The 55,899-nt window shown below is 64.0% G+C and carries 56 protein-coding genes (1 of these 56 only partly in view); 25 read left to right on the top strand and 31 right to left on the bottom strand.

Annotated elements, in window-relative coordinates; translation table 11 throughout:
* The 4 genes in view from AC0L17_RS20270 to AC0L17_RS20255 are tightly spaced (at most 37 nt apart) and all read right to left on the bottom strand, a layout consistent with a single transcriptional unit that may run on beyond the window.
* On the bottom strand, positions 1 to 412 hold the beginning of the coding sequence (locus AC0L17_RS20270; RefSeq protein ID WP_473517135.1) for an NAD(P)/FAD-dependent oxidoreductase. 890 nt of this gene lie to the left of the window's left edge; 412 of the gene's 1,302 nt are visible here — the first part of the coding sequence; its start codon is at positions 410 to 412; its stop codon lies off the left edge, out of view.
* A gap of 2 nt (positions 413 to 414) precedes the next feature.
* On the bottom strand, positions 415 to 1,767 hold the full coding sequence (locus tag AC0L17_RS20265) for a glutamine synthetase family protein (RefSeq protein WP_473517134.1): 1,353 nt from the start codon (positions 1,765 to 1,767) through the stop codon (positions 415 to 417).
* A gap of 37 nt (positions 1,768 to 1,804) precedes the next feature.
* Complete coding sequence (locus AC0L17_RS20260) at positions 1,805 to 3,088, bottom strand: glycosyltransferase (protein ID WP_473517133.1); 1,284 nt, start codon at positions 3,086 to 3,088, stop codon at positions 1,805 to 1,807.
* Between the two features lie 17 nt (positions 3,089 to 3,105).
* A complete protein-coding gene (locus AC0L17_RS20255) occupies positions 3,106 to 4,044 on the bottom strand; it encodes a GntR family transcriptional regulator (RefSeq protein WP_473517132.1) in 939 nt (312 codons plus the stop codon).
* A 240-nt stretch (positions 4,045 to 4,284) separates the two neighbouring features.
* On the opposite strand from AC0L17_RS20255, the gene AC0L17_RS20250 reads away from it, so the two are divergent.
* The 8 genes from AC0L17_RS20250 to AC0L17_RS20215 all read left to right on the top strand — a co-directional run bounded on the left by AC0L17_RS20250 (position 4,285) and on the right by AC0L17_RS20215 (position 12,248).
* Entirely contained in the window at positions 4,285 to 5,349 is a 1,065-nt protein-coding gene (locus AC0L17_RS20250) for a polyamine ABC transporter substrate-binding protein (protein WP_473517131.1), read from the top strand.
* 248 nt (positions 5,350 to 5,597) lie between these two features.
* Positions 5,598 to 6,440: an ABC transporter permease gene (locus AC0L17_RS20245; protein ID WP_036269997.1), complete on the top strand. Its 843-nt coding sequence runs from the start codon at positions 5,598 to 5,600 to the stop codon at positions 6,438 to 6,440.
* A 183-nt stretch (positions 6,441 to 6,623) separates the two neighbouring features.
* The gene (locus tag AC0L17_RS20240) at positions 6,624 to 7,415 is read left to right on the top strand and encodes an ABC transporter permease (protein ID WP_473517130.1); all 792 of its coding nucleotides are present in this window, start codon (positions 6,624 to 6,626) and stop codon (positions 7,413 to 7,415) included.
* Positions 7,412 to 8,485 (top strand): ABC transporter ATP-binding protein, encoded by a 1,074-nt coding sequence (locus AC0L17_RS20235; protein WP_473517129.1) that lies wholly within the window; start codon positions 7,412 to 7,414, stop codon positions 8,483 to 8,485. The genes AC0L17_RS20240 and AC0L17_RS20235 overlap by 4 nt, the downstream gene beginning before the upstream one ends.
* Positions 8,486 to 8,501: 16 nt before the next feature.
* Entirely contained in the window at positions 8,502 to 9,776 is a 1,275-nt protein-coding gene (locus AC0L17_RS20230) for a glycosyltransferase (RefSeq protein WP_473517128.1), read from the top strand.
* Between the two features lie 82 nt (positions 9,777 to 9,858).
* Positions 9,859 to 10,209 (top strand): cupin domain-containing protein, encoded by a 351-nt coding sequence (locus tag AC0L17_RS20225; protein WP_473517127.1) that lies wholly within the window; start codon positions 9,859 to 9,861, stop codon positions 10,207 to 10,209.
* Between the two features lie 24 nt (positions 10,210 to 10,233).
* Positions 10,234 to 10,578: a cupin domain-containing protein gene (locus tag AC0L17_RS20220; protein WP_077380861.1), complete on the top strand. Its 345-nt coding sequence runs from the start codon at positions 10,234 to 10,236 to the stop codon at positions 10,576 to 10,578.
* Positions 10,579 to 10,739: 161 nt separating this feature from the next.
* Positions 10,740 to 12,248: an aldehyde dehydrogenase family protein gene (locus tag AC0L17_RS20215; RefSeq protein ID WP_473517126.1), complete on the top strand. Its 1,509-nt coding sequence runs from the start codon at positions 10,740 to 10,742 to the stop codon at positions 12,246 to 12,248.
* A gap of 36 nt (positions 12,249 to 12,284) precedes the next feature.
* Here AC0L17_RS20215 and AC0L17_RS20210 read toward each other — a convergent pair whose 3' ends face one another.
* The 4 genes from AC0L17_RS20210 to AC0L17_RS20195 all read right to left on the bottom strand — a co-directional run bounded on the left by AC0L17_RS20210 (position 12,285) and on the right by AC0L17_RS20195 (position 16,967).
* A complete protein-coding gene (locus AC0L17_RS20210) occupies positions 12,285 to 13,232 on the bottom strand; it encodes an ABC transporter permease (RefSeq protein ID WP_287213381.1) in 948 nt (315 codons plus the stop codon).
* A 4-nt stretch (positions 13,233 to 13,236) separates the two neighbouring features.
* Positions 13,237 to 14,217, bottom strand: coding sequence for an ABC transporter permease (locus tag AC0L17_RS20205; protein WP_023800541.1), 981 nt, complete (start codon positions 14,215 to 14,217; stop codon positions 13,237 to 13,239).
* Position 14,218: 1 nt separating this feature from the next.
* Complete coding sequence (locus tag AC0L17_RS20200) at positions 14,219 to 15,688, bottom strand: sugar ABC transporter ATP-binding protein (protein WP_473517125.1); 1,470 nt, start codon at positions 15,686 to 15,688, stop codon at positions 14,219 to 14,221.
* A 265-nt stretch (positions 15,689 to 15,953) separates the two neighbouring features.
* Positions 15,954 to 16,967, bottom strand: a complete 1,014-nt coding sequence (locus AC0L17_RS20195) for a substrate-binding domain-containing protein (RefSeq protein WP_091592281.1) — start codon at positions 16,965 to 16,967, stop codon at positions 15,954 to 15,956.
* Between the two features lie 201 nt (positions 16,968 to 17,168).
* Here AC0L17_RS20195 and AC0L17_RS20190 point away from each other — a divergent pair, with 201 nt between their 5' ends.
* From AC0L17_RS20190 to AC0L17_RS20165, 6 genes are all read left to right on the top strand, one after another.
* The gene (locus AC0L17_RS20190; RefSeq protein ID WP_473517124.1) at positions 17,169 to 19,565 is read left to right on the top strand and encodes a glucan 1,4-alpha-glucosidase; all 2,397 of its coding nucleotides are present in this window, start codon (positions 17,169 to 17,171) and stop codon (positions 19,563 to 19,565) included.
* Positions 19,566 to 19,684: 119 nt separating this feature from the next.
* On the top strand, positions 19,685 to 20,701 hold the full coding sequence (gnd, locus tag AC0L17_RS20185; RefSeq protein ID WP_287173821.1) for a phosphogluconate dehydrogenase (NAD(+)-dependent, decarboxylating): 1,017 nt from the start codon (positions 19,685 to 19,687) through the stop codon (positions 20,699 to 20,701).
* A 16-nt stretch (positions 20,702 to 20,717) separates the two neighbouring features.
* The gene (zwf, locus tag AC0L17_RS20180) at positions 20,718 to 22,094 is read left to right on the top strand and encodes a glucose-6-phosphate dehydrogenase (RefSeq protein ID WP_473517123.1); all 1,377 of its coding nucleotides are present in this window, start codon (positions 20,718 to 20,720) and stop codon (positions 22,092 to 22,094) included.
* Between the two features lie 16 nt (positions 22,095 to 22,110).
* Complete coding sequence (locus tag AC0L17_RS20175; protein ID WP_473517122.1) at positions 22,111 to 22,815, top strand: ROK family protein; 705 nt, start codon at positions 22,111 to 22,113, stop codon at positions 22,813 to 22,815.
* A gap of 146 nt (positions 22,816 to 22,961) precedes the next feature.
* A complete protein-coding gene (locus tag AC0L17_RS20170) occupies positions 22,962 to 23,423 on the top strand; it encodes a Ros/MucR family transcriptional regulator (protein ID WP_023800548.1) in 462 nt (153 codons plus the stop codon).
* Between the two features lie 298 nt (positions 23,424 to 23,721).
* Positions 23,722 to 24,963, top strand: coding sequence for an MFS transporter (locus tag AC0L17_RS20165; RefSeq protein ID WP_473517121.1), 1,242 nt, complete (start codon positions 23,722 to 23,724; stop codon positions 24,961 to 24,963).
* 36 nt (positions 24,964 to 24,999) lie between these two features.
* Here the strand turns inward: AC0L17_RS20165 and AC0L17_RS20160 are convergent, their stop codons facing one another.
* From AC0L17_RS20160 to hemC, 6 genes are all read right to left on the bottom strand, one after another.
* Positions 25,000 to 25,716, bottom strand: coding sequence for a glutamine amidotransferase (locus AC0L17_RS20160; RefSeq protein ID WP_077380871.1), 717 nt, complete (start codon positions 25,714 to 25,716; stop codon positions 25,000 to 25,002).
* Positions 25,717 to 25,728: 12 nt separating this feature from the next.
* Positions 25,729 to 26,208 (bottom strand): tellurite resistance TerB family protein, encoded by a 480-nt coding sequence (locus AC0L17_RS20155; protein WP_473517120.1) that lies wholly within the window; start codon positions 26,206 to 26,208, stop codon positions 25,729 to 25,731.
* A gap of 64 nt (positions 26,209 to 26,272) precedes the next feature.
* On the bottom strand, positions 26,273 to 27,874 hold the full coding sequence (locus tag AC0L17_RS20150) for a heme biosynthesis HemY N-terminal domain-containing protein (protein ID WP_473517119.1): 1,602 nt from the start codon (positions 27,872 to 27,874) through the stop codon (positions 26,273 to 26,275).
* Positions 27,875 to 27,884: 10 nt separating this feature from the next.
* The gene (locus AC0L17_RS20145; protein WP_473517118.1) at positions 27,885 to 29,378 is read right to left on the bottom strand and encodes a COG4223 family protein; all 1,494 of its coding nucleotides are present in this window, start codon (positions 29,376 to 29,378) and stop codon (positions 27,885 to 27,887) included.
* A 91-nt stretch (positions 29,379 to 29,469) separates the two neighbouring features.
* Positions 29,470 to 30,186, bottom strand: coding sequence for a uroporphyrinogen-III synthase (locus AC0L17_RS20140; RefSeq protein ID WP_473517117.1), 717 nt, complete (start codon positions 30,184 to 30,186; stop codon positions 29,470 to 29,472).
* A 1-nt stretch (position 30,187) separates the two neighbouring features.
* Positions 30,188 to 31,114: a hydroxymethylbilane synthase gene (gene hemC, locus AC0L17_RS20135; protein ID WP_473517116.1), complete on the bottom strand. Its 927-nt coding sequence runs from the start codon at positions 31,112 to 31,114 to the stop codon at positions 30,188 to 30,190.
* 232 nt (positions 31,115 to 31,346) lie between these two features.
* On the opposite strand from hemC, the gene tsaD reads away from it, so the two are divergent.
* The 6 genes from tsaD (at position 31,347) to AC0L17_RS20105 (ending at position 35,520) form a co-directional block, all read left to right on the top strand.
* Positions 31,347 to 32,432 carry a tRNA (adenosine(37)-N6)-threonylcarbamoyltransferase complex transferase subunit TsaD gene (gene tsaD, locus AC0L17_RS20130; protein WP_473517179.1) on the top strand — a complete coding sequence of 362 codons (1,086 nt, stop codon included), beginning with the start codon at positions 31,347 to 31,349 and terminating at the stop codon, positions 32,430 to 32,432.
* Positions 32,429 to 33,439: an NAD(P)H-dependent glycerol-3-phosphate dehydrogenase gene (locus AC0L17_RS20125; RefSeq protein WP_473517115.1), complete on the top strand. Its 1,011-nt coding sequence runs from the start codon at positions 32,429 to 32,431 to the stop codon at positions 33,437 to 33,439. The genes tsaD and AC0L17_RS20125 overlap by 4 nt, the downstream gene beginning before the upstream one ends.
* Positions 33,440 to 33,464: 25 nt before the next feature.
* The gene (locus AC0L17_RS20120) at positions 33,465 to 33,761 is read left to right on the top strand and encodes a YciI-like protein (protein ID WP_128168672.1); all 297 of its coding nucleotides are present in this window, start codon (positions 33,465 to 33,467) and stop codon (positions 33,759 to 33,761) included.
* Positions 33,762 to 33,884: 123 nt separating this feature from the next.
* A complete protein-coding gene (locus AC0L17_RS20115) occupies positions 33,885 to 34,310 on the top strand; it encodes an EVE domain-containing protein (protein WP_027154811.1) in 426 nt (141 codons plus the stop codon).
* 53 nt (positions 34,311 to 34,363) lie between these two features.
* Positions 34,364 to 34,963, top strand: a complete 600-nt coding sequence (locus tag AC0L17_RS20110; RefSeq protein ID WP_198032686.1) for a class I SAM-dependent methyltransferase — start codon at positions 34,364 to 34,366, stop codon at positions 34,961 to 34,963.
* A gap of 134 nt (positions 34,964 to 35,097) precedes the next feature.
* Complete coding sequence (locus AC0L17_RS20105; protein WP_473517114.1) at positions 35,098 to 35,520, top strand: DUF1761 domain-containing protein; 423 nt, start codon at positions 35,098 to 35,100, stop codon at positions 35,518 to 35,520.
* Between the two features lie 61 nt (positions 35,521 to 35,581).
* Here the strand turns inward: AC0L17_RS20105 and gcvA are convergent, their stop codons facing one another.
* Positions 35,582 to 36,517 (bottom strand): transcriptional regulator GcvA, encoded by a 936-nt coding sequence (gene gcvA / locus AC0L17_RS20100; RefSeq protein WP_473517113.1) that lies wholly within the window; start codon positions 36,515 to 36,517, stop codon positions 35,582 to 35,584.
* A 164-nt stretch (positions 36,518 to 36,681) separates the two neighbouring features.
* On the opposite strand from gcvA, the gene AC0L17_RS20095 reads away from it, so the two are divergent.
* A complete protein-coding gene (locus tag AC0L17_RS20095; protein ID WP_473517112.1) occupies positions 36,682 to 36,918 on the top strand; it encodes a hypothetical protein in 237 nt (78 codons plus the stop codon).
* Between the two features lie 145 nt (positions 36,919 to 37,063).
* Here the strand turns inward: AC0L17_RS20095 and AC0L17_RS20090 are convergent, their stop codons facing one another.
* Entirely contained in the window at positions 37,064 to 37,660 is a 597-nt protein-coding gene (locus AC0L17_RS20090; protein ID WP_027155920.1) for a L,D-transpeptidase family protein, read from the bottom strand.
* 84 nt (positions 37,661 to 37,744) lie between these two features.
* On the opposite strand from AC0L17_RS20090, the gene AC0L17_RS20085 reads away from it, so the two are divergent.
* Both AC0L17_RS20085 and AC0L17_RS20080 read left to right on the top strand, forming a co-directional pair.
* Positions 37,745 to 38,428 (top strand): response regulator transcription factor, encoded by a 684-nt coding sequence (locus AC0L17_RS20085; protein ID WP_027155919.1) that lies wholly within the window; start codon positions 37,745 to 37,747, stop codon positions 38,426 to 38,428.
* A gap of 232 nt (positions 38,429 to 38,660) precedes the next feature.
* The gene (locus AC0L17_RS20080; RefSeq protein WP_023800566.1) at positions 38,661 to 39,116 is read left to right on the top strand and encodes a cyclic nucleotide-binding domain-containing protein; all 456 of its coding nucleotides are present in this window, start codon (positions 38,661 to 38,663) and stop codon (positions 39,114 to 39,116) included.
* 211 nt (positions 39,117 to 39,327) lie between these two features.
* Here the strand turns inward: AC0L17_RS20080 and AC0L17_RS20075 are convergent, their stop codons facing one another.
* From AC0L17_RS20075 to tesB, 6 genes are all read right to left on the bottom strand, one after another.
* Positions 39,328 to 40,134, bottom strand: a complete 807-nt coding sequence (locus AC0L17_RS20075) for an exodeoxyribonuclease III (RefSeq protein WP_202365383.1) — start codon at positions 40,132 to 40,134, stop codon at positions 39,328 to 39,330.
* 285 nt (positions 40,135 to 40,419) lie between these two features.
* Positions 40,420 to 41,103 (bottom strand): outer-membrane lipoprotein carrier protein LolA, encoded by a 684-nt coding sequence (locus tag AC0L17_RS20070; protein ID WP_027155917.1) that lies wholly within the window; start codon positions 41,101 to 41,103, stop codon positions 40,420 to 40,422.
* Positions 41,104 to 41,270: 167 nt separating this feature from the next.
* Complete coding sequence (locus AC0L17_RS20065) at positions 41,271 to 43,907, bottom strand: FtsK/SpoIIIE family DNA translocase (protein ID WP_473517111.1); 2,637 nt, start codon at positions 43,905 to 43,907, stop codon at positions 41,271 to 41,273.
* 374 nt (positions 43,908 to 44,281) lie between these two features.
* Entirely contained in the window at positions 44,282 to 45,709 is a 1,428-nt protein-coding gene (locus AC0L17_RS20060; RefSeq protein WP_091592240.1) for an ammonium transporter, read from the bottom strand.
* Positions 45,710 to 45,740: 31 nt separating this feature from the next.
* On the bottom strand, positions 45,741 to 46,079 hold the full coding sequence (locus AC0L17_RS20055; protein WP_023800571.1) for a P-II family nitrogen regulator: 339 nt from the start codon (positions 46,077 to 46,079) through the stop codon (positions 45,741 to 45,743).
* 220 nt (positions 46,080 to 46,299) lie between these two features.
* Complete coding sequence (gene tesB / locus AC0L17_RS20050) at positions 46,300 to 47,175, bottom strand: acyl-CoA thioesterase II (protein ID WP_027155914.1); 876 nt, start codon at positions 47,173 to 47,175, stop codon at positions 46,300 to 46,302.
* A gap of 158 nt (positions 47,176 to 47,333) precedes the next feature.
* On the opposite strand from tesB, the gene AC0L17_RS20045 reads away from it, so the two are divergent.
* Positions 47,334 to 48,581, top strand: a complete 1,248-nt coding sequence (locus tag AC0L17_RS20045) for a ubiquinone biosynthesis hydroxylase (RefSeq protein ID WP_473517178.1) — start codon at positions 47,334 to 47,336, stop codon at positions 48,579 to 48,581.
* A gap of 31 nt (positions 48,582 to 48,612) precedes the next feature.
* Here AC0L17_RS20045 and AC0L17_RS20040 read toward each other — a convergent pair whose 3' ends face one another.
* From AC0L17_RS20040 to AC0L17_RS20030, 3 genes are all read right to left on the bottom strand, one after another.
* A complete protein-coding gene (locus AC0L17_RS20040) occupies positions 48,613 to 49,083 on the bottom strand; it encodes a hypothetical protein (RefSeq protein WP_473517110.1) in 471 nt (156 codons plus the stop codon).
* A gap of 181 nt (positions 49,084 to 49,264) precedes the next feature.
* On the bottom strand, positions 49,265 to 49,621 hold the full coding sequence (locus AC0L17_RS20035) for a YciI family protein (protein WP_292409905.1): 357 nt from the start codon (positions 49,619 to 49,621) through the stop codon (positions 49,265 to 49,267).
* A gap of 3 nt (positions 49,622 to 49,624) precedes the next feature.
* Positions 49,625 to 49,837 (bottom strand): hypothetical protein, encoded by a 213-nt coding sequence (locus AC0L17_RS20030; protein ID WP_473517109.1) that lies wholly within the window; start codon positions 49,835 to 49,837, stop codon positions 49,625 to 49,627.
* Between the two features lie 194 nt (positions 49,838 to 50,031).
* Here AC0L17_RS20030 and AC0L17_RS20025 point away from each other — a divergent pair, with 194 nt between their 5' ends.
* A complete protein-coding gene (locus tag AC0L17_RS20025) occupies positions 50,032 to 50,457 on the top strand; it encodes an OsmC family protein (RefSeq protein ID WP_287074707.1) in 426 nt (141 codons plus the stop codon).
* 98 nt (positions 50,458 to 50,555) lie between these two features.
* Here the strand turns inward: AC0L17_RS20025 and AC0L17_RS20020 are convergent, their stop codons facing one another.
* The 6 genes from AC0L17_RS20020 to sdhC form a co-directional block, all read right to left on the bottom strand.
* Complete coding sequence (locus tag AC0L17_RS20020) at positions 50,556 to 51,194, bottom strand: YceH family protein (RefSeq protein ID WP_473517108.1); 639 nt, start codon at positions 51,192 to 51,194, stop codon at positions 50,556 to 50,558.
* An 87-nt stretch (positions 51,195 to 51,281) separates the two neighbouring features.
* Positions 51,282 to 52,061, bottom strand: coding sequence for a succinate dehydrogenase iron-sulfur subunit (locus AC0L17_RS20015; protein ID WP_023800578.1), 780 nt, complete (start codon positions 52,059 to 52,061; stop codon positions 51,282 to 51,284).
* Positions 52,061 to 52,498, bottom strand: a complete 438-nt coding sequence (locus tag AC0L17_RS20010) for a DUF3052 domain-containing protein (protein WP_473517107.1) — start codon at positions 52,496 to 52,498, stop codon at positions 52,061 to 52,063. The genes AC0L17_RS20015 and AC0L17_RS20010 overlap by 1 nt, the downstream gene beginning before the upstream one ends.
* Before the next feature lie 327 nt (positions 52,499 to 52,825).
* Positions 52,826 to 54,664, bottom strand: coding sequence for a succinate dehydrogenase flavoprotein subunit (gene sdhA, locus AC0L17_RS20005; protein WP_473517106.1), 1,839 nt, complete (start codon positions 54,662 to 54,664; stop codon positions 52,826 to 52,828).
* Between the two features lie 4 nt (positions 54,665 to 54,668).
* Positions 54,669 to 55,043, bottom strand: a complete 375-nt coding sequence (gene sdhD / locus AC0L17_RS20000) for a succinate dehydrogenase, hydrophobic membrane anchor protein (RefSeq protein WP_473517177.1) — start codon at positions 55,041 to 55,043, stop codon at positions 54,669 to 54,671.
* Positions 55,044 to 55,066: 23 nt separating this feature from the next.
* On the bottom strand, positions 55,067 to 55,486 hold the full coding sequence (gene sdhC / locus AC0L17_RS19995; RefSeq protein WP_077380892.1) for a succinate dehydrogenase, cytochrome b556 subunit: 420 nt from the start codon (positions 55,484 to 55,486) through the stop codon (positions 55,067 to 55,069).
* Positions 55,487 to 55,899: the final 413 nt, after the last annotated feature.

The following is a 55,899-nucleotide window of genomic DNA, read 5'->3' as shown; positions in this document are numbered from 1 at the left end:
CGGCCAGATGGCCGGTGAGCCGGAGGTCGCAATCGATGGCATGGCGCTCGATCAGGTCGAGCACCAGCCCGCGCGCCTCAAGGGCGAGAGCGAAAAGCGCCCGCGCCCGCTCGGGCCCATAAAGCTTGACCAGGCCCTTGGCGCCCTTGCGCAGGCCGGGGATGATCTGGCCGCCATTGCGCCCCGACGCCCCCCAGCCGATCTTGCCGCCTTCGAGGAGAACCACCTTCAGCCCGCGCTCGGCGGCATGAAGGGCTGCGGACAGGCCGGTGCAGCCGCCGCCGACCACCACCAGATCGGCGTCGACGTCGCCCTGCAGCGCCGAATGATCCGGGGCAGGATTGGCGGTCGCGACATAGTAGGATCTGCCGATGTCCAGGCCGGAATTGAAGCCCCCAGAATCCAAGCTCATAGTCAGACCTTGAGCAGCAGGTGGTCGCGTTCCCAGCTGGTGACGACGCTCTGGAACAGGTCGAGCTCGACGCTTTTGACGCGCAAATAGGTCTGGACGAAATCCTCGCCGAGCAGGTCCCGAACCGGACTGCAGGCGGCGAAACGGTCGAGCGCCTCCTCCATGGTTTTCGGCAGCGTGCTCTTGCTGCGATAGGCGTTGCCCGATGCCTCGGGCGAACGCGAGAGCTTTTCCTCGACGCCGAGATAGCCGCAGAGCAGCGAGCCGGCCATCGCCAGATAGGGGTTGGCATCGGCGCCGGGCAGCCGGTTTTCCACCCGCCGCGCGGCCCGCCCGCCGGCCGGCACGCGCAGGCCGCAGGAGCGATTGTCATGCGACCACTCGATGTTGGCGGGGGCGCTGTGGTTCGGCCGGATGCGGCGGAACGAATTCACGTTCGGCGCAAACAGCGGCATCACCTCCGGAATGTATTTCTGCAGGCCGCCGATGAAATGCCCGAACATCTCGGTGTCGGCATCGTCACGCCCGGCAAACAGACTATTCCCTCCCTCGTCGACGACCGAGATGTGGAGATGCATCGAGCTGCCGGCTTGTGCGGCGATCGGCTTAGCCATGAAGGTCGCATGCATGCCGTATTGCTGCGCGGCCTGGCGCGTCATCCGCTTGAACAGCAGCACCTTGTCGGCCAGCGGCAGCGCGTCGCCATGCAGGAAATTGATCTCCAACTGCGCCGTGCCTGACTCGTGGATCAGCGTATCGAGCGGCAGCCCGGCCTTTGCGGCATAGTCGTAGAGCCGCTGGATCACCGGCTCGAATTCCTCCAGCGCCGCCATGTCATAGGGGTGCTGCACGGTTTCGGAGCGGCCATTGCGCCCGACCGGCGCGATCAGCGGCCGATCGGGATCGGGATTGGGCGCCGTCAGGTAGAATTCGAGCTCCGGCGCCACCACTGCCCGCCAGCCGCGCTGGTGATAGAGATCGAGCACGGCTCTCAACACATGACGTGGCGAGGCCATCCACGGCCGGTCGTCCATGTGAAACGCATCGGCGAAGACATAGGCCTTTTCAGCTCCAGCGCCGGGCGCAAGGCAGAGCGTCGCGACATCCGGCACCATCCGCATGTCGGGATCCTGATAGGCGAAGCCCTCGTCGTTGGAACCGGAATAGCGGCCGTCTATGCAGACCAGGAAGGCGCTGCTCGGCAGGTAGAGCGTGCGGTCTTCGAGCGACTTCAGGAACTTGGCCGTTGGCAACGCCTTGCCGCGCAACACGCCATTCACGTCCGGCACCAGGCATTCGACTTCCCTGATCCCCTGCTGCTCCAGCCATCGCTTCGGATCGTCCGTTGGGGTCATTTGCGGTGCATCCGTTGTCGTGGTGTTGAGCATCAGGTCACGTCCTTACGAGGGCGAGAATGGATTCGGCGGCGATTTCGGTTCCCGGCGCCCGTGCCATGGTGGCTGCATTCTCCTTGAGACGAAAGCGCATCTCGCCATCGGCCATTAGGCCAAGGATGGCATTTTCCAGTTCGTCGTCGCTCCAGCCATCGCGGCTGAGGTGGCGGCCGACGCCGGTTTCCTCGGCGCGTTGCGCATTGTCGTGCCCGTCCCAGCAATAGGGCATGATCAGCGACGGCACGCCGAAACGCAGCGCTTCGCAAAAGCTGTTGTTGCCGCCGTGATGGATGAAGAGGTCGGATTTCGCGACAACCGACGGCTGCGGAAACCAGGCGTCGAGATAGACATTGTCCGGAACCGCGCGATAGCTGTCGCGCAGACCGCCGACATTGACGATGAAGCGGGCCGGAAGCCGGTCGAACACGGCGAGCATGCGCTCGATCAGGCCGACATCCATCGCGCCCAGGCTGCCGAAGCTGAGATAGACCAGCGGCCCGTCATTGCGTGGAAAGACCGGCACGTCGAACGGCCCTTCCGAACGGACGCAGCCTTCGAGATAGACGAAGCGGGCCGGGTCGAGCGGCTCGGCGCGCTGCCTGCGCACGATCGTCGGGGTCAGCAGCAGATTGAGATCGGGCGAAGCTTCGAGAAAAAGGCCCCTCGGCAAGGGTGCAAGACCGGCGTCGGTCCGAAGCCGGTCGAACCGGTCATGAGCCGGAGCGACGGCTGCCAGGTAGCGCGCCTCGAAGGCCGCGCGATCGGGGTCGTCGGCGGCGAGACCGGACAGATAGGGTGGTACATCGGCGTCGGGCAGCTCGGTCTCGGCGCAAGAGACGACGCGCACCCATGGGCAACCGGCGGCAGCAAGTGCTGGAAACATGATGACATTGTCGAGCACCACGGCGTCCGGCTTCAACCGGGTCAGCAATTTGCGCAGCGGCGCCTCGGCATTGACCGCGGTATCGACGATCGCTTGCCAGGTCGGGGCGACGTAGGTTTCGAGCTGGTCGATCGGGCTCAGCCTGAAATGCGGCAGATGCCGGCGCACGAAAGCCTGCCAATAGCTCTGGCGTTCGCTGTCGGTCAGCGGATCGTCGGTCGGCAACTGGTATTCCTGAAACCCGTAGTCGGCGAACACGCCGGAAAAGCCGGCGTGACAGATGAACACCGGCCGCGCACCCCTTGCGCGCAAGGCCTGCGCGATGCCGACGCAATTGAGCGCGGCACCGAAGCTCGCTTCGGGAAACAACGCGATAGTCGGGCTGGTTTTGCGCGTCACGGTTCTCGTGGTCCTCGTCAATCCGGCCGGCTGATCATGCCGAACAATGCGGGGGCGCCGCGACTGGCCGCCTGCGGTCGCTGGCTGCGGGACAATCGCAGATGGACGCGAAGCAGATCGGCTGCAACCTCATACTGCCGGCTTTCCAGTTGGTCGAGTATGGTCAGGTGCTCGCGCAGCGATTGCTTCAGCCGGAAGACGTTGACGCCGGCATAGGTCCCCGGCAGCCGGCGCAGCCTGAGATGATCGGACAGCGCGTCGGTGACGAAGCGGTTGCTGGAGCCGTCGGCGATCATGCCGTGAAAGTCGATGTCCAGCCGCTGGAACTCTCTGATATCGAATGTGGGGTCGGGCAGCGCCAGCAGCGCCTCCATGCCCTGGCGCAAGGCTGCCGCGCGGGTCCCGTCCAGCCGAAAGCCAGGCGCCAGAATGGCGGCGGGTTCGAGCAGCAGGCGGAACTCGTAGCTTTCCCCTTGTGCCTCTGGATCGTCAGGCGCCCGCCTGAACAGCCAGGACTGTCCCGGTGCGCGATCCAGAAGATTTTCGTCTGTCAGTTTCTTTAGCGCTTTTTGTACTGTCTTTCGTTCGGCACTGTAGCGCCGCATCAACGCGCCGACGGTCACCGTCTGATCCAGCCGGCGCGCCGACCGATCGCGCAGGATCATCTCCGCGAGTTCGTCCTCCTCGGCGCTTGGCAGGTCAGTGGCAAGGGTCGCCTGCTTGGTGAGGTCGACGGCCAGCCGATAGCCGGATTCGGCTTCCCAGCGTACGACGCCTTTTTCGGTGAGCAGGCGCAGCGCGGCGCGCACCGGGGTCCGCGAAACGTTGCAGAGCGAGGCGATCTGCTGTTCCGGGAGATGGGCGCCAGCCTCGAAGCCGCGCTGCCGGGCCACGTCGAGAATGCGCTGCGCGAGCTCAAGATGATTGGTACGCGGGCGTCTGGCAACGGCTTGCATGGCGTTTCTCGTGAACGGGCTCGACCGCCGCGGTTTGACCGATTGCCCTTGCGGGCGCGATCGGCTGGATTTCGCGGCGATTTTGACAAATTATGGATTGACGTACTTTTTTCTGCAATAGTACTGTGAGTTCAATCGGCAATAAAAAGACCGGGGAACAGGATCGAAGCGGCGGCATGGTCGCAAGCGCTGGTCCGACGATTGATTGAATTCGACGATCAACCAGAATGGGAGTCTGTCATGACCGCCACCACCCTGCGGCACCGTTCGTTAAAAACTTCCGCGATTGCGCTTGGCCTCGCTATGGCGCTGTCGGCGCCGGCGGCCGCCGCCGACCTCGTCATTTCCAACTGGGACGGCTACATGGCGCCGGACGCCATGGCCGCCTTCAAAGCAGCGACCGGCGTTTCCGGCGAGGTCGTCGTTCACGCCACCAATGAGGAGATCATGGGCAAGCTCGTTGCTTCGGGCGGCAAGGGCTATGACGTGGTCTTCGTTTCCTCGCCGTTCGCAGAAGTGCTGAACAATCTCGGCCTGATCGAGACGATCGACCACGCCAAGATCCCCAATCTCGCCAATCTCTATCCTGAGGCGGCCAAGCTGCCGCACGATGTCGGCAACAATTTTTCCGTGCCTTACACCTGGGGCACCACCGGCCTCTGCTACCGCTCGGATCTGGTGAAGACCGAGCCGGCCAGCTGGAACGATCTTCTCGCCCCGTCCGAGGCGCTCAAGGGCAAGACCACGATGCTGGCGACCGACCGCTGGCTGCTTGCCGCCGGGCAGCTCGCCAAGGGGTATTCGGTCAACGAGACCGATCCGGCCAAGCTCGCCGAGGTCAAGGACCTGCTGATCTCGGCCAAGAAGACCTTGCTCGCCTATGACGACACCACCTTCTATTCGAAGCTGGTTTCGGGCGAGGCGCTGATGGTGCAGGCATGGGATGGCTGGTGCAACTATGGCATCGCCGAGAATCCGCAGATTAAATACACCATACCCAAGGAAGGCTCGGACCTGTGGGTCGATACGATGGTGGTGATGAAGGCATCGGCCAACAAGGACGCCGCCTTCCAGTTCATCAACTTCATGCTGGACGCCAAGAACCACGCCTGGGCGGCTCAGAACATCGATTACAAGGTGCCGAACAAGCCGGCTATGGAAAGCCTGCCGGCGGATTTCCTCGCCAAATTCCCAAATATGAACATGCCTGTGGCCGAACTGGTCAAGTTCGAGCAGTTGCGCGACGTCGGCGACGCCCAGCGCGACTATTCGAAGATCGTCAGCGAGATCAAGGCGGCGCAGTAGTTTCGGCATCTGGAATCAGGCTTGCATTCCTTCACGCCCCCCTCTGGCCTGCCGGCCATCTCCCCCTCAAGGGGGGAGATCGGCTGGATTGCGACCTGTCGCCAAGCTCCGGCGCCTCGAATGGTTGGGATGCGGGCGAAACTGCTAATCTCCCCCCTTGAGGGAGAGATGCCAAGTTTTGACAAAGAGGGAAGGCCAGAGGGGGGTGCAGCGTGACGCTTCCCACTCCTTCCCGCTCCTCCTTGCTGATGGCGCCGGCGCTGGCCTGGCTCACCGCCTTGATGGTGGTGCCATGCGCGCTGGTGCTGGCGCTCGCCTTCTTCCGGCGCGGCATTTATGGCGGCATCGAATACAGCTTCACGCTGGAGAATTTCGGGCTGGTGCTCGACCCGCTCTATGCCGGCATCTTCCTCAATTCGGCGCGCATCGCCGGCACGGCAACGCTGATCGCGGTGGTGATCGGCTATGCCGCCGCCTATGCGATCGCGGCAGCACCGCGCCGGTGGCAGCCGGTGTTCCTGTTCTTCGCCGTCTTGCCTTTCTGGTCCAATTACCTGATCCGCACCTATGCATGGATCGTGCTGCTCAACCGCGAAGGCCTGATAACCCAGCTCTTGCGCTGGTTCGGCTATACCGGCGAGCCGCCGTCGATGCTCTATACCGAAGGCGCCGTCATCGCCGGTCTGGTCTACAATTACCTGCCTTTCGTCATCCTCGCCTGCTACGCGCCGCTGTCGCGGCTCAATCCGGAGCTGGCCGAGGCCTCGCGCGATCTCGGCGCTTCGGCCATGACCACATTTCGCCGGGTTATACTGCCGCTGACGGTGCCGGGCATCGCCGCCGGGGCGGTCTTCGTCTTCGTGCTGTCGATCGGCAATTTCGTCACGCCGGCACTGCTCGGCGGCGGCCGCTTCCAGATGATCGGCAATCTTGTCTACGACCAGTTCCTGACCGCCAATGACTGGCCGTTCGGCGCAGCGCTGGCGATGGCGCTGATCGCCATCATGCTTTTGGTGCTGACGGCGCAGGCCTTGGCTGCCGATCGCGCCGCGGGCCGTATCGCCGAAGCGAAAGGAGGCGCCGATGACTGAGCGCTCGCCTCTCTTTCCCTTCTCCCCGTTCACGGGGAGAAGGTGCCCCGCAGGGGCGGATGAGGGGCGGCGCAAACGCCGGCAACGTTGGGCGCTTCCCCTCATCTGCCTGCCGGCATCTGCCCGTAAACGGGGAGAAGGACGCTCGCCGCTCGCTCACCTCCAGACCATCGGACGGCAGCCATGACTTCATCTCCAGCGCGCATCTTCGGCCTGCGAACGATACTCGTCCTCGTCTTCGCCTTCCTCTACATTCCGATCGCCGTACTGGTGGCGCTGTCGTTCAACCAAGGCGGACTGCCGACCGTCTGGTCGGGCTTTTCGCTGAAATGGTATGCCTCGCTCGCCGGAAACGCCGCGATCCTTTCCGCCGCCCTCAACACGCTGATCGTGGCGCTGGTCTCGACAGCTATCGCCACGCTGCTCGGCACCTTGCTGGCCATCGGCGTCGAAATGCGCCGGCAGTACGGAAGCGGCCTCGAGGCGCTGATCTTTGCGCCGATGGTCATTCCCGACATCGTGCTGGCGGTGGCGCTGCTCAGCTTCTTTTCCATGCTCGATTTCACGCTCGGCCTGCACACCATCATCCTCGCCCACGTCGTCTTCAACCTCGCCTTCGTCTGTTCGGTGGTGCGCGCGCGGCTAAAAAGCTTCGACTGGTCGATCGTCGAGGCCTCCGCCGATCTCGGCGCTTCCGCGCTCACCACCTTCAGGCGGGTGACATTGCCGGTCATCCTGCCTGCGGTCGTCGCCGGCGCGCTGCTCGCCTTCACCCTTTCGGTCGACGAGTTCATCATCGCCTTCTTCACCGCCGGCGCCGGCCGCGCCTCGACTACGCTGCCGATGCAGATCTATTCGATGATCCGCTTCGGCATCACGCCGGAGATCAATGCATTGGCGACCATCGTCATGGCGGTCTCAATCACCGCGCTGACCCTGTCGCAGCGGCTCAATCGCGGAGTCATCGGCCAATGAGCGAGCCCCGCACGCTGCTGGCGATCGACAAGGTGTCGAAGAACTTCGGCCGGGTGACGGCTGTCGACGGCATCTCGCTCGATATCCGCGAGAACGAGTTCTTCGCCTTGCTCGGACCTTCTGGCTGCGGCAAGACCACGCTGCTGCGCATGCTGGCCGGTTTCGAGACGCCCAATGGTGGGCGCATCCTGCTCGACGGCCGCGACATCGCCAGAACCCCGCCCAACAGGCGGCCGGTCAACCTGATGTTCCAGTCCTACGCGCTGTTTCCGCATATGAGCGTCCGGGCCAATGTATCCTACGGCCTTGAAATGGAGCGCTTGCCGGCAAACGAAATCCGCTCCCGCGTCGACGCCATTCTGGCGACGACCGAGCTTGTCGCCTTCGCCGACCGCAAGCCGGAGCAATTGTCTGGCGGCCAGAAGCAGCGCGTCGCGCTTGCCCGGGCGCTGGTCAAGCGGCCGCGGCTGCTGCTGCTCGACGAGCCGCTCGGTGCGCTCGACAAGAAATTGCGCGGCGCCATGCAACTGGAGCTGAAGCGGCTGCAGCACGAAGTCGGCATCACCTTCGTCATCGTCACCCATGACCAGGAGGAATCGCTCGTTATGGCCGACCGCATGGCGGTGCTGAGGGACGGCAAGCTGCTGCAATGCGACACGCCGCATGCGGTCTACGAACATCCGGCCGACCGTTTCGTTGCCGACTTCATTGGCGTCATGAATTTCGTGCCGGGCAAAGCCGCCAACGATGGCGTGCTGGCAGCCAATGGTGCGCGGATATCAGGCATGGTTCCCGAAATACTTTCGCCCGGCGCTGCGGCGGTCGCTTCGGTGCGGCCCGAGCGCATCCGGCTGTTCCCGCCGCCAGAGACGGCCAACCGTGTTGCCGGCATCGTCGAGGCGCTCGCCTATCACGGGCTCGACCTGCAGCTGCATGTCCGCACCGCTCTGTCGCAAAAACCGTTCCTGGTGCGCGTCACCGCCGACGCCGCCGACCGCCGACCGGTCGCGTCGGGCGATGCGGTCGAGCTCGGCTGGGATGCCGCCGACGTCAGAATTTTCGCAGATTGATTGAAGGAGAACTTTCATGGCGCAGAAGACCATCGCGTTTTTCCCGGAAGCGGCCTACGGCCCGGCGCTCAACTCCGTCGGTATCGCCCAGGCAGTCGAGGCGCGCGGCCACAGAGCGGTGTTCCTGTCGGACCCCGGCTTCGTCGACGTCTACAAGGGCTACGGCTTCGAGGCACATCCGGTGAACCTGTCCGAGCCGATGCCGCCCGAGCAGATGGCCAAGTTCTGGGAAGACTTCATCAACGGCCACATCCCGAATTTTCGCAAATCGCCCTACGACCAGGTCGACAATTACGTGAAGGACTGCTGGACGGCGATCGTCGACAGCGCCAAATGGGCTGAGAAGGACCTGCCTGGCGTGCTTGCGACGATCAAGCCCGACGTCATCTGCGTCGACAACGTCATCCTGTTCCCGGCGATCAAGCAGTATGGCAAGCCATGGGTGCGCGTCATCTCCTGCTCGGAAAACGAGATCGAGGACGAGGACATCCCTCCGCATCTGTCCGGCTGCGGCGAGAAAGACCACGCCTGCCATCAGCGCTACCGCGACCATTTCAACGCGGTAATCAAGCCGATCCATGACGACTTCAATACGTTTTTGAAAGCCAACAACGAAGCGCCGTATCCGATCGGCCAGTTCTTCGAGGCCTCGCCTTACCTCAACCTGCTGCTTTATCCCGAGGCGGCAAAGTTCAAGCGCCGCCATCCGCTCGACCCGGCAAAATTCCAGTATCTGGAAGGCTGCGTGCGGCAGGAGAAACCCTACACCGTGCCGACCTTTGCCGAGAATAATGACGGGCCGCTGCTCTACGTCTCGTTCGGCAGCCTTGGCGCCGGCGATGTCGATCTCTTGAAGCGCATCATCGCGACGCTGGCCGAGACTCGCTACCGGGCGCTGGTCAATGTCGGCGGCTACAAGGACCAATACGCGCAAGTGCCCGGCAATGTCATCGTCGAGAGCTGGTTTCCGCAGCCCTCGGTGATCCCGCAGGTCGATGCGGTTATCCACCATGGCGGCAACAACTCGTTCACCGAGTGTCTCTACTTCGGCAAGCCGGCGATCATCATGCCCTATGTCTGGGATGGCCACGACAACGCGACCCGGGTCGCGGAGACCAGCCACGGCTTCGGCATGCCGCGCTACGACTGGAGCGACGCCGAGCTGATCGCCAAGATCGAAACCTGCCTGACCGACCCGGCAATCAGGGCCAAGCTGGCGAAGACGTCGGCGCAGATGCAGGCGCAGAACGGCCCGGAGAAGGCAGCGGGGCTGCTGGAGAAACTGCTGTGACCGGGCTGATGGGTATGGCATTCCTTCGCGCCCCCGCCGTAGAGCGCGGGCACGTCAAGCACAAGCATGGCGGAGCTCCCACATGACCTCCTCCGCCCCACACCTCCACCAAGCCTCCACACGCACCGACCTGATCGAGTGGGGCGCCCAGCCCGACGCGCTGGAAGGTGCTTCGCACTCCACCGGCAGGCTCGTCCACAAGGGGCCGAACAACCAGCCGGAATCCGGCATCTGGGTCTGCACGCCCGGCCGCTGGCGGCTGGCGATCCCGCGCGACGAACTGTGCCATTTCGTTGCCGGCCGCGCGACCTACCGATCCGACAATGGCGAGGTGATAGAAGTCTCCGCTGCCACGGTGGTCATGTTCCCGGCCGGCTGGGCGGGCGAATGCACTGTCCACGAGACCATCCGCAACATCTACATGCTGGCCTGAAGCCAGCCACTGGAGCTTCACGACATGCCAACGCCAATCATGAAATCGCCGCTTGCCCTCACCGACCTCGTCGACTGGGGCGTCATCCCCACGATGATCGAGGGAGACTCCCGCACCTCCGGCAAATTGCTGCACAAGGGACCGGAAGGCCGCTCCGAATGCGGGCTGTGGGTCTGCACCCCGGGCAAATGGCACTGCCACGTCACCCGCGACGAGTTCTGCCATTTCCTCGAGGGCCGCTGCACCTATGTCCACGAATCCGGCGAGGTGATCGAGATCGAACCCGACACCGCGGCGTTCTTTCCGCAGGACTGGAAGGGCGTCTGCACCGTCCACGAGACGATCAAGAAGGTCTACATGATCCGCTGAGCCTTCTCGACAATTCTACCCTGCCGGACACCTGACGCGGTTTTCTCCGCTTCCGATGCTCACGGACTCCAACGTGCGCTCCGCTTCGGTTCTCGAAAACCACGCCATCTGTCTCGGCAGGGCGAATTCTCAAAAAGGCTCTGCACACACGAGAGGACAGAATGGACTTTTCACCTGACCGGCCGGCCTTCTTCGTCAATCCGGATTATCGGCCGATGACCGGCCCGGCAAAACCGGTGATCGATCCGGCGACACTGGAAACCGTCGGCGCCATCGCGACTGCAACCGACGGCGAGATCGACGCCGTGCTCACCGCTGCGGCCAGGGCGCAAGCTGCCTGGAAAAAGCTAGACGCCAAGAGCCGCGCCAGGCATCTGCATGCAGTCGCCAACGCCATCGAGGCGGCCGACTTCACCTGCTGCGCCGAGCTGATGGTGCGCGAGATGGGCAAGCCCTATCCGGAAGCAATCGGCGAGATCGCCAATTGCGCGCCGATCTTCCGCTACTACGCCGAAATGGCGCGCGACGATGCCGGCAAGATCGCCGGCACGACGCAGGCGGGTTCGTTCCAGTATGCGCGCTACGAGCCCTACGGCACGTCTGTGCACATCATGCCCTACAATTTCCCGATCCTGTTGATGTGCTGGACCGTTGCCGCCTCGCTTGCCGCCGGCAATGCCTGCGTCATCAAGCCGGCCGAAGCGACGACACTGTCGACGCTGGATTACATGACCGTGTTCCGCTCACTGCCGGAGGGCCTGGTTTCGTGCTTGCCCGGCGCGGCGGCCACGGCGCAGGCTTTGATCGCCTCCGATCGCACCCATGCGGTTGCCTTCACCGGTTCGGTCGCCGCCGGCAAGGCTGTCGCCGTCGCTTGCGCCGAGCGCATGAAGCCATGCGTCATCGAGGCCGGCGGCAGCGATCCGCTGATCATCAGCCGACACGCCCCGCTCGACGTGGCGGCCGCCGGCAGCGTCACCGCCGCGTTCCATCTCACCGGCCAGGTCTGCACCTCGGCCGAAAGGTTTTTCGTCGTCGATGCCGTTCATGACCGCTTTGTCGAGCTGTTTGCGCAGAAGACACGGGCGCTGCGCATCGGCAACGGCCTCGACAAGACCGAGATCGGGCCGCTGGTCAGCGAGGCGGCGCGGGCGAAAGTCATGCGGCTGGTCGACGATGCCGTGCGCAATGGTGCCAAGGCGATCACCGGCGGGCGTATTCCGCCGGCGCACAATGTCGGCTGGTTCTACGAGCCGACGATCCTCACCGGCGTCACCCCCGAAATGGCGATCGTGCGCGAAGAATGTTTCGGGCCAGTCGCCGCGATCTGCCGGGTCAAGGATTTCGATGAGGCGATAGAACTTGCCAATGACAGCCCGTTCGGGCTCGGCGCCTCGGTGTTCACCACTGACCTTGCCGAGGCGCATGAGGCTGCGGAGCGGCTTGAGGCAGGGATGGTCTGGGTCAACAATCCGCTGATCGACAACGACGCACTGCCGTTCGGCGGCTGGAAGGCATCGGGCCTCGGCCGCGAACTTGGTCGCCAGGGGCTGGATGCCTTCCGCCGCTCGAAGATGGTTATCATCGACCACAGGCCGGTGATCCAGGACTGGTGGTATCCCTATCCCGACAGCTGGTTCCGCGAATCTGGCGGGCGCAAGCACGTATGAGATGACACAGGTCAGCGCCGCCAAGGCCGCCGCTTGCTAGCGCAGCGCTTTCTGCCCGCCGGCGGCGGTGATGACGCCGACGATGATCAGCCCGGTCAGCAGCAGACGGACGCCGGCGCTGACGCCGAACGTGTTGAGCATGGTCAAAAGCAGCACCAGGAACAGGGCCGCGCCCCAGACACCCGGCACATTGGCCTTGCCGCCGGCTACCGACGTGCCGCCGATGACGACGACGGCGATCGAGGCCAGCAGGTACTCATTGCCGATATCGACATTGGCGCCGCGGAAATAGCCGGCGAGCAGCGCCCCGTCGAGGCCGCCGAGCGCGCCCGACAGCGTGTAGGTAAGAAAGCGGATGCGGCCGACATTGACGCCGGCCAGCCACGCCGCGCGGATGTTCTGGCCGATCGCCAGCACCGAACGGCCATAGATCATGCGCTGCAGCGCGATCGCGGCGCCGATGGAGAACAGCACGGTGAGGATCGCCAGCACCGGAATGCCAAGAATCTGCCAGTTGGTGAAACTGGCAAAGCCCGGCGGCGGCTTGATCTGCAAGCCGCGGCCATAGCTGATGTCGATCGACTGGATGATGAAGCTCGCCGACAGCGTGGCGATGATCGGTGGAATGCGCAGCGCCCAGATCAACAGATAATTGGCGGCGCCGATCGCCATGCCGCAGGCCAGCGCCGCCAGCAGCCCGACCGCGATCATTGAATCATTGCCGTCCATCACCTTCATGGCGACGGCGCTGGCGAGGCCGATATTGGCGGGCAGCGACAGGTCGACATTGCCGGGACCGAGCGTGATCACGAACATCTGGCCGACACCGACGATGACGGTGAAGACGGCGAGCGAAAGTGCTGCCGTGATCATGCCGCCGCCGCCATATCCGCCGGTGAAGGTGACCGTCGCCAGCCACACCAGCAGCGCGCCGATGAAGGACCAGATCCAGGGTTTGGCGAGCAGCAATCGCAACGATGCCATCCCCTCACCTCTCTTTGCGGCTGATCAGCACCCGGGCCGCCAGCACGATGATGAGGATGGCGCCGTTGGCGGCCACCTGCCAATCGGGCGGGATGTGCATGAAGGTCAGCAGCGGCGAGGCGGCGAGCGCCAGCGTCAGCGCGCCGATCACCGCGCCGATCGGCGATACCCGGCCGCCGACGAATTCGCCGCCACCGAGGATGACGCCGGCGATCGACAGCAGCGTGTAGCCATTGCCGATATTGGCATCGGCCGAGGTGGTGATGCCAATCAGGGCCATGCCGGATAAAACGCCGAACAGGCCGGTCAATGCGAACAGCACGACCTTGGTCTTGAGCAGCGACCAGCCGGCACGGCTGAGGGCCGCGGCATTGCCACCGGAGCCGCGCAGGATCACGCCATACGAGGTGCGCATCAGCCCGAAGTGGACGACCGCCGCGATCAGCAGCGCCGCAATGATCGGGAACGGGACGAAGGGCGGCTTGAAGGCCATGAGCGACAGCAGCCAGTCCGGCGCCTTGCCGCCGGGCTTCGGCAGGATGAGGATGGCGAGGCCCTGCCAGACAAAACTCATGCCGAGCGTCACCACGATTGAAGGCAGGTTGCGCAGATGGATCAGCGCGCCGAGTAGCGCATAGACGCCGATCGACCCGAGAAGGATCAAGACACCGACCAGCGGCGCCTCCTTCAGCCATGTCGCCGTGACGCAGCCGACGAAACCGACGAAGGTGCCGATCGACAGGTCCAGCTCGTTGCCGGCAATGACGAACATCTGCGCGATCGTCGCCAATGCGATCGGGATCGCCAGGTTGAGCATCAGGCTGAAGCCGAAATAGCTGATGGCGCGCGGGTTGAGCCAGGCGATCGCCAGCAGCACCAGCACCAGCGACATCGCAGGCAGCAGCCCGCGCAGCAGGCGCGCCCGCGCCAGCGCGCTTCGCTCGGAAGAACTCTTGGGACCGCTCTCGACGGGTGCTGCCGTCATCTCAAGCCGCATCGCCGAACGAGGACTGGATGATCTTTTCCTCGGTCAGCTCGTCGCGACCAAGCTTGGCGACGATCCGGCCGTTCTTGAAGACATAGACGTGGTGGCAATTGTCGAGCTCTTCGGTTTCCGTAGTGTACCAGAGGAAGGTACGGCCGCGGCCAGCCTCTTCGCGCACAAGGTCGTAGACCTCGAGCTTGGTGCCGATGTCGACGCCGCGCATCGGGTCGTCCATCAGCACGATCTTGGCGTCGGAACCGAGCGCCCGGGCAAACAGGGCCTTCTGCTGGTTGCCGCCGGACAGCGAGAAGATGTTGTTGTTCATATCGGGGGTGCGGATGCCGATTTTCTTTTGCCAGAAGTCGGCGAGCTCGGCTTCGCGCCGCGGCGAGATCAGCAGGCCGTTGCGCAATCGCGCCAGCGAGCGGATGCCGATGTTTTGCGCAATCGACCATTGCGGAAAGATCCCGTCAGACTGGCGGTCGCCGGCCACCAGCGCCACCGGCGCGGTGACCTCGATGCCGGTTTTGGTGCGCGCCGCGGCTGTGAAAATCGCCAGCAGCAGATCGGTTTGGCCATGACCGGCAAGCCCGGCAAGGCCGATGATCTCGCCGGCATGCGCCACAAGTTCGTTGCCGTCCTGTTGCCGCGCCGGGCGGGCCCGGACCCGCAACGGGCCGGTCTCCGGCTTTTGGGTCGCGATTTCGGCCGCGATCTTCTCACGCGCTGCCGCTCCGCCCATGGTCGTCACCAGCCTGCCGCGATCGAAAGCCTTAGCCGCATCCGACGCAACGACCTTGCCGTCGCGCATCACCACGATGCGGTCGGCATTCCCGAGCACCTCGCCCAGAACATGCGATATCAGGATGCAGCTCTTGCCCCCGGCGACAAAGCGCCGGACGAAGGCCAGCAACTGGCCGGCCGTGTACGCGTCGAGCGAGGATGTCGGCTCGTCGAGGATGACCAATTCGAGCGGATCCTGCGTCACCGTGAAGGCGCGCGCCACCTCGACCATCTGCCGCCTGCCGATGGAAAGGTCGCTGGCGATATCGGCGGCGGAGATGCTGTGGCCCGGAAATATCTCGTCGAGCTTGGCGACGATCAGATCGGCCGCCTTGCGCCGCCAGCCGAGGCCGCGCAGCGCCGGGTGGTTGATTCGGGTGTTTTCGGCAACGCTGAGGTTCGGGCACAGCGACAGTTCCTGGAACACGCAGCGTATGCCCAGTTGTTGGGCGCGCGGCACCGAATAATTGTCCTCGATGCCGCCACGCACCGCGATCCGCCCGCTGTCGGGCACGAGCGTGCCCGCCACCATATGCATGAGCGTCGACTTGCCCGCGCCATTGTGGCCGACGAGACCGACGCATTCGCCGGCGCCGACGTGGAAATCCACCCCGGCAAGCGCCCGGACGGCGCCTAAATGTTTTTCGGCGCCGTCCAGCCTGATTATGTCTGCACCGGCCTCGGGCATTCTTAGCGATTTTCGTTTGGCCATGCCGCTGGCAACGTTCGCATGGCAATAGCTTTAGGTTGGCGCTGCCCCTCACCCTTACCCTCTCCCCGTGAAGGACGGGGAGAGGGGGTCGCCAATGTTGCGGCCAGTTCCCTTCTCCCCGTCACTATACGGGGAGAAGGTGCCGGCAGGCGGATGAGGGGCGGCGCCGACATCGGCAATTGGTCGCTTCCACACGAGGTCATTGATCTGAAGGGATCGCCCCGCATCGATTCTGCCACGCTCACTTGATATTGGCTTTGATCGCCGCGATGGCGTCTTCCTGCGTGTATTCGTGGCTGGCGACGCCGCCCTTGGGGATGTTCGGCAGCTCGGCCTCGAAATTATCCTGGGTGAAGGCGAGGTATGGCACCAACAGGTCATGCGGCACATCGGTGCGGCCGTCGAGCACCTGCTGCGCCACCCAGAAGGCCAGCGACGACACGCCCGGCGCAATCGACGCCGACCAGGTCTGGTAGCCATCCTTGTCCTTCTGTTCCTTCCACCACTGCAATTCGTCCTGGCGGTTGCCCATGATGATGGTCGGGCGCGGTTTGCCGGCGGCGGCGAAGGCTTGTGCCGCGCCATAGCCGTCGCCGCCCTGATCGACGACGCCGACGATTTCCGGCAGCGACGGCAGGATCGTCGCGACCGCCTTCTGCGCTGTGGTCTGGTCCCAGTCGCCGGTCACCGAACCGACGATCTTGAACTCGGGATGGGCGGCGACGCCCTCCAGTATCCCGGCGTGGATGGCGTCGTCGATCGACGTGCCGGCAAGGCCGCGGATTTCCAGCAGATTGCCGCCCTCGGGATGGAACTTGGCCATCTGCTCGACTTCCTGCCTGCCCATGTCCTTGAAGTCGACGACGACGCGGTAGGCGCAGGGCTCGGTGACGATGCCGTCGAAGGAGACGACGACGATGCCGGCATCGCAGGCCTGCTTGACGGCGCCGTTGAGCGCGTCCGGCGAGGCGGCGTTGATGACGATGGCGTCATAGCCTTGCAGGATCAGGTTCTGGACCTGGGCAGCCTGGGTCGGCACTTCCTTGTCGGCCGTCGTGAAGATGTCCGCGGCGGCGACCACCCCGTCGGCGACCGCCTTCTTGGTGACGATGGCATAGCTGTCGAGCATCGCCTGCCGCCACGAATTGCCGGCATAATTGTTGGAAAAGGCGATCTTCTTGTCGCTGGTGTCGGCAAACGCGGCGCCTGACGCGAGCATCGCCGCAAGCGCACTCAAGACGAGTATCTTCTTCATCTGTTATCCTCCCATGGATTGCTGGTCGTTGTTGGCTGCTGGCGGCTGTTGTGACGAACCTCGTTTCAATATTGTCAGACAAATTTAGATGGGCGCACTTGTCAACAGCGATCAATGACGGTTTGACGATCAACTTGCGGTGCAATGATTGAAAAGGCTTCGGCTCCTGGTCTAGGGGTGGGGCAGGAGATCGAAATCGAGATGGCAGCGACGCCGACTGATGCGCCGGGCGCACCCGGAATTCCGGCGCGCTGGACGTCGAGCGCCAAGAGCGGCGTCGGAACCGCGCTTTCGCCGGCCTGCCCTGTCTGGTTCACGATCAGCCACGGCATCCTCAACGAGGTCTATTATCCCCGCCTCGACAGCGCCTGCACCCGAGACATGGGACTGGTCGTCACCGGCCCCGGCTTCTATTTCTCGGAAGAAAAGCGCGATGCCGTGCACAGCCTCGAGCCGTTCGAGGATGGGGTGCCCGCCTACAGGCTGGTCAACACCGCCGCCACCTACCGGATCGAAAAGCGCATCGTTACGGATCCGGAACATCCTGTTTTGTTGCAGGAAATCAGCTTCACGCCGCTGAGCGGCACATACGCCGACCACTGCGTCTACGCGCTGCTGGCGCCGCATCTGGTCAACGCCGGCATGGCCAACACCGCCTGGGTCGGCGACCTCGAGGGAAGGCCTGTCCTGTTTGCATCGGGACGTGGCGTTTGCCTGGCGCTCGCCTCGTCGCTGCCCTGGGGAGCATGCTCGGCCGGCTATGTCGGTGTCTCCGACGGCTGGCAGCAGCTCCGTCGTGACGGCCGGCTCGACCCGGCTTGCCGCAGGGCCGAGGACGGCAATGTCGCGCTGACCGGCGAGATCGGCTTTTCGGCTGCGAACCCGACGGCGTTGCTGGCGCTGGGTTTCGGAACGACGCCGCAAGAGGCGGCGGAAAATGCCTCGGCCAGCCTGAAGCGAGGCTTTGCGCCCGCGGCCAAATCCTTTATCGAAAAATGGCGGGAGTGGCAGGCTGGCTTGCTGCCGCTGGACCGGCATATAGCGGGGATCAACACGTATCGTGTCAGCACGGCAGTTCTGGCAACGCATCGCTCATCCACCGGAGCGGCCGTCGCCAGCCTGTCGATCCCGTGGGGCTTCAGCAAGGGCGACGACGATATCGGCGGCTATCATCTGGTCTGGCCGCGCGACCTGGTCGAAACCGCGGGCGGTTTCCTCGCCGCCGGCGATCCGGCGCAAGCGCTTGAGATCCTCGCCTATCTCAGCTCGATCCAGCTGCCGGATGGGCATTGGCCGCAGAACGCCTGGCTCGACGGATCAGCCTATTGGCCGGGCATCCAGATGGACGAATGCGCGTTTCCGCTGCTGCTCGCAGACGCGCTGCGCCGGGCTGCGCATCTGGCAGACGCCGCGTTGCGCTCCTTCATGCCGATGGTCGAGCGCGCCGCTTCCTACGTCGTGCGCAACGGTCCGGTCACCGGCGAAGACCGCTGGGAGGAGGATGCCGGCTACAGCCCGTTCACGCTGGCCGTCGAGATCGCCGCCCTGTTGGCCGCGGCCGACATGTTCGAAACTTGCGGCAAAGCAGAGCCGGCAAATTATCTGCGGGAAACCGCCGATATCTGGAACGACCAGATCGAGCGCTGGACCTATGTCACCGGCACCCCACTCGGAAAAGAGGTCGGCGTCGAGGGCTATTACGTCCGTATCGCGCCGCCCGACACCGCCGGCGCGGCGTCGCCGAGGGACGGCTATGTGCCGATCAAGAACCTGCCGCCCGGCGATAGCGACCGGCTGGCCGAGGCGATCGTCAGCCCGGATGCGCTGGCGCTCGTCCGCTTCGGCCTCAGGGCCGCCGACGATCCGCGCATCGTCGGCACCGTCAAGGTCATCGATGCGCGGCTGCGCTGCGACCTGCCGCAGGGGCCCGTCTGGTATCGCTATACCAGCGACGGCTATGGCGAGCACGCCGACGGCGCGCCCTTCGACGGGTCCGGCCAGGGCCGGCCCTGGCCGCTGCTGGTCGGCGAGCGCGCCCATTACGAACTGGCGGCGGGCCGTAAGGACAAGGCAGCGAGCCTGTTAAAGACCCTGGAGGATTCGGCCGGGTCTGGCGGCCTGCTGCCGGAGCAGGTCTGGGATGGTCCCGACATCGCCGAACACGAACTGCGGCACGGCGGACCGTCGGGCAGCGCCATGCCTCTGGTCTGGGCGCATTCGGAGCATATCAAGCTGCTGCGCTCGCTCAATGACGGCGCCGTCTTCGACATGCCGCCGCAAGGCGTGAAGCGCTACATCGAGGACAGGACCGTGGCGCCGCGCCGGACATGGCGCTTCAATCACAAGCTCCGCGCCATGCCCGCCGGCAAGCTGCTGCGCGTCGAACTGCTGGCCCGGGCGGTGGTCCATTGGAGCAACGACGATTGGGCAACCATCCATGACGCCCCGACGATCGAGAACGCCTTCGGCATCCATCTCACGGACCTGCCCGTTGCCGATGTCCCGCCGGGCAATATGATCGTCTTTACTTTTTTCTGGCCCGATGCCGGCCGTTGGGAGAATGTCGACTTTTCCGTCGGTATCGACAAGCCGGACTAGAGCATGATCCCGAACCGAAGGTCCGCGTTAGCGAAAAGTGGAAACCGGTTTTCGGAAAAGATCATGCTCCAACAATAGAGCCAGTAGATCTTCTATCCCTCAAGAGCAGGACGAAAAACATGCAGATCGGAATGATGGGACTGGGCAGGATGGGCGCCAACATGGTGCGGCGCCTGCTGCGCGATGGCCATGAATGCGTGGTCTACGACATCAACCCGGCCAGCGTTGAAGCCCTTGTGACGGCTGGCGCGATCGGAGCCGCTTCGATGGAGGATTTCGTCGGCAAGCTGACCAAGCCGCGCAGCGCCTGGCTGATGCTGCCGGCGGCGATCACCAGCCGGATCGTCGATCAGGTGGCCGACCTGATGGAGCCGGGCGACATCATCGTCGACGGCGGCAATTCCTATTATCACGAAGCTGTCGACCATGCCGCGCGCCTGGCATCGAAAGGCTTGAACTATGTCGATGTCGGCACCAGCGGCGGCGTCTGGGGCCTCGAGCGCGGCTATTGCCTGATGATCGGCGGCCCAGACAGCGCGGTCCAGCATCTCGATCCGGTCTTCGCTACCCTGGCGCCGGGCGCCGATGCCGGGGTGCCCGCCGCCGGCAAGGATGCCGGAACCGCCCCCTTCGGCTATCTCCACTGCGGGCCGAGCGGCGCCGGCCATTTCGTCAAGATGGTCCACAACGGCATCGAGTACGGCGTCATGGCCGCCTATGCCGAGGGCATGAACATCCTGAAGTCGGCGAATGCCGGCAAGCGACAGCGGACCGCCGACGCCGAAACCAGTCCCTTGGAAAACCCGCAATATTACCAGTTCGACATCGATATCGCCGAGGTTGCCGAGGTCTGGCGGCATGGCAGCGTCATCGGCTCCTGGCTGCTCGACCTCACGGCGGGCGTATTGAAGGCCGATTCGGGGCTGACGCAGTTCGGCGGACGGGTTTCGGATTCCGGCGAAGGCCGCTGGACGCTGAAGGCGGCGATCGACACCGGCGTGCCGGCGCCGGTTCTGTCCTCGGCCCTGTTCGACCGGTTCGCCTCGCAAGGCGAATCCGAATTCGCCGACAAGCTGCTGTCCGCCATGCGCTATGCCTTTGGCGGCCATGTCGAAAAGCCGAAGACCGGCTCGTGACGGGGAAGACACGCTCATGAACCAGGAACGGTCCGACACGCTGGTGCTTTTCGGGGCGACCGGCGACCTCGCCCACAAAAAAATCTTCCCGGCACTTTACGCCATGGTCGCCAAGGGAACGCTCACCGAACCGGTGATCGGCGTCGCTTTCGACGCCTGGGACCTGAAGCAGTTGCAGGCGCGCGCCCGCGACGGCATCGCCAAGGCCATCGGCAAGGTCGACGAGAAGATATTCGCGAAACTTGCCTCGCTGCTTCGCTATGTCAGCGGCGACTACCGCAGCGCCGCGACATTCGAGAAGCTGAAAAGCGCGCTCGGGACCGCGCAGCACCCGCTGCACTATCTGGCGGTGCCGCCGACCATGTTCGAGACGGTCATCCAGGGACTGGAACAGTCGGGCGCAGCCCAGGGCGCGCGCCTGATGGTGGAAAAGCCGTTCGGTCACGATCTGCAATCGGCGCGCTGGCTGAACCGGGTCCTTCACCTGGTGTTCGACGAGCAGTCGATCTTTCGCATCGACCATTATCTCGGCAAGGAGGCGATCCAGAACCTGCTCTATTTCCGCTTCGCCAATTCCTTTCTCGAGCCGATCTGGAACCGCAATTTCGTCGAGAGCGTGCAGATCACCATGGCCGAGGATTTCGGCGTCGAAGGCCGCGGCCGCTTCTACGACGAGGTCGGCTGCATCCGCGACGTCATCGAGAACCATCTGCTCAACATCCTGCTGCTGCTGGCCATGGAGCCGCCCGTTGGCCGCTCGGCCGACGATCTGATCGACGAGAAGGTGCAGGTGCTGCGGGCGATCAGGACGCTGACCAGTGACGATGTCGTGCGCGGCCAGTTCAAAGGCTATCTCAGCGAGCCGGGCGTCGCGCCGAATTCGCCGGTCGAGACCTTCGCGGCGGTGCGTTTCCTCGTCGACACCTGGCGTTGGCGGGACGTGCCCTTCTTCATCCGCGCCGGCAAATGCATGCCGGTGCACGCCACCGAGGTCATCGTGCGGCTGAAGCGGCCGCCGCTCGACGTCTTCGACCCGATCAAACCCGGAGATGCGAATCACGTCCGTTTCCGCATCGACCCGCAGGTGGCGATCTCGATCGGCGCCCAGCGCAAGGCCGCTGGTGATGACATGATCGGCGAGCAGGTCGAACTCACCGCGCTCGACGACAGCCAGGGCGACATGCCGCCCTATGAGCGGCTGATCGGCGACGCCATGAACGGCAACGGCCAGTTGTTCACTCGCCAGGATGCCAGCGAGCTTGCCTGGCGGATCGTCGGCCCGGTGCTTGGCGACACCATGCCGCCACACCTCTATGAGCCGGGAACATGGGGTCCCGCCGACGCGATGGCCGGGTTCGGACCGCCGAACGGCTGGATCAACCCGGCGAAATGAACTCGGAGGCGACGCAATGGCCAAGGCGGCGAAAAAGCAAGCACCGGACAGCGAAAAGATCGTGCTTGCGATCGATATCGGCGGCTCCCATGTCAAGATCCTCACCAGCGCCGGCGGCGAGGAGCGCAGAGCCGATTCCGGGCCCGGCCTGACGCCGCAGCAGATGATCGCCGTCGTGCAGACGCTCGCCGATGGCTTGCCCTACGATGTCGTCTCGATCGGTTATCCCGGCCCGGTGCACCACAACAGGCCACTGGCCGACCCCGCCAATCTCGGCAAGGGTTGGGTCGGATTTGACTTCGCAACGCAGTTCGGCAAGCCGGTGAAGCTGGTCAACGACGCGCTGATGCAGGCCGTCGGCAGCTATGAAGGCGGGCGCATGCTGTTCCTGGGTCTCGGAACCGGACTCGGCGCTGCGATGATCCTCGACAACGTCGCCCAGCCGATGGAACTCGCGCATCTTCCCTACAAGAAGGGCAGCAGCTTCGAGGACTATGTCGGCGAACGCGGCCTTGAAAAGCGCGGCAAGAAGAAATGGCGCAAACACGTCTTCGACGTCGTCGAGCGGCTGCGCGCCGCCCTTCAGCCTGACTATGTGGTCATCGGCGGCGGCAATGTCGACAAACTCGACGAATTGCCTGCCGGTTGCAGGCGTGGCGACAACACACGCGCCTTCGACGGGGGATTTCGACTGTGGCGCGACAAATCCCTGATTGTCTGATATTATAGCGGTTCGGGCCAAACCTGTTGATCTGGCCCGGCCGTTAGTATTGTTATTCAAAATAATGTGTAGCGTGGTGCGGCGTCATTGCGTTATGCAGATTTGCCGACTAGGAATTCTGCGACCCCACTAACGGAGAAAATAGATTGACCGACGACAGCAACAAAGCCCGCAAGGACATCGACCTTCTCGAGCTGACCGCTCACATCGTGTCCGCTTACGTCGAGAAGAACCGCTTGCCCGCTTCCGGCCTCGGCGATCTCATCGCCAGCGTCAGCGCGTCGATAGGTGGGCTCGGCCAGCCCGCCGTTCCGGTCGCAGCACCGCTGATCCCGGCGGTAAATCCCAAGAAATCGGTGACGCCGGATTACATAATCTGCCTCGAAGACGGCAAGAAGTTCAAATCCCTGAAGCGCCACATCGGCGTTCATTTCGGACTGACGCCGGATGCCTACCGCGCCAAATGGGGCTTGCCAGCTGACTATCCGATGGTCGCCCCGACCTATGCGGCCTCGCGCTCGCAGTTGGCGAAGGCGATCGGCCTTGGCCGCAAGGCCGCCCCGCCGGCGCCGGTCAAGAAGACCAGGAAGCCCAAGGCCACGGTCTGACGCGCTCGAAGCCGCCTTTGACGCTCGAGATTGGCGAAAGCCGTCGCGGCGTCCAATCTCCCCCCTTGAGGGGGGAGATGTCTGGCAGGACAGAGGGGGGCGCGCGGGGGAACTCGACCTGCGCGCCTAACAACCCCTCCGCCTCCGCTGTGCAATTAGCATGGTAGCCGGAAATCCTTGATCCAGAGCCGATTTTTGCGCGCGCCTCGCACCGAACTGCGTTAAAAGCGCTGTGGTCGGACCAGCGCCCTCGTGGAAGTGCCCCGCCGGCCGACTTCCTTGCCACGGGGCCTGATTCATGACACCCGAACCTCACGCACCGCCCGACCGGCGCTATGCCGCCTTCCGGCACAAACCCTTCCTGAGCTATTGGGCGGCACGCTTCCTCGCCACATTCGCCACCCAGATCGTGTCCGTCGCCGTCGGCTGGCAGGTCTACGACCTGACCCGCGATCCGTTCGATCTCGGCCTTGTCGGCATTGTCCAGTTCCTGCCTTCGCTGCTGCTGGTGCTGATCACCGGGGTGGTCGCTGACCGTTTCGGCCGCCGCCTGATCATGGCGCTGATGGTGCTGCTGGAGGCGATCTGCGCGCTGGCCCTGCTGCTGCTGACGCTGCGCGGTCTTAGCGGACCGGGATTGATCTTCGGCGTGCTCGCCATGTTCGGCATCGCGCGCGCCTTCTTCGGACCGGCCGCGGCGTCGCTGTTCGCCAACCTCGTGCCGCCGGAGGATTTCGGCAACGCGATCGCCTGGAATTCGTCCGCCTGGCAGACGGCGACCATCGTCGGACCGGTCGCCGGCGGCCTGCTCTACGGGCTTTCGGCGCAAGCGGCATACGGGACCGCTGCCGTTCTGATGTTTGTCGCCGCGGTGCTGGTCTTCACCATCCCGAAGCCTGCCCAGCGCAGCGAGACCGACAGGCCGACGATGCAGACCCTGTTTGCCGGCTTCGGCTATATCTGGAGCGAGAAGATCGTGCTCGGCGCCATTTCGCTCGATTTGTTCGCCGTGCTTTTGTCCGGCGCCACGGCGCTGCTGCCGGTCTATGCGCGCGACATCCTCGAACTCGGCCCTTGGGGCCTGGGACTGTTGCGTTCGGCGCCGGGCATCGGCGCCATCTGCGTTGCCATCTGGCTGGCCGGACATCCGATCCGCAACCATGCCGGCGTGGTCATGCTCGGCTTCGTCGCGCTGTTCGGCGCCTTCACGGTGCTGTTCGGCCTTTCCACCATCACCTGGCTGTCGATCGCAGCGCTCGCCTTGCTCGGCGCCGCCGACATGTTCAGCGTCTACATCAGAGAGACGCTGATCCAGCTGTGGACGCCGGACAAGGTTCGCGGCCGCGTCAATGCCGTCAATCAGGTTTTCGTCGGCGCCTCCAACGAGCTCGGCGAATTCCGCGCCGGCACCATGGCGGCATTGATCGGCACTGTGCCCGCGGTGGTGATCGGCGGCGTCGGCGCAGTCGTTGTCGCCGGGCTGTGGGCGGTGCTGTTCCCGCAGCTGCGCAGGGTGCGCCACCTGAACGGGCGAAACTGATCCCAGGGCGCGCTGATCCGGGCAAACCAGATCAGATCAGGACAGCGCCGGCTTGCCGAAGATCGTCTGCAGGAATTCGCCGAGCCAGCGCTTGAGATGCATGTCCCAGATCAGCCGGCCGCCGAGATGATCGCGACCGGGCTGCGCGCCGGGCAACTCGAAGCGATGCGCGCCGCGAACGACCCAGCGCTGCATCATCGCCCTTGTCAATTCGCCATGGAACTGGATGCCCCAGGCATTGTCGCCATAGCGAAAGGCCTGGTTTGGATAGGTTTCGGCCGTCGCCAGCAGCGTCGCGTCCTTCGGCAGCGAAAAGCCCTCGCGGTGAAACTGATAGACCATCTCGGGCCAGCGCATCAGCTTCTTGCCGTCCTCGGTCGCTGTCAGCGGATACCAACCGATCTCGACCAGCCCCTCGCCATGACCCTCGACCTTGCCGCCAAGATGGTTGACCAGCATCTGCGCGCCGAGGCAGATGCCGAGCAACGGCCGGTTCTCCCTGAGCGGAATTTTCAGCCAGTCGGTCTCGCGGCGGACGAAATCGTCCTCGTCATTGGCGCTCATCGGTCCGCCGAACACCACGGTTCCGGCATGACCATCCAGTGTTTCCGGCAAGGCGTCGCCGAGCGGCGGGCAGCGGAGATCGAGGTCGAAGCCTTCTTCGATAAGCATGTGGCCGACGCGCCCGGGGCTCGAACTCTCCTGATGCAGCACGATCAGGATTTTTGGTCTCGGCCTTGGCGTGGGTGGCATGGGGAATCCCGTCTATTCGTCGCTCGATGTTCCAGCCGCGCCCGGCACTTCGGCGGCCGCCTTGCGGCGTGCCTCGACGCGGTCGTGGCGTTCGACATCCATCAGCTCGGCGACGCGCCAGACGATATTGTCCTCGAGCTCGTGCAATTCGCCATCGGCATAGACGATTTCCCACATCAGGCCGATGAAGGCTTTTCGCGCGTCCGGATCGAGCTGACGCTTCAAAGCGCTGGTGAAGGCGTAGAGGTCGATCGCCTCATTGTCGGCCCGCTCGCCGGCAGCGGCAAGCGCGTCGAGCTCGTCGCCGCTGATCGAATAGCTTTCCGCCAGCACCGCCTTGAACCGCTCCCATTCGGCATCCTGACGCACGCCGTCGGCACTCATCACATGGTAGAGAAGGGCGGATGCGGCAACGCGCGGGTCATCGGCGTTGTTGCGGGCGCGGCCGGCTGCCGGCAGGTCCTTCAGAAACGACAGAACGCGTTCGAACATGTGGTTCCTACTTCCCATCCGCCAAAACTTTCAAGCTCAGCCAAACTTTTCAAGCTCAGCCAAATCAAAACAATCGAAACTTGCGTGGTGATTTTTGCTCTTCGTCGTCCGGATCGACGCCGGGATCGTCGGGCAGCCGGGCCATTTCCTCCGCCGGTTCGGCAGCGTCGCCATCCGGCGGCACTGCGGCAGACGCCGTGGCGGTGACCGGCGCAACATCGTCTTCGTCAGTTTCCGATGCCGCCACGGCGGTCGGTCTTTCGGCCGAACCAGCAGGGTTCAGCTCGATCACATTTTCCTTTTCCGGCTTCGTTGGCGCTGCAATTGTTGGCACCGCGGCGTCCGGCGCATCCTCGTCACTGTCGATGAGTTGGCCGAGCCGCTCCATCGGCGCACGCCACTCGAAGGCGTCGAGCTTGCCGGTGATCGGCGACACCGGCGCCCAGCGTTCGGAAACGACGCCGTCGGCGACCCAGGCCGGATCGCGCGGTGCACGCACTGCCTTGGACAAAAGCTGCCGCACCTTGCCCTGATCGCCGGTCTCGGCCTCCTCGATGTCGGCCAGAAGCAGATAGGCGCCTTCGCGGCGATCCATGCGGATAGCCGCCTCGGCCTCTTTGCGGGCGGTTGAAAAGTCCTGCGCGTCGAGCGCGGCGCGCGCCACCGCCAGCGACGATTCGGCGTGGTTCTTTTTCATCTCCTGCAGCTTCTTCGCCCGGTTCAGCCGGTCGAGCACGGCATCGCCTGGCCGGGCGTGGGTGTAAAGCTCGGCGATCTCTGGATGCGGCTCGGCTTTCCACGCCGTTTCGAGGATCTTCGCGCCCTTGCGCACATCATTCTGTCTGAACAGCAGTTTGGCTGCGTTCACCGCCGCCGGCGCGAAATCCGGCCGCAGCCGGTTGGCCTCCAGAGCAGCGGTTTTGGCGGCATTGGGATCGCTGTCGATCAGCGCCTGCGCTTTGGCGGTGAGCAGCACGGCGCGACGCCGGTTGGCGGCATCGCGCTCGATCTGCCGCGTCGATTTCTGCGCCTCGACCAGTTTCAGCGCGCCGTCCCAGTCGCCGCGCCCGGTCAGGTCTTCCAGCGTCGATTCGGCGGCCCAGGCCAGTTGCGGCGCCATCGCCGCAGCGCGGCCGGCGTAGTGCCGCGCCGCGTTGCGGTCGCCGAGGCGTTCGGCCTCGAGATAAAGCCCGCGCAGGCCAAGCAGCCGCATTTCGGGATCGTCGAGCATGGTCTCGAACTTTTCGCGGGCACCCTCATGGTCGCCTTCGAGCAGCGAGGCTTGCGCCTCCAGCAATTGGATCAGCGGCTCCTGGTCGGAGCGGATCAGCTTTGCCGCTTCCTTGGTCTTCTTGCGGGCGAGCGCTCCGTCACCGGCGCCGGCGGCAATCATGCCGGTCGACAGCGCCTGATAGCCACGATCGCGACGGCGCACGCGGAAATAGCGCGAGATCGTGTAGGGGCTGTTCCACAGCGCCTTGAGCAGCCACCAGACGATCATCACCGCGGCAACCACGGCAACGACCGCCACCGCCGCCACCATCAGGCTGACCTGGTATTGGTAGCCGCTGAAGGTGACGACCATCTCGCCCGGCCGGTCGGCCAGCCAGGCGAAACCCAGCCCGAGCGCGAAAACCACGACGAGGAAAAGCAGAATGCGAATCATCGGGTTTCCCTCACGCCTTCATCGCACTGGCGATCAACGCGTCGACCTGCTTCTCGACCTCGATTCGCGCCTTCAGTTTGCCCGCAAATTCGGCGCCGGCAGCCTTCACCGCCTCGGGCAGCATATCGTATTCGCTGAGCGCCTTGGCGTAATCGCCCTGATTGACCGCTACCTCCATGCGGGCGACGGCTTCCGGTGCGCCAGCGCCTTCGACGGCACCAATCGGCCTGACCTTGACCAGCGATTGCGCGCTCGACAGCAGGTTTTGCAGGAAGCCGGCATTCTGGTCGACGGGCTCGGAGGCAGCGACCATGGCATTGGCGGCGGCAGGCATTTCGGTTGCGATCTCCGACCGGGTCGGAACGCCCTTTTCGGCGTAGGCACGCAAGGCTGCGATCTCTGGAGCATCCGGCGAAATCGCCGTAAAGGTTTCGAGTTCGGCGGCGAATGGCGCGCCACGATCGAGTGCTGCCTTCAGCGCCGATGCGGCGATGGCGAGCGCAACCTTGGGCTGCCCGGCCTGTGCCTCGACCTTGCCGGAAAGCTGAGACACCGACTGTTCCAGCGCCGCAAGCCGGCCGTCCTGTGCCTTCGCCGCCTCGCCGGCGGATTTCACCGCCGCGTCGAGCCCGGCCAGCTTTTCATTGAGCGGTCCGAGATCGACCGGCGCCGTGTTGCCGGTCTGGCCAAGCGCCGCAACCGCCGTCTCGATCTGCCTGACCTTGTCGCCGAGGGCTGCAAGCCCGGCAGTGTCGCCTGCTCCGCCCTGCTCGATCGCCGATTTCAGCGCCGCAACATCCGTCTTGACCTGATCCAGCGCTGACGACAGCCCGTCCACCTTGGCCGAGGCGTCATTGTTGCCGGCTGTATCCTTGAGCCCGGCAATCTCGCTCTTCAGCGCAGCGATTTCGCTATTGACGCCATCGAGCGACACGCCGCCCGAGGACGAATCGCCAGCCCCTGGCGCGCCTAGCAGGCCGGCAAACTGCAGCCCTCCGGCGGCAGCCAGCGCGATGACGCCGCCGATAATGCCGGCGGCGATGCCGTTGATGCCGCCACGCTTCGGCTGCGCTGCCATGTCTTCAGTCCCTGCCTGGGTTTCCTTCGGCGCGTCTGCGGCGCCCGCCTTGGCCGAAGCGTCCTTGGCCGATGCGTCATCGAAACTGTAGTCGAAGGCCCGCTCCGCCGGTCCCCCCGAGCCGGCCGGATAAGTCGGTTTGGGCCCTTCAGGAGTTTTGGCGCCACCCTCTGCCGGCTGTTCCGACCCGGCCGGCGGGGCCGCTTCGGTATGTTCCCACGGCTCGATGTCGGTCTGGTCGGCATGGACGGGTTCTTCAGGCGCTTCCGGCTGCGACGCGCTTGCCGCCTCCTCCGCCTTCGCCTCGTCGGTCCGCCCGTTGGCGGCATCCTCGTCGGCAACGCGCGAGACAGCGCCGGGATCGAGCTCGATGGTCACCGGCTCGCGACGGCTTTTCGAATGCCGCATCTTCGGCGTCTTGACCATGCTTGGGCTCCGCAAATTTCGCTTCGGGATGGTTCAGAAAGGGTCTAGCACATCACCAAGCGGTGAAAAGGGGCGGCGTGATGACACGGGGTCAAGGCGACGTCCGCAAAAGCTCCAGCAGGGCCTCCTCGCTGGGCTCCGGCGCAACGCGGAGCTGTTCTGAGGCAACAGTCTCCAAGGCTGCGGCGATACGTCCGGACAGCGCAAAAAAACATGTGTTTTTAAACAGCTCACGCAGCGCCGGCCGCCCAGCCAGCGCCTGCAGCGCTGTGGCGGCCTTGGCCGAATAGAGCAGCACCGCCTCGACCGGCAGGCCGGACAAGCGCGCAAGAACGGCCCCGTCGGAATAATCCAGCGCGACCGTGTCATAGGTCTCGACGGCGCGAACCTGAACGCCTGCCGGCTGCAGCCGCTGCTCGAAACCCGAATAACGCACCCGCCCGCACAGATAGACGATGGTTTGTCCAGCGTAATCGCCGGCAAGCGCATCCGCCAGCGCCTCGGCATCGCCCGGCCCTTCGCTGACCGACAGAAACCCGGCCGCACGGGCGGCCTGCGCTGTCCGTCTGCCGACGGCATGGCAAGGCAAACCGGCGAGCGCCGCGCTGATTTCTTTCGGCGCATGGCGCACGGCATTGGCGCTGGTGACGGCAACGGCCGCGGCATTGGCTGCGACCCTGTCCGGGTCAACCGGCAGCGCCACCGTTTCGGTCAGCGGCAGCAGGATCGGCTTAAAACCCAGGTCCTCGAGCCGCTGTGCCGTGCGCGAGGCGCCCGGCTCCGGCCTCGTCACCAGGACGCGACGCATGTCAGGCCCAGTCGTCGAAGAATTTTTCGCCGGCCTTGGCCCGCACGATCCTGGCGGCTTCGTCGCCGATGCGCGCGGCATCCTGCGCCGGGCCTTCCGCCTTGACCTCATGGGATTGCACGCCGTCCGGCGAGATGATCAGTCCGCCGAAGAACACGGTTCCGGCCGATATCGTCGCATGGCCGGCAATCGGCGTGCGGCAGGAACCGTCGAGCGCCGCCAGGAAAGCGCGTTCGCAGGCCAGCGCCTGCCCGGTCGGCACGTCGTGGACTGCCGTCAGCATTCTTTCCACATCGAGGTCGCCGATGCGGCTTTCGATGCAGATCGCGCCTTGCCCCGGCGCCGGCGGAAAGCTGTCGAGCGGCATCAGGTCGGTGACGACATCTTCGAGCCCGAGCCGCTTCAGCCCGGCATAGGCAAGGATGGTACCGTCGGCGACGCCCTCGTCGAGCTTGCGCAGCCGCGTCTGCACATTGCCGCGGAACATCACCACGTCGAGATCCGGCCGCATCCGCCGGATCAGCGCCTGGCGTCGGAGCGACGACGAACCGACCTTCGCGCCGTGCGGCAATCCGGCGATCGTTTTGGCCGCCTTGCCGACGAAGGCGTCGCGGGCATCCTCGCGCGGCAGGAAGGCAGACAGTTCCAGCCCGTCGGGCAACACCGTCGGCATGTCCTTCGACGAATGCACGGCGATGTCGATGCGGCGCGCCAGCAGCGCCTCCTCGATTTCCTTGGTGAACAGCCCCTTGCCGCCGGCTTCCGACAGCGGCCGGTCCTGGATGCGATCGCCGCTGGTCGAGATGACGACCACCTCGAATGCCTCAACCGGCATACGGTGAGCGGCCATCAGCCGCGCCTGCGTTTCATGCGCCTGCGCCAGCGCCAGCGGGCTGCCGCGTGTTCCGATTTTCAAGGTTGTTTGCATGGCGCGCTGTCCGTGATAACCGGCAGATAGAGGTCTGTTGAGATTCAGGTCAGGCCGAGCCGAAAATGGTGGTTTCCGAGAACCGGAGCGGAGCGTACTTTGAGTACGTGAGCACCGGAAGCGCAGGAACCCGCTATTTGCAGGCCGGCATCACCTGAATATCAACAGACCTTGGGCTTTCTCCTAACGGGGAAAGCCTGGTTGCACAATCTCCAGGGATGGCAACGAATTGATCCGCGTTCTGGGCATTGAGACGAGTTGTGACGAGACCGCCGCCAGCGTCGTAGCGCTGGACGGCGGCGGCGCGCCGAAAATCCTGTCTGATATCGTGCTCAGCCAGATCGAAGAGCATGCCGCCTTCGGCGGCGTCGTCCCGGAAATCGCCGCGCGCGCCCATGTCGAGGCGCTGGACGGCATCATCGAGGCCGCGCTTGCCGATTCAGGCGTCGATCTCGCCGATATCGACGCGATCGCTGCGACCGCCGGCCCCGGCCTCGTCGGCGGCCTGATCGTCGGGCTGATGACGGCCAAGGCGATCGCAGCCGCGGCGAACAAGCCGCTGATCGCCATCAACCACCTCGAAGGCCATGCGCTGACCGCGCGGCTGACCGACGGGCTCGACTTTCCCTATCTGTTGCTGCTGGTGTCCGGCGGCCACACGCAGATCGTCGCGGTGCGCGGCGTTGGCGACTACCAGCGCTGGGCGACGACCATCGACGATGCGCTCGGCGAAGCTTTTGACAAGACAGCCAAGATGCTCGGCCTGCCCTATCCAGGCGGGCCGAATGTCGAGAAGGCGGCGGCGACCGGCGACGCCGCGCGCTTCGCCTTCCCGCGGCCGATGAAGGGCTCGGCGCAGCCCGATTTTTCCTTTTCCGGGCTGAAGACCGCCGTGCGCCAGGCAGCGACGGCCATTGCCCCTTTGAGCGACCAGGACGTCGCCGACATCTGCGCCTCCTTCCAGGCGGCGGTTGCGGATGCGCTGGATGACCGTGTTTCGAGGGCGCTGAACCGTTTCCGCCAGGAGTTTCCGAGCGAGCTGAAGCCTGCGCTCGTCGTTGCAGGCGGTGTCGCCGCCAACCGGACGATCAAGACCACACTCGAAGCCCTGTGCGAGAAGGGCGGCTTTGCCTTCGTCGCGCCGCCGCTCAAGCTCTGCACCGACAATGCGGCGATGATCGCCTGGGCCGGCATCGAGCGGCTGCGCGCCGGCATATCGGGTGAAAACACCGCTGATTTCGTGCCGCGTTCGCGCTGGCCGCTGGACAGCATCTCCGCTCCGATGGTCGGCTCGGGCCGGCGCGGAGCCAAGGCATGAGCGGTAGCGGGCACAAGGTACCAAGCGGCTGGCGCGTTGCCGTGCTCGGCGGCGGTGCCTGGGGCACGGCGCTGGCGCTGGCCATGTTGCGCGCCGGTCATTTCGTCCGCCTCTATGCGCGCGACCCGGAGACCGTCGCCGCGATCGACCGTGGCGAAAATCCGCGCTACCTGCCTGGCATCGCGCTCCAGGCCGGCATCGTGGCAACGAGTGATATCGAGGCTGCGCTCGACGGCGCCGACTGCGTGCTGGCGGTGGCGCCGGCGCAGTCGCTGCGCGCCATACTGGCCGCCGCGAAAGCCCATATGCCGAAAGACGTCCCGCTGGTCCTCTGCGCCAAGGGCATCGAGCGCGACACCGGCGCATTGCTGTCGGCGATCGCTGGAGAGATCCTGCCTGAAAATCCGGTCGCCGCCCTGTCCGGGCCGAGCTTCGCCACTGACGTCGCCAGGGGGCTGCCGACGGCCGTGGTGGTCGCCGCCGGCAATGAGGGTCTGGCGGCCGACCTGGCCGAGCGCTTTTCGGCGCAGAATTTGCGCTGCTATTCGAGCGACGACCTCATCGGCGTCGAGATCGGCGGCGCGCTGAAGAACGTCTTCGCCATTGCCGCCGGTGCGGTCACCGGCGCCGAGCTCGGCGCCAGCGCCCAGGCCGCCATGGTGACGCGCGGCTTTGTCGAATTGCGCCGCATCGGCGCCGCCTTCGGCGCCAGGCCGGAAACGCTGATGGGACTTTCCGGTCTCGGCGACCTGTTGCTCACCTGCTCGTCCGCCCAGTCGCGCAATTTCGCCTACGGGCTGGCGCTGGGGCAAGGCAAGCCGCTTGCCGGGCTGCCCCTGGCCGAAGGGGTGCCGACGGCGGCGATCGCCGCCCGCATCGCCGCCGAGCGCAACATCGACGCGCCGATCATCAGCGCCGTCGCCGCCATACTGGACGGCACGATCACCATCCGCCAGGCTGTGTCGGCGCTGATGACAAGGCCGCTGAAGACCGAAACCGACGTGTAATGTTGAACAATCCGGAGATGGAAAAATGCTGTTTGCGCTGATTTGCAAGGACAAGCCTGGAAGCCTGCAGGTGCGGCTCGATACGCGGCCCGAGCATGTTGCCTTTTTGGAGGGACTGAACGGCGATAACAAGCTGGCCTTCGCCGGTCCGTTCCTCGACGCCGACGGCAAGCCGAACGGCAGCCTCGTCGTGGTTGAGGCGCCCGATCTGGAGGCGGCAGAAGCGCTATCGGCGGCAGACCCCTTTGCCAGAGCAGGGCTGTTCGAAAGCGTCGAAATCCGGCAATGGAATTGGACCTTCAACAAGCCAGTGAGTGCATGACTCCGAAAATCGGAATCGATTTTCGGAAAGGATCATGCGCAAAATCAAAGTGCTACAGCGTCCTTTGCGCGTCTGAAAGACGCGCGGCGCTGCAGCTGATCTCCAGCCGCGGAGGAGCAAAAAATGAACTACTGGCTGTTCAAATCCGAACCCTCGGTCTTCTCCTTCGAGGACCTCAAGGCGAAGGGCAAGGCCGGCACGCAATGGGACGGCGTGCGCAACTATGCGGCGCGCAACAACATGAAGGCGATGCAGATCGGCGATCTCGGCTTCTTCTACCATTCCAACGACGGGCTCGACGTGGTCGGCATCGTCGAGGTCTGCGCGCTGGCCCATCAGGACACCACTACTGACGATCCGCGCTGGGAATGTGTCGATATCCGCGCCGTCAAGGATGTGCCGAAGCCGGTGACGCTGGAGCAGGTCAAGGCCAACCCCAAGCTTGCCGAGATGGCGCTGGTCCGACTCGGACGGCTTTCCGTGCAGCCGGTGACGCCGGCCGAATGGAAAGAGGTCTGCCGCATGGGCGACCTGACGCCGGCGCCGTGACGGCGCTGACGCCAAACAGCGCGAGAAACTTCATCCTCGACAACACGGCGCTGATGGCACCGCCGCATGTGCCGGAGATGCTGCTGCATCTGGCCGACGAGGCGCATGATCTGTGGCAGCGGACAGAGGACGAACTGGCCGAAATCGGGCTGCCGCCGCCTTTCTGGGCCTTCGCCTGGGCCGGCGGCCAGGGCCTTGCCCGCTACATCCTCGACAATCCGTCTGATGTGCAGGGCAAGCGCGTGCTCGACTTTGCCTCCGGTTCCGGCCTTGTCGCCATTGCGGCAGTGAAGGCCGGCGCGGCAGAGGTGATCGCCGCCGACATCGACCCGTTCTGCGCGACCGCGATCCGCCTCAACGCCGAGGCCAATGGGGTCGGTATAATGTTTCTTGGCACCGACTGCATCGGAACCGATGCGGGCTGGGATGTGGTCCTGGCCGGTGACGTCTTCTACGACAAATCCTTCGCCGACCGGCTGAAGCCATGGTTCGCGACGCTCAAGGCGCGTGGCGCCGACATCCTCGTCGGCGATCCCGGCCGCTCCTATCTGCCGAAAGCTGGACTGGAGCCGCTCGCCGTCTACGAGGTGTCGGTAACCCGGGCGCTGGAAGACGCGCTGGTCAAACGCACCACCGTCTGGCGGTTTTCTTGACGGCATCGCCGAACAGGCGTTCCATCACGCTTCGATTTTGAGAATACGCATGCCGTGGTCCCAAAACCGCTGGGCACCCCCCGGCTCGGGCCCGGGGGCATGCTTTTGAGCGACATGCTTCCGGGGAGGAAATCATGGATTTTTCAGCAGTGAACTGGCTGGCGGTGATCGTCGCCGCGGTGGTGGCGTGGTTGTTCGGCGCTGCCTGGTACATGGGCCTGAGCAAGCCGTGGCTAAAGGCCACCAGGCTTGATCCGGCGACCATGAGTAAATCGCCGCTGCCCTTCGTCATCAGCTTCGTCGCGGAAATTGTCATGGCGCTCGTCATGTCTCTGATCGTCGTAGCGATGACCGGTGGCGAACCGAACCTCGTTGCCGGGCTCGTCTTCGGCTTCGTTCTCTGGTTCGGATTCGTCGCCACGACGCTATCCGTCAATCATCGCTACCAAGGGTTCGACTGGGATTTGACCATCATCGACTGCGGCCACTGGCTCGGCGTGCTGCTTATCATCGGCGCGGTGGTCGGCTGGTTCGGCGCGGCGGATGTCGCGGGCTGACGCTGCCGCCATGAAAATAGGGTCGACGACTGCCGGCTGATCACTCAGGGCGACCTGAAGCTCATCCAAGCGTCGGCTCCGGCTGCGGATTGTGAACTTCGTTGAGGAGCCAATCCCTGAACGCCACGATCCTGGGGTCGTTGGCGGATGCGACGGGATAGACCAGGAAGTAGGCGAAGTCGGGCGGAATCTTGATGCCAAGTTCGAAGGGCCGGATCAGCCGGCCCTCGGAAAGGTCGTTCGCCACCATGGCAAAATCGGCGAGCGCAACGGCATTGCCGTCGAGCGCGGCCTGAACGGCGTCGGTCGAGGTGCCGAACACGATCGTCCGGCTGTCGTCGAAATCGTCGACGCCGGCCGCCGCCATCCACATCCGCCAGTTTGGCCAGGTCACGCCCTGTCGCGCCCACTCGATATGGGCGAGCGTGTGATGGAAGAGATCGCGTGGCTCGCGCAGCGGCGGGCCGGAGGCCAGCAGGCTGGGGCTGCACACAGGGATGATGATGTTGTCGAACAGCCGGTGGGTGCAAAGTCCCGGATATTTTCCCGCGCCGAAACGGATGCCGACATCGACGTCGTCCAGGTCGAAATCGCGCAATTCGGAGGCAATGTCGAAGCGGAGCTCGATGCCCGGTCGCTGCTTGCGAAAATCATCGACGCGTCGCATCAGCCATTTTGTCGCGAACTGGGCGTCGAGTGTCACTTTCAGCAACGCCGTTCCACGCGCCAGCTTGTGCGCCCGTGAGACGGCGCGGCCAAGCAGGTCGAGCGCGTCGGTCGAGGCCTCGAACAGCACCGCGCCAGCCTCGGTCAGCCGGATGGTGCGGCTGGTGCGCGTGAACAGCACGATGCCGAGTTGATCCTCGATTTCCTTGATCTGGTGGCTAACCGCGGCCGGGGTCAGGCCAAGTTCGTCCGCGGCGCGGGTGAAATTGAGGTGCCGGGCGGCTGCTTCCAGCGTCCTCAGTGCACGGGTTCCTGGCAGCAGGCGCACCATCAGAATAGGACGAGGAGAGGCCGGTCGAGCATTTTCAATCCTCAAACAAAACTTGAAGATGCAGAGAAAACTACTCGTTTCTCGTTTTAATTTCAATCCGTCATGATGTGACCATCGAACAAATATCAAACCGGACTTGATGTCCGGAGAAGCCGGATTACACCATGTCTCACATCGTCTTGAGTCCTGTAACCATCCGCCCGGCCTGGCTGCGCGCGGTGTCTGATTGGTTCCGCCATGCAAAAATGGCGGTCAACCTTCCGCCCGAGAACGTCGACGACCTTTCGGACCGCCAATTGCGCGACATCGGCGCCGAACGCAAGGATGTCGCGCGCGCGATGGATCGGGAACTCGGCCGGTTGGGTCTGCTCGATATCGGCTGGCAGAGGAATAGGCAGTAGGCAGTAGGCAGTAGGCAGTAGGCAAAGAAAAAGGCAAGTGGGCGCGCCTGCGCAACCCTACTGACACTTTCTTCCTGCCCTACTGCCTACTGCCTACTGCCTACTGCCCTACTGCCCTACTGCCTACTGCCTACTGCCTACTCCCTCACCTCACCACCCTCATCACCGTGCGGTCCGACAGCAGCGGCAACAGCCGGGCCATCGTGCGTGCTGTCACCGCGACGCAGCCTTGCGTCGGTGTGAAGTCGGGGCGGGCCAAATGAAAGAAGATGGCGCTGCCGCGTCCGCGGCGACGCGGCGCAATGTTCCAGTCGAGCACCAGGCAGGCGTCATAAAGGCGGTCGGCGCGCAGCATTCGCTCGTGGCTGGCGCCATAGGGAATCTTGACCGGACGGTTGTAGTTGCGGTCCTCAGGCACTTCGCACCAGCCGAGATCGCGACCGATCGGCGCCATCGCCAGCCGGGTTTTGCGGCCGCCGGGAAAATGATCGTTACGGAAATATCCCGACAGTATCCGCATCGACCCGAGCGGCGTGGCGCCATCGCCTTCGCGCTTGCCGGCCGATATGCCGCCGCGCCCCAGCGCACAGGAAAACACCAGTTTGCCAGCCTGCAGAAGTCCCTGGCTGGGGTGGCCGGGCCTGGCGCGCACGGTGAGAACACGAAGCCCTTTTCGCAAAAATGCGCTCGCCTCATTGCACGCGCGTTTTTTCTTGTATGATCGTGCCACGGAACAAATCATTGTGATCGGCTGTTGTGCCGGTCAGCTTCCGCATAAACAGGCAGCGGTCAACTGAATTTTCTTTTCAAAACAACGGATTGATCCATGACTTCACGCACCATTCTGATCGTCGACGACGATGACGACCTGCGCGGCACGCTCGTCGAGCAATTGTCTCTCTATGAAGAATTCGACGTCCTGCAGGAATCAACCGCCGCCAAAGGCATCGCCACGGCCCGCGGCGGCATCATCGATCTGCTCATCATGGATGTCGGCCTCCCCGACATGGATGGCCGAGAGGCGGTGAAGATACTGCGCAAGGGCGGCTACAAGTCGCCTATCATCATGCTGACAGGACACGACACCGATTCCGACACGATTCTCGGCCTCGAAGCCGGCGCCAACGACTATGTGGTCAAGCCGTTCCGCTTCGCGGTTCTCCTCGCCCGCATCCGTGCCCAGCTTCGCCAGCATGAGCAGAGCGAAGACGCCACCTTTTCGGTCGGCCCCTACACTTTCAAGCCTAGCCAGAAGCTTCTGATCGACCAGCGCGGCGCCAAGGTGCGGCTGACCGAAAAGGAAGCCTCGATCATCAAGTATCTCTATCGCGCCGACCAGAAGGTGGTGACGCGCGACGTGCTGCTCGAGGAAGTGTGGGGCTACAATTCCGGCGTCACCACGCACACGCTGGAAACCCATGTCTATCGGCTGCGCCAGAAGATCGAGCGCGATCCTTCCAACGCAGAAATTCTTGTGACAGAAAGTGGTGGCTACAAGCTGGTTCCTTAAATATTTAATCATTCAATCAGCGGTTAGGGGAGGCGCCGCTTTCGGGTACGATCCAGAGACTGGAGGTGGTTCTGGATCGAGCTCGCTGACGCAACGGCCAAAAAACCGGACTCGTTTTTGGAAAGCCCGATGCGTCGATTTTCAAAGCGTTTAGAGCGTCCTTTGCCGCGTCCAAAGGAACGCTCGGCGCTCCAATGGAGGGATTGGACTGGCCGTTCGGGGACACAGCTAGATGGCGTTGGATGACGACATCCGCATCCTGTCCGCCGTGAGGCTCTTCGAGAGCTTCACGGAGGAACAGCTGCGTCTGCTCGCCTTTGGCGCGGAAACCACCAGGCTGCAGGCCGACCACAAGCTCTATCGCGAGGACGACGAGGCCGATTGCGCCTATATCGTGGTCAGCGGGCGCATCGTGCTGTATCGCGAGCAGGATGGCGCCCGCGTCCCGATAGGCACGGCCGGCCCTGGTACGATGCTGAGCGAACTGGCGCTGATCGCCGACACCAACAGGCTGACCAGCGCATCTGCCGAGATCGATTCGGAAGTGCTGCGGCTCAGCCGCAAGATGTTCCACCGCATCCTGGAGGAATACCCCGATATCGCGGTCCATCTGCACCAGCGCATCTCCGAGGATTTTCTGGCAATGATCCGCCGCATCGAGAAGCTGGCGCCGCGTTTCGACGACTGAACGGGGATAGGATGTGAGACGGCGAAGCTGCCAATCTCCCCCCTTGTGTCCCCTTGTGGGGGAGATGTCCGGCAGGACAGAGGGGGGCGCTGTCCAGCCGGCATCGCGAGATTCTGCGCTGTCGCGGCGCTCAAAAGGAACGGCATGGATCCTCGGGTCTGCGCGGTTCGCTTCGCTCCCGCTCGGCCCGAGGATGACGAAGCCGTGGAGGCTAATCCAGGTCGAACCGCGCTATGACCGGCACATGGTCCGACGGCCGTTGCCAGCCGCGCGCCGGCCGCAGGATCTCGTAGCCGGCAAAGCTCGGCACCAGGTTCGGCGACGACCAGACATGATCGAGCCGCCGGCCGCGATCCGACGCTTGCCAATCCTGCGCGCGATAGCTCCACCAGGTGTAGAGCTTCTGCTCGTAAGGCACGTTGAGCCGCATCAGGTCGACCCAGTCGCCGGCGAGCCGCATCGCCTCGAAATTTTCCGTCTCGACCGGCGTATGGCTGACCACTTTCAGAAGCTGCTTGTGCGACCAGACATCGTGCTCGAGCGGCGCGATGTTGAGGTCACCGACCAGGATCGAGCCGGACACTTCGTCGTGCTCGGCGCGGATGGCGTTCATTTCGGCGACGAAATCCAGCTTGTGCTTGAACTTGCGGTTGATAATGGGGTCGGGCTCGTCGCCGCCGGCCGGAACGTAGAAATTGTGCAGCAGGATCGCCTTGCCGCCGGCCCGCACGGTGACCGACAGATGCCGGCAGTCCTCGATCTCGCAGAAGCGGCGCTTTTCGACAATCGCGATCGGCCGGCGCGCCACCGTCGCCACGCCGTGATAGCCCTTCTGGCCGTGGAAGGCGATGTGCTGATAGCCGAGCTTGCGAAACGCCTTCTCAGGAAACAGTTCGTCCGGAACTTTGGTTTCCTGCAGGCAGAGCACGTCCGGTGCCTGTTCGACAAGCAGGCGTTCGACGAGCGGCATGCGCAGGCGGACGGAATTGATGTTCCAGGTCGCGATCGAAAAGGGCATGTTTGGGATTCCGGGACAGCGCAAGGTCCGCCGGATGGCTCCGACGGGAACGAGGTCTTTCAAAGTCAATCCCGGAAACTACTGCCAGCCGCCCACCGCAAAAACAAGCCGGCCGCGCCCGCAGCGCGGCCCGGGCTGGCACCAGGATTCGCTGAGATTCAGGTCAGGCCGAGTCGAGAATGGTGGGTTCCGAGAACCGGAGCGGAGCGTACTTAAGGTACGTGAGCACCGGAAGCGCAGGAAACCGCCATTCGCAGGCCGGCCTCACCTGAATAACAGCGGATCCTACCGCGACTTGGTGTTCAGTTCGCGGTTGGCCGTATAGTCGATGGCAAAAGTGTCGGGGGCGAAGCTTACGCCTTCCCTGACGTTGAAGATCATCACCGTCGTGTCCTTGCCTTGCGCGTCGGTGATCGTCCACTGGCGCAATTCGTAGGTTTTCGGATCGAACATCATGGTGATCTTCGAACTGCCGAACACCGATTTGTCGGCGAGTTGGATGGTGGTGACGTCGTTCTCTTCCTTGACGCTTTTGACGCGGCCGCCGGAGAGGTCGATCCTGGTGTCGAGCAGCAGCTTGAGCGGCGTTTTCGACAATGGGTAGAGATCGGACGTTTTCAGCCGCTTGTTCAGGATGACCACCGACTTGCCGTCGGAAATCACCCGGAAATTCGACGTCCCATCATAGTTGAAGCGTATCTTGCCCGGCCGTTCCAGGAAGAACTTGCCGCCGGTCTGCTCGCCCTTGGGTCCGAACTGCACGAATTCGCCGGCCATCGATTTGACCGAGGAAAAATGGTCGGCGATCTTCTGCGCGGTGGCTGGCACCGCCGCTTGCGCCGACGCCAGCAACTGGACCCCGGGCACGACATTGATGGCCGCGGCACCGGCCAGGACCAGGCCGAGGCCAAGCAGTTGGCGGCGGGTCGGGGCAAAATCGCTGATCGTGGCGAAGGAAGAGTTTTTCATGCCGGTTACTCTCGTCTGGTTCATCTGTTGTCGCAGTGTTTGGCCCCCCAGTTGGGCTTAAGTTTGGCGGCCGAACAGCGCTTGGTCGTTGCAAACGCGCCAGAAGGTTCAAAGTTGCTGCCGTCAGGTTGCAGCCGCGAAAATCCTGTCGGTTGGTGCCGGGCGGATCAGAACTTGTCGTCCTCCGTCGGCACCAGAATTTCGCGTTTTCCGGCATGGTTGGCCGGGCCGACAATGCCTTCCTTCTCCATCTTCTCGATGATCGAGGCGGCGCGGTTGTAGCCGATGCCGAGCCGGCGCTGGATGTAGCTGGTCGAGGCCTTGCCGTCACGCAGCACCACCGCAACCGCCTGGTCGTAGGGATCATCGGAATCCTCGAAATTGCCGCCGCCACTGCCCGAGCCACCCTTACCCGACGGCTCGTCGTCGTCCTCGTCATCATCCTCGGTTATGGCATCGAGATATTCCGGCACGCCCTGCAGCTTCAGATGCGCGACGATCTTCTCGACCTCGTCATCGGAAACGAAGGGACCGTGAACGCGCTGGATGCGGCCGCCGCCGGCCATGTAGAGCATGTCGCCCATGCCGAGCAGCTGTTCGGCGCCCTGCTCGCCCAGAATGGTGCGGCTGTCGATCTTCGACGTCACCTGGAAGGAGATGCGGGTCGGGAAGTTGGCCTTGATCGTGCCGGTGATGACGTCGACCGACGGCCGCTGCGTCGCCATGATGACGTGGATGCCGGCGGCGCGCGCCATCTGCGCCAGGCGCTGCACCGCGCCTTCGATGTCCTTGCCGGCGACCATCATCAAATCGGCCATCTCGTCGATGATGACGACGATGTAAGGCATTGGCTCGAGATCGAGGTTTTCCGTCTCATAGACCGCTTCGCCGGTCTGGCGGTCGAAGCCGGTCTGCACGGTGCGCGAGATTTTTTCGCCCTTCTTCTCGGCCTGTTGCACCCGCGCGTTGAAACCGTCGATGTTGCGGACGCCGACCTTGGACATTTTGCGGTAGCGGTCCTCCATCTCGCGCACGGTCCATTTCAGCGCCACCACCGCCTTCTTCGGATCGGTGACGACAGGCGTCAGAAGATGCGGGATGCCGTCATAGACCGAGAGCTCGAGCATTTTCGGGTCGATCATGATCAGCCGGCAGTCCTGTGGCGTCAGTCGGTAGAGCAGCGACAGGATCATGGTGTTGATGGCGACCGACTTGCCCGAGCCGGTGGTGCCGGCGACCAGCACGTGCGGCATCTTGGCGATGTCGACGATGACCGCCTCGCCATTGATGGTCTTGCCGAGCGCCAGCGCCAGCTTGGCCTTGGTGGTCTCGAAATCGCGGCTGGCCATGATTTCCCTGAGATAGACGGTCTCGCGCTTGGCGTTCGGCAGTTCGATGCCGATGGCGTTGCGGCCGGGCACCACGGCGACGCGGCAGGCGATCGCGCTCATCGAGCGGGCGATGTCGTCAGACAGGCCGATGACCCGCGACGATTTGATGCCGGGCGCCGGTTCCAACTCGTAAAGCGTGACGACCGGGCCGGGGCGGACATGGATGATCTCGCCCTTGACGCCGAAATCCTCCAGCACGCCCTCGAGCAGGCGGGCATTCTGCTCGAGCGCATCTTTGGACAGGCTGGCGTCGCGCACGACGTTCTTCGGCTCGGACAGGAAATGCAGCGACGGCATTTCGAATTGTTCGGAGCCGATCAGCGAGGACTGCGCTTCGCGCTGGACGCGCGCGCCCGGAACCGGCCGCGGCGCCGGCGCCGCGACACGGGTGGCGGCATCGGAGCGGAACGGTTGCACCCTTGCATTGGGAGGAGTGCTGCGCGCGGGCTCCGGTGCAAAATCCATGTTATCGTCATCGTCGAAAACATCGGCGTCGTCGAGCGAGGCGCTGCGGTCGTTGACCATGGCGGCGAAGAATTCCGGCTCGACGCGGGCGCGGCCATCGGCACTCATCCGCGATTCGGCGAATTCGGCCGATTCGACCCGTTCGGCAGCGCGACGCCAGGCGCTGGCGCGCGGCTCCGGTTCGAAATCGTCGCGCTCACGGCGGCGGGCGGCGCGGCGGCGGAGAAAGGCCCGCAACGACAGCCACCAATGCGTGATCGCGCCAAGCGCCAGAATGCCCTCGTCGCCCTCATCCTCGTCATTGTCGAAAAGCAGGTCGTCCTGGTCCCTCGGATCGGCTGCGGCCGGTTGCTCCAGGACGGCGAAACCGTTCTTGCGTGCAATCAGCGCCGAGCCGTAGGCAAACAGCCACAGTGCCGGCGCGGCCAGGAGCACGGCGAGCACGCTGGCGATGAGACCGGTCGGATAGCCGCCGACGACGAGGCCGGGAATCTTGAGCACCATGTCGCCGAACACGCCGCCGAGACCGGTCGGCAGCGGCCAGGTCTTGGGCGGCACCACGCAGCCGGCCATGGCCGCGGCAAGCACCGCGTAGCCGAACCAGGCGAGCCCGCGCTTCGGCAGCCTGTCGACGCCGCGTGCCGAAAACAGCAGAGATCCCCACACCACCGCCGGCACCAGCGCCGCGACCGCGGCAAGGCCGAAGAACTGCATGGCTAGGTCGGAGAAGACAGCGCCCACATAGCCCATGGCGTTGGTGACGATGTTGTCGGTGGCATGGGAGAAGCTTGGGTCGGCGACGTTCCAGGTGGCGAGGCTGGCGACGCCGAAGGCGACCAGCGCAAACAGGCCGGCGCCGAGCAGCCGGCCGACCTGACGCCGCGCGAACGCCCTGATGCCGTGCTCCGTATCGGCCAGCGCAAGCGGTGCTGAAGCCCCTGAACGCATTCGTCGTTCCCCGTCTGTCTTGGACTGGCCGGACGCATGACGCACTCCGGCAGATTCGGATGCCAGACTATCGGCGGGAAGGTTAAGGCCGCATTAACCATGGGTGCGTGCCGGCGCTCCCCGAGTGGAAACCGGTCACACAAATGGCGGGCAGGCTGGCCCGGCCGATGTTTCATCGCCCAAGATCGATCAGGCGCCCGATCAAGCGATTGTGACCGAGTCTGGACTGCCACCGGCGTCGCGGCATCGCACGAAAAAGAGGCCCGGAACCGGTCCGGGCCTCAATGCGTGAGCCCTTTTCAGGAGCGTCACGACGGGAGGGAAGGTGTTGGGCGGCCGAGGCCGCCCCAGACAAGACCCACAGGTGGCCTGGCTTACGGGTGATAGGCCGCTTCGCCATGCGCGGTGAGGTCGAGCCCTTCGCGCTCTGCATCGGCTGTCGGGCGCAAGCCTACGATCATATCGACGATCTTGTAGAGAATGGCGCTGCCGATGCCCGACCACAGGACGGTTACCAGGACACCCTTGAACTGCGACCACAACTGGGTCGCCGTGCCGGCATAGCCGGCGGCGAAGTCGGCCGTCGAATAATCGACGATGCCGGCGCCGCCGAGGGCGGGATTGACCAGGATGCCGGTGCCGAGCGCGCCGATGATGCCGCCGACGCAGTGGATGCCGAAGACATCGAGGCTGTCGTCGTAGCCGAACTTGTTCTTCACGACCGAGACGAAGAAGTAGCAGACGCAGCTGGCGACGATGCCGAGCACGATGACGCCCATCGGTCCGCCAAAGCCGGCGGCGGGCGTGACGGCGACAAGGCCGGTAACAGCGCCCGAAACCGCGCCAAGCATGGAGGCTTTGCCGCGCAGCAGCGTTTCGAGCACGATCCAGGTCACCGCCGCCGCGGCTGTGGCGACGAAGGTGTTGACCATGGCCAGCACCGCATAGGCGTTGGCTTCGAGGTTCGAACCGGCGTTGAAGCCGAACCAGCCGACCCACAGCAGCGACGCGCCGACCATGGTCAGTGTCATCGAATGCGGCGCCATGACGTCCTTGTTGTAGCCGATGCGCTTGCCGATCATCAGCGCGCCGACAAGGCCGGCGATGCCCGCATTGATGTGGACGACGGTGCCGCCGGCGAAGTCGATGGCGCCGAAGCTGAAGATGAGCCCCGACGGGTCGCTGTAAGCGCTCGGGCCGCCCCAGAACCAGACCATATGCGCGATCGGGAAGTAGACGAATGTGACCCACAGGATGGTGAAAAGGATCACGGCCGAAAACTTGACGCGTTCGGCGAAGGCGCCGACGATCAGGGCAGGCGTGATGCAGGCGAAGCTCATCTGGAAGATGACGAACACCAGTTCAGGAATGGCGACGCCCTTGGTAAAAGTTTCCGACACCGTCGTCACGTCGACGCCGGCGAGAAACATCTTGGAAAGGCCGCCGACGAAGGCGTTGCCGGGGGTGAAGGCAAGGCTGTAGCCGTAGAAAACCCAGACGATCATGACCACGCTGGTGATGGTGAAGACCTGCATCAGCACCGACAGCATATTCTTGGCGCGAACCAGGCCGCCGTAGAAAAGGGCAAGGCCGGGAATGGTCATCAGCAGCACCAGGATGGTGGAGATCATCATCCACGTCGTGTCGCCCTTGTCGACGGTAAAGGCCGGCGCTGCTGGCGCGGCCGGTGCGGCCGGCGCCGCTTCCTGCGCGAATGCGGCGACCGTGCCCAGCGCTGCGATAGCGAGTGAGCCCAGCAGCGCGGTGCGCGCCACCGACTTCAAAGTAGAAGGAATATTCATTGAACTCTCCATTGGAATACGTTTCCGCAGCTCAAAGCGCGTCGGTGTCTGTTTCGCCGGTGCGAATGCGCACCGCCTGGTCGATGCCGAAAACGAAGATCTTGCCGTCGCCGATCTGACCGGTCTTGGCCGCCGCAGTGATGGCTTCGACGGCCTTGTCGACCATGTCCAGGCCGACCGCGACTTCGATCTTGATCTTCGGCAGGAAGCTGACCGCGTATTCCGCCCCGCGATAGATTTCCGTGTGTCCCTTCTGACGCCCGTAGCCTTTGACTTCGGTGACGGTCAGGCCCTGGATGCCGACTGCGGTGAGCGCTTCGCGCACCTCGTCGAGCTTGAACGGCTTGATGATTGCCATCACGATTTTCATAAGGTTTCACCCTTTACTGTTGCGGGTCCCCCGCGTTTGCACGACTTCGCCGATCCCCATGAGAGCCGGAGAGTGCCCGCTAGGATTCAAGCTCCGTGCCAGTTGCCGAAGCAGGGTGTTAAGCTGCTGTTAAATAACGACTTGGGGAAGGTTCGTCGGCTGACTGTTCATAGTCGCGGCAGCGCAGCTGATTAAAAAGTAGGCAATTTTGCAAAATTGCCTATTCCGCGGGCGGCCGCTTCAGCCTGATCAGGCCTTCCTGGGCAACCGAGGCGATCAACGTGCCGTCGCGGGCAAACAGCGACCCGCGCGTGAACCCCCGCGACCCTTGCGTCGACGGGCTGTCCTGCGTGTAGAGCATCCAGTCGTCGAGTGGATGGCTGCGATGGAACCACATGGCGTGATCGAGGCTCGCCGCCTGGATGTCGCTATCGAAGATGGCGCGGCCATGCGCAAAGGTCGAGGTATCGAGCAGCGTCATGTCGGAAAGATAGGCAAGCACTGCCGCCTGCGCGGCGCGATCGCCCGGAACCGGGCCGGTCGTGCGAATCCAGATGTTCTGTTTCGGCTCCAGCTTCTCCCGGCTGGTGTAATGCTCCAGCATCACCGGCTTCATCTCGATCGGCCGGTCACGCTCCCAATAGCGCCTGATGCCGTCGGGCACGGCCGCGCCGAACTTGCCGATCAATTCGCGCTGCGACAGCAACGTGTCGGGCGCCGGCACGTCCAGCGGCATCGGCACCTGGTGCTCGAGACCGACCTCGTCCTGCTGGAACGAGGCTTCCAGCGAAAAGATCGCCTGGCCGTGCTGGACCGCCACGACACGCCGCGTGGTGAAGGAGCCGCCGTCGCGGATGCGGTCGACCTGGTAGATGATCGGCACCTTGGTGTCGCCCGGCCGCATGAAATAGCCGTGCAGCGAATGCACGTGGCGTTCGGGCTCGACCGTTCGCTGGGCTGCGACCAGCGCCTGGGCGATGGTCTGGCCGCCGAAGACACGCTGCCAGTCGAGTTTGGGGCTGCGACCACGGTACAGGTTGTGTTCCAGCTGCTCGAGGTCGAGAATGCCGAGAAGCTCGTCCATGGCCGCCGTCATGTTTCGCGCCCCCGTGTCGTTTTGATTCCGAAGTTCGCCTTAATTTCGATATTTCACTCGAAGCGAGCTTCAGAAGCCGCAAAAGTGTTATGGCGGTTTCCGACAGGAATGACGGGCAGTCAAGGCCGGAAAGGAATTTGGCCGGAAAGGAATTTGCCATGGTCGACAAGGCGGGAACCGCGCTCGACATTCTGGTCGCCGGCGCCGGCTATGTCGGCCTCGCCGCCGCCGTATCGCTGAAACAGGCACGACCGAGCCTGGCGGTCGCTGTCGTCGACGCCGCGCCCGCCGGCATCTGGCAAAAGGACGGCCGCGCCTCGGCGATCGCCGCTGCCGCTTGCCGCATGCTCGACCAGCTCGGCGTCTGGGCCGAGATCGCCCCCGAGGCGCAGGCGATCACCGAGATGATCGTCACCGATTCGCGCACCTCCGATCCGCTGCGCCCGGTGTTTCTCACGTTCGATGGCGAGGTCGCGCCCGGCGAAGCGTTTGCGCATATGGTGGCCAACCGGGATTTGAATGGCGCCTTGCGCCGGCGCGCTGAAACACTCGGCATCGACATCATCGAAGGCGTCGCCGTCAGTGCCTTCGACGTCAACGGTGCCGGCATCACCGTGCATCTTGCCGACGGCGCGACGCTGAAGGCGCGGCTGCTGATTGCCGCCGACGGCGTCAACTCGAAGCTGCGCGACATGGCCGGCATCAAGACGGTGAAATGGGACTACGGCCAGTCCGGCATCGTCTGCACCGTCGCGCATGAACGGCCGCATAATGGCCGCGCCGAAGAGCATTTTCTGCCAGCCGGCCCGTTCGCCACGCTGCCGCTCAAGTCGGACAAGGACGGCACCCACCGCTCGTCGATCGTCTGGGTCGAGCGGTCGGAAGACGCCGAAAAACTGGTCGACGGCGACGACCTCGTCTTCGAGCACGAGCTGGAACAGCGGTTTGGCCTGAAGCTCGGCGAAATTCGCGTCGCCGACAGGCCGCGTGCCTGGCCGCTCGGCCTGACCATCGCCCGCGATTTCGTCGCGCCGCGCATTGCGCTCGCCGGCGACGCCGCCCACGGCATCCACCCGATCGCCGGCCAGGGCCTCAATCTCGGTTTCAAGGATGTGGCGGCGTTGGCCGAAGTGGTGGTCGAGGCCGACCGGCTCGGCCAGGATGTCGGTGCACTCGACGTGCTCGAACGCTACCAGCAGTGGCGGCGCTTCGACACGCTGCAGATGGGCATCACCACCGATGTCCTGAACCGTCTGTTTTCCAACGACATCGGCCCGTTGCGCGCCGTCCGCGACATCGGCCTCGGTCTCGTCGAACGCATGCCGCGGCTGAAGGATTTCTTCATCCGCCAGGCGTCCGGTCTGTCCGGCGACACGCCGAAACTGCTCAAGGGCGAGGCGATCTGAACCCGACTGACGGGCCGGCATCACCTGAATATCAGCACACCCTTAGTTGACCTCGAAGCCGAGCTTCTGGCGCAGCCGCAGTATCCTCTGGTCGGATATTTTTTAGGGGTTGCTCACCAGCCTGCGCCGCGCGGTTCACCATCTGCAGCAAATCGTTTCGCTCAGTCACATCGAGACGTTCGCGCAGGAACGGCGCCAGTTTGTCGATGACGATCGTGGCATCGTCGATCTGGGACGCCGCCCATTTGGCGTAGACCACGGCCTCATCGGTCTTCTTGTCGTCTGCAATCTCCGAAATCACCGACCGAATCACGGCTTCGCGCTGCGACAGGACAGGGCCGTTCTCGGCAATGATGGCGGTGATCAGCGTCGCGGCCGCCACGACCGGATCGTCGATCGCCGTCAGCGGTGAGAGCGCCGCCTGCTTGCGCAACCTCTTGCGCCGAATGTTGCCTTGCACACGCCCGACGACGTCCGCGACCTCGCGCGCCGCATCGTTCATGGCCTTCATCCGATACCACCAGAACGCCGCCGCTCCCAACAGCCCAATTGCAGCAATCAGTATATGCATGCCCGAAATCCCCCAACCGCAGCGACGATAGGAGAAGTGCTGTCTCGCTTCAACACGCAAAAGTTGCGCCCGCCGAAGAAATCGAATCCGCCGGACGCAACCGGAATAATGTTCAGGATCCCGGCACGTTGTAGATCGCCCTGACCTCGATGGTGCCGATTTCGGCCAGCGGAATCCCGCCGGCAATCTCCAGCGCCTCGTCGATATCCGCCGCCTCGATCATGACGAAGCCGAGCAATTGCTCCTTGGTCTCGGCGAAGGGACCATCGGTGATCAGCCGCTTGCCCTTGCGCCGGCGCACGGTTTTCGAGGTTTTTACCGACTGCAGCGCCTGCGCGATGATCAGCCGGCCGCTTTGCTCCACCGATTTGTCATAGGCCAGCGAGTCGGCGTCGAGCCTGGCCAGCCTCTCCGGGCTCATTGCGTAAAGGTCTTTTTCCTCACCATAAACCAGGCAAACATATTTCATCTCTCATCTTCCTTGTTGGGACGAACTGTTGGCGACGAAGGTCCCAGCCGGGCTTTTGACCGCCGCATGGTCGAGAAGGGATACCGCAACCCCTATCATGGCGACCGCAGCAAGCAGTCGACCGAAACCGGAAAATTGCCGATCCAACCGGTCAGGTTCCTGTTCAGCCGCCTTTCGGCCGGTGTCACCCCAGTGAGCAGAAAACAGATTATTCATGGTGTCCTCCATTCGGCCACGAAACCCGTGGCCGCCCACAGGACGGCCGAGGCAGATGGAAATCGACATTTTTGCACGCGGATTTTTTTACGCGTCGCCATTGGCGCGAAAGCACGGGTGGCCTTCGTGCCCGCGCGCGCTATAGTCGACCAGACGCCGATCACGGCTCAGCCACCACAATCAAGGAGGAATTCATGGACCGCACCGCAAACGCCGTCTGGAAAGGCAATCTGAAAGAGGGCAACGGCACGCTCGACACGCAGAGCGCGGCTCTGAAAGGCACGCCCTACTCGTTCAAGGCGCGGTTCGAGGATGAAAGCGGCAAGGCCGGCACCAATCCGGAGGAACTCATCGCCGCCGCGCATGCCGGCTGCTACGCTATGCAGTTCTCTCACTTCCTGGCCGAGAACGGCACCCCCGCCACCGAACTCGACGCCAAGGCGGTGGTGACCCTGATTCCTGGCACGGGGATCACAGGCAGCGCGCTCACGGTGGTCGGCAAGGTGCCGGGCATCGATGCGGCGAAGTTCCAGGAGCTGGCCGAGAAGGCCAAGGCCGAATGCCCGGTCTCGAAGGCGCTCGGCGCCATAAAGGTTTCGCTCGACGCCAAGCTCGGCTGAGCAGATGGCATGAGGTGATAAACGCCGGCTCCAAGGCCGGCGTTTTCATTTGTGGGGCGTAGGCAATCCTTCACGTCCCTCCAACGCCTCAAAGGTCATCAGCGTCCGTCGCCAGTCAGCGCGTCGATGCGTGCGCGCAGCTGTGCGACCTCTTCCTCGAGAGCCTGCACGCGCGCTTCGAGATCCGAGGCCGGCGAAGGCGCTTGCAAGAGCGCTGCGGCAGCCGACAGCTGCACCGGCCCGCCCAGGAGATGCACATAGCGGTCCTCACGCTGGCCGGGACCACGATCGATCTGCTGAACGAGCGGCGGCTTGCGGCCGATCAACAGGTCGAGATTGCTGCGAAGCTCGTCGATGGAGGGCAACCGCGCCATGCGCTCGCTTCGCGCCAGCAATTCATAGGCGGTTTGCGGACCGCGCAGCAACAGCAGCCCAAGCAGCGCAATCTGCGCCGAGGTCAGCGAAAAGCGCTGCGCGACGACATGCTCGTAGCGCTCGACACGCGAGGCAAAGACCTGCCTGACCAGCCCCTTGTGCTCGAGTTGGCCAAGCGCTCGTCTCACCTCGACAAGCTCGACCGACATCACCGGCTCGCGCGCCGTCTTCTGGTTGGCGGCGGCAAGTGCCGCATTGAGCGTCAGCGGGTAGATGTCGGGCGTCAGTTCCTTCTTTTCGATCAGGCAACCGAGCACGCGCGCTTCGACGGGAGAGAGGATGGGGAGTTCGGTATCGGTCATGGGTCGGCTTCCTTTGAAGTCGGCGGGACAGCGCCGGCGCGAAGGATCACTACCGACGAGATGATCCCTGCAGCAACCCGTCCGAAGCTAGACCCTTCTCTCCACCATCATCTTCTTGATCTCGGCGATCGCCTTGGCCGGGTTCAGCCCCTTGGGACAGGTCTGGGCGCAGTTCATGATGGTGTGGCAGCGATAGAGCCGGAATGGGTCTTCGAGATTGTCGAGCCGTTCGCCCTTGGCCTCGTCTCGGGAATCGATCAGCCATCGATAGGCCTGCAGCAGCGTCGCCGGACCGAGATAGCGGTCGCCGTTCCACCAGTAGCTCGGGCATGAGGTCGAGCAGCAGGCGCACAGGATGCATTCATAGAGCCCGTCGAGCTTTTCGCGGTCCTCATGGCTCTGCAGCCATTCCTTGGCCGGCTCGGGCGACACCGTCTTCAGCCACGGCTCGATCGAGGCGTGCTGGGCGTAGAAATTGGTGAGGTCTGGCACCAGGTCCTTGACGACCGGCATATGCGGCAGCGGATAGACCTTGATCGCGCCGGAAATGTCGTCGCAGCCCTTGGTGCAGGCCAGCGTGTTGGAACCGTCGATATTCATGGCGCAGGAGCCGCAAATGCCCTCGCGGCAGGAGCGGCGCAGCGTCAGCGTCGGGTCGATCTTGTTCTTGATGTAGAGCAGAGCGTCGAGCACCATCGGCCCGCAATCGTCCATGTCGACGAAATAGGTGTCCATGCGCGGGTTCTCGTCATCGTCCGGCGACCAGCGGTAGATGCGGTACTCCCGCAGATTGGTCGCGCCTTCCGGCTTTGGCCAGGTTTTCCCGGCCTTGATCTTTGAGTTCTTGGGAAGCGTGAGTTCGACCATTACCTCAGGTCCTTTCGGATGACGAGCTTCAGCCCGGACCAGATATCGTTCACGGCAGCGATCTTCACGTCGACAAGATCGAGCTTCAGCGCCTCGGCGCGGATGACGTCCTCGGTGACGTCGGTCGGCACTTTCGACGCCTTCTTCGGCCAGGAGACCCAGACCATGCCGTCGCGCTTGACGGCCATCTCGACATCGCTCAGGCGATCCTCGATCTCGGCGCGCTGCCGGGTGAAGGCATGGACGGCATCATATTTGTGGCGAATACCCGAGATCGCAGACCATTCGGCCAGCCGGTCGAGCTGGGCAAAATTGACGGCATCGGCGAGATCATCCAGTTCCGCCGGCAGCGCGATGAAGGCCGCCGTCATCCCGTCCTTGAAGCCAAGCTTAGCCGGCAGGGGCGTGCCGGAATATCCCGCTGTCGTCGACGCCAACCCTATTTCTCCGCGTGAACATAGAGGGAATTTACGAATCCCGTGCAACTGCCGTATACGCGCACTTCCACGGCTTTCCCTATAATTTGGCGTCTCGCGGCACGGGCTGGCAAATTCCGGTCTCCTACCACACACCTAACTGGCCCATTGCCTTTGTCGAACCAAAACCTGTTTGACGACTGCGCACTGGAGGCGTCCTTCCAAACCGGAATATCGTCCACTGCCTTTGAGTGCTTGTAGACGTCACTATAGATATAGACGGTATCGGCCGACGTCGCGCACCCGCTGACGGCAATGGAAAGTATCAAGATCGCCAGCAGTCTCATCTCAATACACCCTGGCCTTGGGTGCGATCTTGGCCAGGTTGATGCCGCCGTCTGCTTCCCTGAGCAGCGGCTCGGTGTGCACCGGCCGATAGCTGAGCGACACCCCGCCGGCCTCGCTGAGCCGGGACAGCGTGTGCTTGCGCCAGTTCGCATCGTCGCGCGCCGAAAAATCCTCCCGCGCATGTGCGCCACGGCTCTCCTTGCGCGCCTCGGCGGCGTAGACCGTGGTGATGGCGTTGGCCATCAGGTTTTCCAGCTCCAGCGTCTCGACCAGGTCTGAGTTCCAGATCATCGAGCGGTCGAACACTTTTACGTCCTTGAGCTCGCCCCAGATCTGCGAAATGCGCTTGCAGCCGCTTTGCAGCGATTCCTGGGTGCGGAACACCGCCGCATCGTCCTGCATCGCCTTCTGCATCTTTTCGCGCAAGACCGCCGTCGGCGTCGAGCCGTTGGCGTGGCGCAGCCGGTCGAAGCGGTCGATGATACTGTCGACCGAGGCTTCGTTGGGCGACGGGATCGCCGCGTTGCGGTCGATCACCTGGCCAGCCCGGATCGCCGCCGCGCGGCCGAACACCACCAGATCGATCAGCGAGTTGGAGCCCAGCCGGTTGGCGCCGTGGACGGAGGCGCAGCCGGCTTCGCCGACCGCCATCAGCCCGGGCGACACCTGGTCCGGATTCAAGGCGGTGGGATTGAGCACCTCGCCCCAGTAATTGGTCGGCACCCCGCCCATGTTGTAGTGGACCGTCGGCAGTACCGGGATCGGCTCCTTGGTCAGATCGACGCCGGCAAAGATTTTTGCCGACTCCGAAATCCCGGGAAGTCGCTCGTGCAAAACGGCCGGATCGAGGTGGTCGAGGTGGAGAAAAATATGGTCCTTGTTTTTGCCGACGCCGCGTCCCTCGCGAATCTCCAGCGTCATGCAGCGCGAGACCACGTCACGCGAGGCAAGGTCCTTGGCCGACGGCGCATAGCGCTCCATGAAGCGCTCGCCTTCTGAATTGACGAGATAGCCGCCTTCGCCGCGCGCGCCCTCAGTGATCAGACAGCCGGCGCCGTAGATGCCGGTCGGGTGGAACTGCACGAATTCCATGTCCTGCAGCGGCAGCCCGGCCCGCGCCGCCATGCCGCCGCCGTCGCCGGTGCAGGTGTGCGCCGAGGTCGCCGAGAAATAGGCGCGGCCATAACCGCCGGTCGCCAGCACCACCATCTTTGCCGAAAAACGGTGGATGGTGCCGTCGTCGAGGTTCCAGGCGACGACGCCGGTGCAGGTGCCGTCCGGCTCCATGATCAGGTCGAGCGCGAAATACTCGATGAAGAACTGCGCGTTGTTCTTCAGCGACTGGCCGTAGAGCGTGTGCAGGATGGCGTGGCCGGTGCGGTCGGCGGCCGCACAGGTGCGCTGCACCGGCGGGCCGTCGCCGAAATTCATCATATGGCCGCCGAACGGCCGCTGGTAGATCTTGCCCTCTTCGGTGCGCGAGAACGGCACGCCGTAATGCTCGAGCTCGTAGACGGCGGCGGGTGCTTCGCGCACCAGATATTCCATGGCGTCGACGTCGCCGAGCCAGTCCGAGCCTTTCACGGTGTCGTACATGTGCCACTGCCAGGAATCGGGGCCCATGTTGGACAGCGAGGCAGCGATGCCGCCCTGAGCGGCGACAGTGTGCGACCTCGTCGGGAAAACCTTGGTGATGCAGGCGGTGCGCAGACCCTGCTCGGCCATGCCGAGCGTGGCGCGCAGGCCGGCGCCGCCGGCGCCGACCACAACCACGTCGAATTTGTGGTCGACATAGCTGTAGGCGGACGCCGTGTTGGCGTTGTTCGCGTCCTTGGCCAAAATTTCAGCCTCCAAATGCCAGGTTGAGCAGGGCGAAGATCGAGGCGACGCCGACCACTACGGGAAAGAATGTGTTGAGGGCGAGCAGCGCCAGCCTCATGCCCTCGCCATGCACATAATCCTCGATGATCGCCTGCATGCCGAGCCGCATATGGTAGAGCCCGGACAACAGCACCAGGGCCAGGACCAGCGCCACGAACGGGTTGGCAAGTGCGGCGCGCACTTGCGCATAGCCAGCGCCGTTCAGCGCGATCAGAAAGCCGACGAAGAACAGGATCAACGGAATGTTGGCGATCGCCGTCAGGCGCTGGCGCCAGAAATGCTCCGTGCCCTCGCGGGCGGAGCCGAGGCCGCGGACCTTGGCCAGCGGCGTGCGCATGTCGGTGTTGTGGTGGCTCACGATCAGGCTCCCCGCGCCATGTAGCCGGCGATCCAGATCAGCAGCGTCAGTACGATCGAGCCGGCCAGTGTCGCCCAGGCGACCCTGGAGGCGGTGTCCTTTTCAAGACCGGCCCCGGTGTCCCAGATCAGATGGCGCACGCCGCCCAGCATGTGGTGCATCAGCGCCCAGGTATAGAACAACAGCACCAGCCGCCCCAGCCACGAGCCGAAGGCCCAGTTGACGGCATCGAAGGTGGATTGCGAGCTCGCCGCCGCCATCAGCCACAGCGCGACCAGCAGCGTGCCGAAATAGAGCGCCCCGCCGGTGATGCGATGGATGATCGACATCGTCATCGTGATCGGCGGTCGATAGACGGTCAAATGCGGCGACAGCGGCCGTTCACGTCTGGCAAATTCGCGGGTGGCTGGTGATTTGCTCATGGCTCCCCCAGTTCGGCGTCCCAAGTTCGGCGTCTCTTGGAGCCCCAGGTGGAAATGCGGCATTACCGCTTCCGGTTGCGACTTTGGACAGCCCGGTTTCTAATGCTCTTTTTGCACCGCGTCAAAGCCGGAAAATCGTTTCGAAAACGTAATTTAGTCTGACAAAAGGCGGTGTTTGGCTTCAATCGATTAGGGCGCAATCCAAAGCCGGCGCAACGTTCGCTGCAGCGCGGTATATGTTTTCGGTCCGGCGGCTTGGGGCATGTTTGAGATTCAGGTCAGGCCGCGCCGAAAATGGTGAATGCCGAGAACCGGAGCGGGGCGTACTTTCGGGTCCGTGTTGGGGTGGACGGCCCCCGACGGCATCGTGATGTGCCAGAATGAGGTCGTTGAAGATCTCAAGCAAGGGAGAC

Source organism: Mesorhizobium sp. WSM4829 (assembly GCF_055811475.1).
This window is presented reverse-complemented; position numbering and strand designations above follow the sequence as displayed.

Coding starts and splice junctions, on each gene's coding strand:
- AC0L17_RS20115 (WP_027154811.1), top strand. CDS start 33,885: ATGAACTACTGGCTGTTCAAATCCGAACCCTCGGTCTTCTCCTTCGAG.
- AC0L17_RS20250 (WP_473517131.1), top strand. CDS start 4,285: ATGACCGCCACCACCCTGCGGCACCGTTCGTTAAAAACTTCCGCGATT.
- AC0L17_RS20140 (WP_473517117.1), bottom strand. CDS start 30,186: ATGCGTCGCGTCCTGGTGACGAGGCCGGAGCCGGGCGCCTCGCGCACG.
- AC0L17_RS20265 (WP_473517134.1), bottom strand. CDS start 1,767: ATGACCCCAACGGACGATCCGAAGCGATGGCTGGAGCAGCAGGGGATC.
- AC0L17_RS20060 (WP_091592240.1), bottom strand. CDS start 45,709: ATGAATATTCCTTCTACTTTGAAGTCGGTGGCGCGCACCGCGCTGCTG.
- AC0L17_RS20230 (WP_473517128.1), top strand. CDS start 8,502: ATGGCGCAGAAGACCATCGCGTTTTTCCCGGAAGCGGCCTACGGCCCG.
- AC0L17_RS20015 (WP_023800578.1), bottom strand. CDS start 52,061: ATGGTCGAACTCACGCTTCCCAAGAACTCAAAGATCAAGGCCGGGAAA.
- AC0L17_RS20190 (WP_473517124.1), top strand. CDS start 17,169: ATGGCAGCGACGCCGACTGATGCGCCGGGCGCACCCGGAATTCCGGCG.
- AC0L17_RS20035 (WP_292409905.1), bottom strand. CDS start 49,621: ATGAAATATGTTTGCCTGGTTTATGGTGAGGAAAAAGACCTTTACGCA.
- AC0L17_RS20220 (WP_077380861.1), top strand. CDS start 10,234: ATGCCAACGCCAATCATGAAATCGCCGCTTGCCCTCACCGACCTCGTC.
- AC0L17_RS20110 (WP_198032686.1), top strand. CDS start 34,364: ATGGCACCGCCGCATGTGCCGGAGATGCTGCTGCATCTGGCCGACGAG.
- AC0L17_RS20025 (WP_287074707.1), top strand. CDS start 50,032: ATGGACCGCACCGCAAACGCCGTCTGGAAAGGCAATCTGAAAGAGGGC.
- AC0L17_RS20165 (WP_473517121.1), top strand. CDS start 23,722: ATGACACCCGAACCTCACGCACCGCCCGACCGGCGCTATGCCGCCTTC.
- AC0L17_RS20225 (WP_473517127.1), top strand. CDS start 9,859: ATGACCTCCTCCGCCCCACACCTCCACCAAGCCTCCACACGCACCGAC.
- AC0L17_RS20125 (WP_473517115.1), top strand. CDS start 32,429: ATGAGCGGTAGCGGGCACAAGGTACCAAGCGGCTGGCGCGTTGCCGTG.
- sdhD (WP_473517177.1), bottom strand. CDS start 55,043: ATGCGCACGCCGCTGGCCAAGGTCCGCGGCCTCGGCTCCGCCCGCGAG.
- tesB (WP_027155914.1), bottom strand. CDS start 47,175: ATGACGGCGGCCATGGACGAGCTTCTCGGCATTCTCGACCTCGAGCAG.
- AC0L17_RS20235 (WP_473517129.1), top strand. CDS start 7,412: ATGAGCGAGCCCCGCACGCTGCTGGCGATCGACAAGGTGTCGAAGAAC.
- AC0L17_RS20145 (WP_473517118.1), bottom strand. CDS start 29,378: ATGGTCAAGACGCCGAAGATGCGGCATTCGAAAAGCCGTCGCGAGCCG.
- AC0L17_RS20105 (WP_473517114.1), top strand. CDS start 35,098: ATGGATTTTTCAGCAGTGAACTGGCTGGCGGTGATCGTCGCCGCGGTG.
- AC0L17_RS20255 (WP_473517132.1), bottom strand. CDS start 4,044: ATGCAAGCCGTTGCCAGACGCCCGCGTACCAATCATCTTGAGCTCGCG.
- AC0L17_RS20205 (WP_023800541.1), bottom strand. CDS start 14,217: ATGACGGCAGCACCCGTCGAGAGCGGTCCCAAGAGTTCTTCCGAGCGA.
- AC0L17_RS20090 (WP_027155920.1), bottom strand. CDS start 37,660: ATGATTTGTTCCGTGGCACGATCATACAAGAAAAAACGCGCGTGCAAT.
- AC0L17_RS20155 (WP_473517120.1), bottom strand. CDS start 26,208: ATGTTCGAACGCGTTCTGTCGTTTCTGAAGGACCTGCCGGCAGCCGGC.
- AC0L17_RS20040 (WP_473517110.1), bottom strand. CDS start 49,083: ATGAACGATGCGGCGCGCGAGGTCGCGGACGTCGTCGGGCGTGTGCAA.
- AC0L17_RS20045 (WP_473517178.1), top strand. CDS start 47,334: ATGGTCGACAAGGCGGGAACCGCGCTCGACATTCTGGTCGCCGGCGCC.
- gnd (WP_287173821.1), top strand. CDS start 19,685: ATGCAGATCGGAATGATGGGACTGGGCAGGATGGGCGCCAACATGGTG.
- AC0L17_RS20085 (WP_027155919.1), top strand. CDS start 37,745: ATGACTTCACGCACCATTCTGATCGTCGACGACGATGACGACCTGCGC.
- AC0L17_RS20030 (WP_473517109.1), bottom strand. CDS start 49,837: ATGAATAATCTGTTTTCTGCTCACTGGGGTGACACCGGCCGAAAGGCG.
- AC0L17_RS20240 (WP_473517130.1), top strand. CDS start 6,624: ATGACTTCATCTCCAGCGCGCATCTTCGGCCTGCGAACGATACTCGTC.
- AC0L17_RS20120 (WP_128168672.1), top strand. CDS start 33,465: ATGCTGTTTGCGCTGATTTGCAAGGACAAGCCTGGAAGCCTGCAGGTG.
- hemC (WP_473517116.1), bottom strand. CDS start 31,114: ATGCAAACAACCTTGAAAATCGGAACACGCGGCAGCCCGCTGGCGCTG.
- AC0L17_RS20160 (WP_077380871.1), bottom strand. CDS start 25,716: ATGCCACCCACGCCAAGGCCGAGACCAAAAATCCTGATCGTGCTGCAT.
- AC0L17_RS20215 (WP_473517126.1), top strand. CDS start 10,740: ATGGACTTTTCACCTGACCGGCCGGCCTTCTTCGTCAATCCGGATTAT.
- AC0L17_RS20075 (WP_202365383.1), bottom strand. CDS start 40,134: ATGCCCTTTTCGATCGCGACCTGGAACATCAATTCCGTCCGCCTGCGC.
- AC0L17_RS20245 (WP_036269997.1), top strand. CDS start 5,598: ATGGCGCCGGCGCTGGCCTGGCTCACCGCCTTGATGGTGGTGCCATGC.
- AC0L17_RS20065 (WP_473517111.1), bottom strand. CDS start 43,907: ATGCGTTCAGGGGCTTCAGCACCGCTTGCGCTGGCCGATACGGAGCAC.
- AC0L17_RS20210 (WP_287213381.1), bottom strand. CDS start 13,232: ATGGCATCGTTGCGATTGCTGCTCGCCAAACCCTGGATCTGGTCCTTC.
- AC0L17_RS20150 (WP_473517119.1), bottom strand. CDS start 27,874: ATGATTCGCATTCTGCTTTTCCTCGTCGTGGTTTTCGCGCTCGGGCTG.
- AC0L17_RS20055 (WP_023800571.1), bottom strand. CDS start 46,079: ATGAAAATCGTGATGGCAATCATCAAGCCGTTCAAGCTCGACGAGGTG.
- AC0L17_RS20020 (WP_473517108.1), bottom strand. CDS start 51,194: ATGACCGATACCGAACTCCCCATCCTCTCTCCCGTCGAAGCGCGCGTG.
- AC0L17_RS20175 (WP_473517122.1), top strand. CDS start 22,111: ATGGCCAAGGCGGCGAAAAAGCAAGCACCGGACAGCGAAAAGATCGTG.
- AC0L17_RS20200 (WP_473517125.1), bottom strand. CDS start 15,688: ATGCCCGAGGCCGGTGCAGACATAATCAGGCTGGACGGCGCCGAAAAA.
- AC0L17_RS20070 (WP_027155917.1), bottom strand. CDS start 41,103: ATGAAAAACTCTTCCTTCGCCACGATCAGCGATTTTGCCCCGACCCGC.
- gcvA (WP_473517113.1), bottom strand. CDS start 36,517: ATGGTGCGCCTGCTGCCAGGAACCCGTGCACTGAGGACGCTGGAAGCA.
- AC0L17_RS20080 (WP_023800566.1), top strand. CDS start 38,661: ATGGCGTTGGATGACGACATCCGCATCCTGTCCGCCGTGAGGCTCTTC.
- sdhC (WP_077380892.1), bottom strand. CDS start 55,486: ATGAGCAAATCACCAGCCACCCGCGAATTTGCCAGACGTGAACGGCCG.
- AC0L17_RS20195 (WP_091592281.1), bottom strand. CDS start 16,967: ATGAAGAAGATACTCGTCTTGAGTGCGCTTGCGGCGATGCTCGCGTCA.
- AC0L17_RS20095 (WP_473517112.1), top strand. CDS start 36,682: ATGTCTCACATCGTCTTGAGTCCTGTAACCATCCGCCCGGCCTGGCTG.
- zwf (WP_473517123.1), top strand. CDS start 20,718: ATGAACCAGGAACGGTCCGACACGCTGGTGCTTTTCGGGGCGACCGGC.